Raw genomic sequence first — 45,518 nt, 5'->3', positions numbered from 1 at the left:
AGCTTTTCGCGCTACTTCTGCAAGGGTGGGACGAGAAATCATATATCTATAATAAGGAAAATTTTCGGTTTTAGATACTCATAAGAATTCCGTGTTTAGCTTCGATAGCGTTTTAAATATCGGTTCACATTAATAGAAGCGATAAGAAAGGAATAATGGTGTTCCCAAGAAAAACTAAGTGGAGCAAGAAATCCGTTGCATTATTGGCATGTGCAGCAATTGCTATGCCGTCCGGAATCTTTGCGACCGTACAAACTGCTTTTGCAGAAAATAGTAATATCACTCAGACAGGTTACACATGCGTGCCACCAGCTGATGCTGAAGATGCTGTGAAAACGGCTACGCCGGCACAAAAAGCTCGTGTGACTGCGTCCTATACGGCAGCGTGGAATAATATTAGCGCTGTTCAAGATGGCGTGTCCGTTTTTACTGGTGGCGACAACTCGCAAGTATGGGGTACATATGCTGGAAATAATCGTCCTGCTACACAATGGATTCAATATCAGTGGTCAAGTGACGTTACACTTTCTGGAGCATCGCTGTCATTTTGGTATGATAATCCATCAGAAACGGCTGGCAATGGTGTAGCTGTTCCTCAATCATGGAAGCTTCAAACTTCCACTGATGGTAAGGCGTGGACGGATGTCGAATTATCCGCAGAATCTACTTATACGCGCGATAAAAATAGCGCTAATACAGTCACATTTAAGGCGGTGAAAGCGCGTTATCTGCGTGCGGTGCTTTCTGCTACAACTGATGGTCACAATTTTGCTGCTGTGGGTGTAAGTGATTTCTCAGTAACTGCCCAAGGTTCTGTGCCGAGCTTCATTGATACCGGATTAGCAGTGTTATCTTCACAGAGCTTCCAATTGGGTGTCAGCCGAGAAACAGGCGGCATCTATCATCTCAATAATTCTCAAGATGGTCCGCAGTGCACGAATTATGTGATGAATCCACAGACGAAATACACTGGTACAAAATTTAATATTGATGACTCGCGTTGGGTTGGCGATGTCAATACGTGGACAAATGGGAAGCCTCAAAATACAAGTCTTTCTGATAAAGGACGTACAGTAATCAAAGATAATAATTCTATTACTGTGACGTATGAATCGTCTCGGACAGAAAATCGAACTGGTGCAATTAAAGACTTTAATCTATCGGAACGTTATAGTTTTAGTGGACAAAGCGATAGTGTTCTTAATTGGAATATAGATATTACCAATACATCTAGCAAAAAGCTTGTAATGGATGATTTGAGTCTTCCGATGCTTATGAATTCATGGTGGGATTCTTCTAGCCAAGATAATATCTATGAGCAAAATGTATCACGACACGCTTTCGTCGCAAAAAATGGTTCGTATATTTACTGGCAGCGTCCTAACGGTGTAGGCCCATATCTCGTGATGGTTCCAAAGGCAGGTACGTCTCTTGAATTTAAAGATAAGGCAAAGCCTGGTGAAGGACCTTTCCAAGAAGTAGATCCAAGCTGGGAAGGATTGGTGGAATTCTCTATTCATTCAAACCATCTCCAGCCTTCTCGCACAGGAAAAATTGACGGATACCTTGACTCGAGCAAGATGGAGCTTGAGTCTCAAGAAAAGAAATCATATGGTTTTACTCTGCAGTGGGCTAATGATTACAATGATCTGCACAGAGTGCTGTTTGATGCCGGTGTTGTAGATGCTGTAAGTTATCCGGGTTATACTATCGCTCGTGGTCAGAAAGCTCTCTTAGCAGTTCGTGCTAAAGATGGTATTGCTTCGGTGACACCTGGTGGTGGAAAGAATACGGCATTAGGTCGTGATGCAGTGATTAACAAAGTTGATTCCAGAAATGGTTACGATCTTTATGAATTGCAATTCAACTCATTGGGTGAGAACTTTGTCACAGTTAACTTTGGCAAAAATGGTGAGCGCAAATCTGTGATTCAATATAACAGTATTGAATCTATCGATAAATTGATTGATTCTCATGCTGACTTCCTCGTGAAGAATCAGCAAGTGAAGGATCCATCAAAAGGGTATGATGGAGCGTTCTTGCAATGGAACATGAGCAAGAAAGAAGTGGTTACACGTTCTAGCAATTCGCTCAAGGGACAATCTGAATGGAATAAGCGTTGGATGGCTGGAGGTGCAGATGACTTGGGCTTATCGCCAGCTGAATTCCTCTCAGAAAAGAACGCAATGCGACCTGTGCAAGAACAGGTAGAAGCTCTCGATTACTACATCAATAATTTCCTTTTGGGATACTTGCAAAATCAGCGTAAAAAAGATGCAGGTATTGCATGCACGGGTAAGGAATGTGACGAACGAACATGGAATTTGTATCATTGGTATGACGGAACTGATGGAGATCGTCCATCAGGAAAGTGGGATAGTCGCGATGTTGCAACCGGTGCCGTTACATGGCGAGTAATGAATTCACCACACGTATGGAATACTTACTTTAACATGTATCGTATTGCGAAAATGTATCCACAGCTCACTATGAGTTTTAGCGCTCGTGAATATTTGGATATGGCGTTTAAGACAGCTCAAGCGTTCTATACACATGACAAGAATTATCGTGCAGCATTCCTGGATAACTCATCACGCGAAATGGGAGCTATGGGCGAAGGAACAATTCCTGAGATCGTTCAAGCACTTCGCGATGAGGGCATGAACGAGAATGCTCAAAAACTTACAGGCTTTGCTCAGGATAAACTTGCTGAATTTAAGACAAAGAAGTATCCTTTTGCTTCTGAAATGAGTATTGATACTACAGCGTTTGAATCAACTCATACGATGTCAAAGTTCGGCAATCCACTTGATTCTGCCCTGCAGCGCAAGACAACATTAGCGTCTCTCGCTGCTCGTGGTACTCAGCCTTTATGGTACTTCAATGGTGGTGATAATCGTCATATGGGCGAATCGTGGTGGAATCTCGGTTACGAAACTCAGTTGGGGGCATGGCAGCAACAAGATTATCTCAAGAATTTCTCTGGTAATAATGAACAGTTGAGCCAGTCTGGTATGGATGCTGATGAACTCATGCGCTCTACATATGGAGCGTATATGGCTGGATGGTCCAATATTAATATGGGACAAATTAGCTCTGACCCAAGTAACCGTGGTGCTGCTGCATGGCAGTATCAGAGCGAAGGGGGAAATCGGACAGCAGCAGGAGCCTACTCGATGATTCCAGTTGAGAACCACTGGTGGATGTGGTCTGGAGAAGCTGATTTAGGATTCTGGGGCGCTTTACGAACAGCATCAGTCAATGTGGTTAATGACAAGATCCTCGGCGAGTATGCTTATGGTGCGCATCTGACATCAAATAATTCTACGTGGACGATTAAGCCAACCGATGGAGTTTCTCGTCGTGTAACTTTCTACAATGCTGGAAAATTCGGTTTTGAGCTCAACGGTTTGAGTTATACTCGCGCTACCTTAGCAAAAGACGGTTCTGAGCTCACTCTTGATTTGCGTGATGTTCATGCTCTGAATAATACGAGCAGCGCTTCTTCTGCAAGGTCAACTCGCGGTGTTGCATTCTTCACCGCACGCGAAGTAAATGCAGCTGAGACGACATCATCTGATACGACACGTTCATCTATTGTTTTGAGCAATGTACCATCCGGACAATGGGAAGCGATATCAGGTAACAATCGTGCGGATGTGAATAGATCCGAAAATGGTACAGCAGTTATTAATCTCAATGATTTGGGTATAAATAGTTCATCTACTGTAACAATTCGTCGAGTCGTTCAGCCAGATGGCGTAAGTATCCAATCTCCTGACGTAGCTAATAACGCTGCTTCATTGACCGTTGATGGCACAACGCAATTAACTGCTGTGGTTACTCCATCAAACGCAACTGATTCATCTGTTACATGGACAGTTGATGATCAGGACATTGCGAGCGTGTCAAATGAAGGTCTAGTAACAGCTCGTAAAGCAGGTACAACGACTATTCGTGCCACAACTCATAATGGTCACAGTGCAACGATAACGCTTACAGTGGTTGCACATTCAGAGGAAGGTGGTAATGGCAATCAAGGCGGTGGGAATCAACCTCAACCTCAACCTCAGCCTCAACCTCAGCCTCAACCTCAGCCTCAACCTCAGCCACAACCTCAACCTCAACCTCAACCAGGAACAGGCGAGGATGAAAATGCAAACAATCAGCAACGACCTGGAGAGTCGAATAGTAACGATTCAGGTCTACAGCAACAATCAAATAACAAAAAGAACTCACAAGAAAAGCAGCTTTCGAAGTCTGCGCGTCAACTTTCGAAGACAGGCGTTGCTGTGAGCACTATTATGATTGTTTCGGTAATTTCCTTAGCAATGGCTGCTGTTTTGAAACGCTGGTCACGTATGCATTAATTACGTGCATAAGCCAGTGAAATATATTGAGGAGTCCGTCTCTATACACGAGAGTATATATGTCGGACTCCTCAAGTTTTACGTAATATGGGTGTGAATAGACGTGAAAGATACTAACTGCATAAAAAGTACAATTCGTGCGGATGAATCGTACTGATTAACCGGAAAATTTCCTATTTGTATTCCTTCATGATTGGTGATAGGAAAATATGATACGGTAATGTCACTATTCATTCGATAAAGGAGATGACATGAAAATGCGTGAAGCATCGAGGCTCGGTGTGCCTCTATCGGAAATTGGTTTGGGAACATGGCAGTTAGGTTCAGATTGGGGAGATGTCAATCCCGACGATGCAACTGTGATATTAGATGCAGCATATGCTGATGGCATTACATTCTATGATACAGCAGACGTATATGGTGATGGGTGCAGCGAGAAGTTCGTTGGGCAGTTTAGAGCTGCACATCCTGATACTAATATTTTTGTAGCTACAAAGATGGGACGTAGAGGTCCTCAAACTTTCGATGAATACACGTATGAGCATTTCCTTGAATGGAATGATCGTTCGCGTGCTAACTTGGACATGGATACTTTAGACCTTGTACAGTTACATTGTCCTCCGACAGATGTTATCGCTGCTCAACGCACTTATGATTATCTTGACAAGATGGTAGATGACAAGCGTATTGCGCGGTATGGGGTTAGTGTAGAAACCTGCGAACAAGCCCTCATGGCTATGGATCGTGACAACGTTGCATCTATTCAAATTATTATGAATATCTTCCGCCAAAAGCCATTAGAAGAGGTTCTTCCTCGCGCGGTGGAAACTGGAACTGCGATTATTGTACGAGTTCCTTTGGCTTCCGGCTTGCTTAGTGGAAAATATACAAAAGAAACTACTTTTGCCCCGAATGATCATCGTACATATAACAGACATGGAGAATCGTTCGATGTTGGAGAGACTTTTGCCGGCGTTCCTTTTGAAGTTGGGGTAGAAGCAGCACAAGAATTTTCCCAATTGGCTCGTGACTATGATCCTAACTCGACTCCTTCTCAAATCGCCTTAAGATGGATACTCGATCAAGAAGGTGTTACTACGGTAATTCCAGGAGGGCGCAATGTGGAACAAGTTAATTCTAATGCTCACGCATCGCAACTAGCACCTTTGTCACAGGACTTTGCTCACGAGCTGACGAATTTGTACGATTCTCGTATTCGACAGTATGTGCATAATCGTTGGTAAAATATCAACATAATTCATAGATAGAGATGTGCCTGGTTTCCTCGAAGTTGAAGAAGCCAGGCATTTATATGACGTGTAGCGGTGATGATATTGCTGCGGTCAGTTAGCCCACTTCACTTTCTTGAGCCATACCTCACTCTTTACTCTCCATAGGAAGAGTATGCCGCAAATCCACCATTGAATCACGCAGGCGAGCCAGTAACCGTTGATTCCCATGAGAGGGCATAAGATTATGGCAAGAGGTACGCGGATAATCCAAATTGTTCCAGCGTTGAAGAGGCTTGATGCGAGTGTATCTCCTGCACCACGGATTGCTGCTGAACCCACGATTGATGCCGCAAAGAAAGGCTCAGCGATAGCTCCGATGCGAAGAGCCGTCGAACCTGCTTCAATGATTTTAGGATCTGGAGACAGTATGCCAATCATTTGTGGTGCGAAAATGAACATGAGGATTCCGCCTAATGACATAATCGCCATACCGAGAGCAATGGAAATCCATGCGAAGCGTTTAGCCATATCGCGCTGCTTGGCTCCGATAGATTGACCTACGATGGTAGTAGAAGCTGTCCCGATGCCAAAACCCGGTTCATAGCAGATACTTTCAGCAGTAACTGCGAAAGAATTCGCGGCGATAGCCATGGTTCCAAGTGGGGCAATAATTCTCGTGCTCACAACCTGTGCACTATTTGTCACAGCGTTCTCTATAGCAACAGGTGCGCTAATTTTAAAAGCTGTCACAATTGTTGAACGATTAAAATGCACATGCTCACCACTGCGTCGTTTAAGTAGCGGACTGCGTGCAAGCATATACCACAAATAAATTGCCGCACCTACGAGTTCTGCTAATCCTGTTCCCAAAGACGCTCCGGCGACCCCCATATTTGCGCCCGGCCATTCGATAGACATACCCAAAAATGTATATGTAGTCGTTGGAAAGATAAGCAGAGAATTAAAGAAAACATCGCATAAACACATGATGACACTGACAGCACCAGGAAGCTTCATATTACCAGAACTTTGAATCATGGAACTGCCCATAGAAGTCAGTTGTATAGCAAGAATTGAAGCTCCGAAAAAAGTTAAATATGCTGTAGATCCTGGACGAATTTCTGCTGCGCCGCCCAACCATGTAGGCAGAACGAAGGCTAAAGCAATCGTGATTACAGTGAGTACTATAGAAAATAGAGTAGCAACGACTAGACCCTGCTTCATAATATTGCGAGCCTCTTTATCGTCTTGAGCGCCGAAACGTTGCGCCATTTGAACGCTAAAGCCTACGGTTAGAGCTGTGCATAAGCCAGAGAAAAGCCATGTTACCGGAGAAATTAGTCCGATAGATGCAGATGCTGTAGTACTTAAATGTCCTACCATAGATGCGTCGATAAACTGCATGATAAAGTAAGATAATTGCGCCGCGATGGTAGGAAGAGATAGTAGTCCTACCAGTAAAAGACTACGACGAAGTGTCAGCTTTCCGTGGGTTTGTAATTGGTGGAGAAGCTCGGCAGATGTGGGGAATTTCTTTCTCATAGCGAAGTCAAGACTAGCATGACAGATAGTCCGAATATGTACTTGGATATGTCCTCTAATATACGGCGAGAAAACTGTGTGAGTTCTGTGTGCAAAAAATGCATCAAATAGACGTTAGCGTGCTCAATATATAACATCCCCCTAGCATTTCGATCCAGAAACGCTAGGGGGATGTTTATACAGTTATTCCGAATCTGCAGAAGTGGTCCGATATAACTTTACGTCCTGTTGTTTTCTCGGGAAAAGAATAAAGAAACATACAGAAATTGCAACAAATGGGATAGAGAAATAGTAGAGACTTGTGAAAGCCTGTGTGTACCTCGATTTCGCATATTGTTGGATTGATGCAATCGCGGTATTGATGCTGCGATTAAGCTTTTTGATTTGCTGTCTCACCGATGATGCGACTGTGTCGTGTATACGTTGTTTTTGTTGTTCTGAAATTGTCGATTGGTAAGTAGTTAAAGTTTGCTGGTATGCCCCCTCAATCATGTTGTTAATTTCCTGCGAAGAGAAATGATTCGTTGAAAAGTCTTCAGATGGGGAATTGCTATCTAATGCAGTAATTGCCTTTAATTCAATTTGCTTTTGTACGTCATGAGGTACATCAATTTTCTGGACAGTTGATTGTATGAATGCTACTGAATCAGAACGTGCAGTGCTAAGGTTTGAATACAGGCAGCTTACATATATTGCCACAGCAAGAACCACTCCAATTTGACGGATTACTCCTATGACGCTTTGTGAAGAAGTTAAGAGATCGCCGGTGAAATTTGATGCTGCTAAAACAGTAATGGGGCCTACAATTATTCCATATCCGCTTCCTAAAACTGCACAAGTGGCAATCACGATCGGTATATTGTTCATATTTATTGTTGCAAATAATACATAAGAGCAAAACATAAGAGCGAAGCCTCCTGCGATAATTATTCGAGCTCCCAGCCTCTTGATAAGAAGCGCAGAAATTGGAGAAAAAATAAATATTGCAACCGTGATTGGAGTAACTAGGAGAGCGGCAATAAGCTCACTTCGACTTTGTATACGAGTGAAAAAAGTAGGCAGTAATACTGTTACGGCTACGAGGAAAACATTACTCGTAAGGCTCGTAAGTGCAGAACCTGTGAACTCGCGATTGGTAAATAACTGCAGAGGAATCATAGGGTTTCGTGTAGTTTTTTCATGCAGTAGGAATGCAATGAAAGAAGCAAGAGAAAAAACAAAAAAGACCGATGATACTGATATTAGTCCATCCCCAATCATGGGCTTTTACTAGAGCAAGTGTGAGCGAAAAAAGTGTAATAACGCACAATATGGCACCGATAAAATCGATATGAACGGTCTTTGTAATTTCGTTTAAATTTAGGCATGAAATACAAATGATAAAAGAAATAGCAATCAATGGAATATTAACTAGAAATATCCATCGCCATCCTAAAAATTGTGTAAGTATTCCTCCAATAGTTGGGCCTAACGCTGATGCAAGTCCCTGGGTTACGCCGAGGGCTGCGATTACTTTCGTGCGCTTTTCTAGAGTTACAAGATTAATTCCAATAGTCATTGACAGTGGGAAGATAATCGCTGCTCCAACAGCTTGTATAGCTCGACCGGTGATTAGTAATGGCAGCGTAGTACTCAAAGATGATATTAATGAGCCCAAGATAAAGATGAATAGTGAAACGATGTATGCGCGATTTCTTCCAAATTTTTCGGCAAGTGCTGTCAGTGGAATGCTTAAAGAAGCGAAAAGAATTATATAAATATTTAGCGCCCATTGAACGGAATTCAAGCTAATCGAAAGATCTTCCTGAATAGCTGGTAGTGCGATATTCATTACCGTTGTATCAAGCATGCACAAGAAAATTCCGATACACATAGCAATGATAGAAAGTTTTTTTCATTATATCCTTCTAGATTCCATATTAACAATAGTAATATAAACAATATAAATATATAGCATGACAACATGAAGATGGTAGAATGTGAGATAAGAAAAAATGGGAAATATACAAGGAGAAAATATGCAGGGGAGAGATATCGTTCTCGGAATTCTGGGGGAGAGTAAACGTACGGGGTATGAAATAAATGACATATTAAAAAATCGCTTATCGTATTTCTTTGATGGAACTTACGGAATGATTTATCCCACCCTTCGTAAGTTAGAAAGTGAAGGCATGATTTCAAAAGAGGTTATTGTGCAAGTCGGTAAGCCGAATAAAAATCTTTACTCGCTTACAGAGCAGGGAAGAGAAGAACTTCATGCTTATCTTGAGTCTGATGTGGATGATGAAATTTTTAAGTCGGACTTTTTAATGCGCCTTTTCTTCGGTTATGATCTCGATGACGATAAGTTAACGAGGCTATTAGAGAGAGAAATTGAACGAAAAGATGAAAAGATTCAAACTTTGACCGATAATTTGCGTATATGGAAAGAAAATGGACTCACTCGTACACAGGAAATGACAATTGAGTACGGCTTAGCGCAATACGACGCCACCAAAAAAGTCTTAGAGAAGCAGCTTAAGGAATTGAAAAGCTGAATAATCAATCATAGCTTGGTATGGGCTGAGGTGCTGGATATATTCCTTTGGGTAAGATTATGAGTTATATAAAAACTCGGTAATGCATACAAATTACTTCCAAATTTGTATGCATTACGTCCTGCCCTCTTGTATGAATTATTGGGAAGATAGGCATTTCGTGTATCATATATAAAAATTAATTATCAAATAATATAAATGATGCGCATGGTGCCAAATAACGCAGATAATAAGGTTTTTGTCGTCTCACCTGCAAGTGTAAAACAAAAGAATAAGACAGATTGTTTATTTTCTCTCAGCATTGAAAATTACGGCATCTTCCGTATCGGCTCCATCGTAAGTGTAAGGAGCTCTCAGAGGTGCGACTCCATGCTCTAATAAATCGCCGAGAAGTTTGATTGCGTCAGCCATAGGAATGTTCTTTCCTGATAGTGTCCAACGACGCCATACATTGACAGATGAATAGACTACGAAAGTATTAATTAGTTCTTGCTCTGCAGGAGAGAAATTTCGATATGGATTATACAGTGAACGACTGTGTTGGGTTGTCTGTAAAATAATGTCATTAGCAAGCTGTCTATACTGCGCGCTCGCAAAGATTCGCTCGATTTCAGGAGACGATGTATAAAACTCGAACATTGTGCGTGATAAGTCGTAATAGTTGAAAGGACGTGGCAACTTCTCTATAGTTCGAGAATATTCTTTCGCAAGATAGGTGGCATATTCTTCGTAAATTGCTTCGAGGCTATCGTAATGCAAATAGAAAGTTTTGCGATGAATGTGTGCGTGGTCGGTTATAGCGGACACAGTAATATCATCAGGACCTAAAGTATGGAGCAGTTCGCTATATGATTGGCGGATAAGAGCATGTGTGCGTTGCCACCGGATGGAATGCTCATTGCTCGCAATAGGTTGATCGTCGTGGATGCGCATCGTATCAGGCATAATCCGTGTCTCTCTGTCTTGTTTTGAACGAGGCGAGTTCGTTGGTTTCTTGCAGTTTGCCTGAAGCTCTCTCGTAATTTCAAAGTTTATATCCAATAGTAGCAAAACTGTGGCAATGCCACATCATGCGTCGTTGTGGTCATTGATAGAGAGAAAAGCGTTGGTTAATCTCGAGATTATCGCAAAGAGAACTCTACGCGCGGCAGGGTAGAGGCGATATGAGAAAGGAAAACGAATGCTTGAACTCAACATGGACGATGTTCTTGCGGTGCTCGGCTCGGTGCGGGCATATCTTATAGCAGTAGCGGTGGCGTTGGTGCTCGCTCTGCTTGTGACATTTGTGGTTAACAAGCGAACTGTAAAAAATTTGGGCGCTCGAAAGTTAACGCATTCAGCAACATGGGTTGTGGCTCTTATTGCGGCTCTCGTGTCTATTAATATGATGTTGCTTGGGCCATTGAGCAATGTGATTACTCTTGCTACAAGTGACAAACTTGCACTGTCTTCATCGACTATTAAGAAGACAAACGAATTGGCTATTAATCTTGAACGAGAAGGAACGGTCCTTCTGCAAAATAATGACAATACTTTGCCAATTTCAAATCCAGGAAATATTAATGTATTCGGTTGGGCTTCTACAAACCCAATTTATGGTGGAACCGGTTCTGGAGCGCTTTCAGATGCGTATCCTACGACGTCGATTTTGGATTCTTTGAAGAATGCTGGGTTCAAGACAAACGATCAGCTTCTAAGCTCTATACTGATTACTCTACTGAGCGCGGACAAATTGCTGTAACTCAAGCGGATTGGACTTTGCCAGAACCTCCAGCTGCTCGCTACAGCCAAGAGCTCATTGATCAAGCGAAACAGTTCTCAGATACTGCGATTGTTACTATTGGTCGTGTAGGTGGCGAAGGTCTTGATCTTCCTAAGGATATGGGAGCTGAAGGCGTTGTATATAACAATAATTCTTCAGATTATAAGGATTTTGAAGCAGGCCAGCACTATCTCGAGCTTGACCGTACTGAGCGCGATATGCTCAATCTTGTAACTTCTAACTTTGATAAGGTTATTTTGCTCTATAACGGTGCAAATGCTTTCGAAATGGGATTCTTGCAAGATTATCCTCAGATTAAGTCAGTGCTCTGGGCTCCTCATCCTGGTCAAGCTGGTTTTGCGGCTCTCGGTGAGATTATGAACGGTACAGTAAATCCTTCTGGAAAGACTGCGGATACTTTCGTTAAGGACTTTACTCAAACTCCAAGTTTTAATAATTTCGGCGATTTCAAGTATGACAATGCGCAAGAATTTGAAATTGAATCTGTACGCGGTTTGCGCTCACCTCGTTTCGTCAATTACGTAGAAGGAATCTATGTCGGCTACCGTTTCTATGAAACCGCAGCAGATACAGGTGCAATCAACTATGACGATGTCGTTCAATATCCATTCGGCTACGGCTTGAGCTATACGACATTTGAACAGCGAATGGGTGATGTCACACGCTCAAATGGCAAGATTTCCTTCGATGTTACTGTGACGAATACTGGCTCAGTTGCAGGTAAGGATGTTGTGGAAGCATATTCTAATCCTCCTTATACTGAAGGTGGTATCGAAAAGGCTACAGCTAACTTGGTTGCATACAGCAAGACAAAGTCGCTTAAGCCAGGGGAATCTCAAACGCTTTCCATCTCTTTCAACGAAGATGATTTGGCTTCATATGATTATCGGGGTGCGAAGGCATACGTCCTTGAAGCAGGAGATTACGCTATTTCTATTCGAAGTGATAGCCATCATATTCTTGATTCTCGTGACGTTACTATTGATCAGAGCGTGATATACAATTCCCAAAATCGTACTCATAACGGCGATGCAGTAGTTGCGACAAATCAGTTTGACGATGTAGCGGGAGATGTGAATTACTTGTCTCGTGCAAATAATTTTGCAAACTATACCGAGGCAACTGCAGCTCCAACGAACTTTACTATGTCTGATGCTGCAAAGGACGGTTTCTATAACAACGGAAACTATGATCCAAAGAAGTTTGATAATTCAGCTGATAAGATGCCGACAACCGGTGCGCAAAACGGTGTTCGTTTAGCTGAACTTCGCGGAAAGGATTACGATGACAAGCAGTGGGATTCATTACTCGATCAGCTAACCGTTTCCCAAATGAACGAACTTATTGCGAACGGTGGGTATGGTAATGCTGCAATCGATTCAATCGGTAAAATCCGCATGTCCGATGTCGACGGTCCTGCAGCTTTGAAGGACAACTTCACAGGTGTATCTTCTATCGGTTTGCCAGCAAACGTCGTTCTTGCAAATAGCTGGAACCGTGAGCTTGCAGAAGAGTTCGGCCAAAATATCGGTCAGATGGCTCATGAGCTCAATATTTCCGGTTGGTATGCTCCATCCATCAACATTCACCGCAGTGAATTTGGTGGACGAAACTTCGAATACTTCTCCGAAGATCCACTGCTTACTGGTGATTTGGCATCTGGTCAGGTACTTGGCGCTGCGAAGTACGGTGTGTATGCGTTTACCAAGCATTTCGCATTGAACGAGCAGGAAACTCAGCGAAACGGTCAGCTCTTGACATGGGCAAACGAGCAGTCGATTCGCGAAATCTATCTCAAGCCATTCGAAGACGTAGTGAAGTCAATCAATGATGCCAATGTAAAATCTATGGCAATCATGAGCTCTTTCAACTACGTAGGAAATACTTACTCAAGTGCGAAGTTGGAGTTGAACCAGAACGTGCTTCGTGATGAGTGGGGATTCCGTGGAATGGTTGAAACTGACTACTTCGCAGGTCCAAATTATTCCTATCAGAATGCTGATCAGCTCATTCGAGGTGGCACAGATATCATGCTGGCGACCACACGCACGACAAACTACGTCACTGACTTAAGTCCAACAGCTGTCATCCAGATGCGTCGCGCTGCTCACAATATTTTGTACACTACGGTCAACTCGTGGCGTTACGAAAATGGCGAGCCAGGAACTGCTCTTGAGAACTGGAAGATTGCTCTCATTGTAGTCGATGTCATTGCTGGTCTCGTACTTGCTGGACTGAGCGCGCTCGCTATTCGTCGATTTGTGGTGCGTGCACGTCAGGCGAAAGCTGACCTAAGCGCTGGCGAGGAATAAAACGGGTGAAAATGCTAACAGCACAATAATAAAAGGTAATGATTCCTATAGGCACTCTTACTCTATAGACTCTATAGAGTGATGCGCTTGAACAGATGCGTTCTTTATATAGGAAATATTACTTCTCACTAATTGGTGGATATCTAAATTTTAGGTATCCACCAATTCTTATCCACCATGTATTGAGTAAAAAGTAATTTCTTTGTATCGGGCTACGTATCGTACTGCAGTCGAACTTTCTAAATGTTTCGAATATTTTGTTCGATGAGTAATGCTAATCTACGTAAAAAAATCAAGATTTTTGCAAAGGAATATGGTCAAATGGTACTGGAAACAGATCGTCTTATCATGCGTCGCTGGGAAGAAAGAGATGCTGAAGATTTATTCAAATACGCCAGCGATCCTGATGTGGGTCCAGCTGCCGGATGGCCACCTCACAAGGATGTATCTGAGAGTCTTGATGTTATACACAACGTCTTTAATGGCAAAGAAGTTTATGCTGTTTGTCTGAAAGAAAATGGCAAAGCTATCGGCGCAATCGACCTGAAGTTGAATGGTCATACAGATATGACCGAACGAGATAATGAATGTGAGATGGGCTACTGGCTTGGGAAACCATTTTGGGGTCAAGGAATCATTCCTGAAGCTGTGGAAGAAATGCTTCGTCATGCCTTCGAAGACTGTGACATGAATAAAGTATGGATTGGCTATTACGAAGGAAATAACAAGTCTAAGCGCGTTCAAGAAAAATGCGGCTTTGTCTATCAGCGGACAACACCAGATGTAGACGTTCCGCTCATGCATGAGAAAAGAACGGAACATGTGAGTGTGATGACAAGGGAAGACTGGATCATGAGGAATAACAAGGCGTAGGGGGGGGTGGAGAGGAATTTTCGACTTGCTCTATATACGGCTATACGTTATATAGATACTTCATTATGATGGTTTTGGCTAAGATGAAAGCTAAGTGGATTGGGTAGATATTACGAGTGCTCAGTATAGGAGAATGTTCGGTGAACAAATTTCTCAAGACGATGTTGATAGTGGTCTCGATAGCGATGAGCATCGCTGCAATTGTTCAATTATTTTTCCCAGAATATATGGGTACACATTCTGAGTACGGAACTTCTGTAGGCTGGCAGAGAGAAATTGCTCTATGGAATATAGCAATTCTTCCGTTTCTCTTTGCCGTGCTCATCAAATGCGATTGGTTTTGGATTCAAATTTTACTTACCGGCCTTATAATTTGAGGAATAGGTCTGGGAACAAACCATCTTATAGGGTATTTACACGATTCAACAAAAATAGTTAGCCTTGTAGGCGCTATCGAAAATTATATACTCGTTCTATGCTGGGTTATTGGATGGGTAGCTGAGAAAAAGAAAATGAAAAAGGTGCGATAGTCACGCAATGGATATATTGGCATATTAATGACAGCAGATGAAGCATAGGTAAGGAGAGCGAATTACCGATTCATACATTCTGACTGCTGGCGTGTTGCTTTTAATTTCTTGACATTCCAGCACAAAACCAATAAAATAGTTAAGTTAAAACTTGTGTCATATTGCGGGCATAGGCGACAAGCGTTGGCGCAAGTGTAAATAGTGGCACTTGCCATCGCAATTTCTAGAAATTATTTATACAGCGAATGGTAAGGAATTCCCCTTGGCTGCTAAGAATAGCAATAGCGTAACGGCAGTAATTGCACGTGCAGATGAGAATGATATCAAGCTGCGCAAGGCAACTGACCGTGTTAACTTCGGCTCCATCCGTGAGCCAATTGAAGTGCCTGATCTCCTTGGCGTACAAACCGATAGCTTTGACTGGCTTATTGGTAACGAACGCTGGAAGGCACGTGTAGCAGAAGACGAAAAGAACGGCACATTCACCGTTCCACGTGTTTCCGGTCTTGAAGAAGTATTTAACGAGATTTCTCCAATTGAGAACTTTGCTCAGACTATGTCTTTGACATTCTCTGACCCATACTTCGAAGAGCCACGTCACACCGTTCAGGAGTGCAAGGAAAAGGATTACACCTATTCCGCACCTCTGTATGTTAATGCAGAATTCACCAATTACGAGACTGGCGAAATTAAGTCCCAGACCGTATTCATGGGTGATTTCCCATTGCAGACTCCTCACGGTACATTCATTATCGGTGGTACTGAGCGTGTAATCGTTTCTCAGCTCGTACGTTCTCCTGGCGTGTACTTTGATCGCCAGGCAGTACAGGCATCCGATAAGGAAGTCTTCGGCGCAAAGATTATCCCAAGCCGTGGTGCATGGCTTGAATTTGAAATCGATAAGCGTGACGTCCTCGGCGTACGTATCGATCGTAAGCGTAAGCAGTCCGCAATTGTCTTCTTGAAGGCAATCGGTATGGAAGATTCTGAGATTGCAGAAGCATTCAAGGATTATCCATTGGTTATGCAGGCATTGGATGAAGATAAGACTGTTGACCAAGATGCTGCTCTCGTAGATCTTTATCACAAGATTCGTCCAAATGATGCTGCAACTGCAGATGCAGGACGTAACTTGCTTGACTCCTTCTACTTCAACACCAAGCGTTACGATTTGGCTCGCGTTGGTCGTTACAAGATCAACCACAAGCTTGGTCTTGAAGAAGATATGAGCGACCGTTCTTTGTCTCGTGAAGACATCATTGCTACCATCAAGTACTTGGTAAGCCTTCACTCTGGCGCTGAATACTTTGCTGGTACTCGCAACGGTGAACCAATTGAGCTTCGCGTAGACGTTGATGATATCGATCACTTCGGTAATCGTCGTATCCGCCAAGTTGGTGAGCTCGTACAGAATCAGCTTCGTACTGGTCTTTCCCGTATGGAACGCGTTGTTCGCGAACGTATGACTACTCAGGATGCAGAAGCAATTACTCCACAGTCCTTGCTTAACATCCGACCAGTAGCTGCAGCAATCAAGGAGTTCTTCGGAACTTCCCAGCTGTCTCAGTTCATGGATCAGAACAACCCACTTGCAGGTGTAACAAACAAGCGTCGTTTGTCTGCATTGGGTCCTGGTGGTCTTTCTCGTGACCGTGCTTCCATGGAAGTTCGAGACGTTCACCAGTCTCACTTCGGACGTATGTGCCCAATTGAGTCTCCTGAAGGTCCAAACATTGGTTTGATTGGCTCCTTGGCTACCTTCGGTCGTGTAAACCCATTCGGTTTCATCGAAACTCCATACCGTAAGGTTGTAGACGGTGTTGTAACAAACGACGTCGTATACATGACTGCTGATCAGGAATCTGAGCACTTCATCGCTCAGGCAAACCAGAAGCTCGATGCCAATGGCCGCTTCTTAACTCAGGAAGCTCTCGTACGAGATGCTAACGCTGAAGCAGAGGATGTTCCTGTATCTCAGGTCGACTACATGGACGTTTCTCCACGCCAGATGGTTTCCGTTGGTGCTTCTTTGATTCCATTCTTGGAGCACGATGAGGGTCACCGAGCATTGATGGGTGCTAATATGCAGCGTCAGGCTGTTCCTTTGATTAAGTCTGAGCGTCCACTTGTCGGTACTGGTTCTGAATGGCGTACAGCAGTTGATTCTGGTGACGTTGTTAAGGCTGAAAAGGATGGCGTAGTTATCTACGTATCCGGCGATTTGATTCGTACTTTGAATGATGATGGCACTCAGTCTTCTTACAAGATTGTTAAGTTCCAGCGTTCAAACCAGACTACTTGCTACAACCAGGTACCACTCGTCAATGAGGGCGACCGTGTTGAAGTTGGTTCTGTTTTGGCTGATGGTCCTGCAACTGATCAGGGTGAACTTGCTTTGGGTAAGAACTTGCTCGTTGCATTCATGCCTTGGAACGGTTACAACTACGAAGATGCAATTATCATCTCCCAGCGTTTGGTTCAGGACGATACTTTGTCCTCTATCCACATCGAAGAGTACGAAATCGATGCACGCGAAACAAAGCTCGGTGCAGAAGAGATTACTCGTGATCTTCCAAACGTGGGCGAAGATGCGTTGGCAAATCTTGATGATCGCGGAATCGTCCGTATCGGTGCAGAAGTTGAGCCAGGCGATATCTTGGTCGGTAAGGTAACTCCAAAGGGTGAAACTGAGCTGACTCCAGAAGAGCGTTTGCTCCGTGCAATCTTCGGTGAGAAGAGCCGCGAAGTTCGCGATACCTCTTTGCGCGTACCTCACGGTGAAAACGGTACTGTTATCGGTATCAAGGAAATCACACGTGAAGATGCAGAAGAAGATGGCGATGAACTTCCAACTGGCGTAAACCACATGATTCGCGTATACATCGCTCAGCATCGTAAGATTACTCAGGGTGATAAGCTCGCAGGTCGTCACGGAAATAAGGGTGTTATCTCCCGTATTCTTCCTGAAGAAGATATGCCATTCCTTGAAGATGGTACCCCAGTTGACATCATGCTCAACCCACTCGGTGTACCTTCTCGAATGAACGTTGGTCAGGTACTCGAATTCCACTTGGGCTGGATTGCTAAGTCTGGTTGGGATATTTCCTTGGATCCAAACTTGGAAGCAGAGTGGAAGAAGTACATTCCAGAAGGTGCTGAAAAGGGCGCTCCAGGAACTCCAGTGGCTACACCAGTATTCGATGGTGTTAAGCCTGAAGTTCTCAATGGTTTGCTCTCTACTACTTTGCCAAACCGTGATGGTGATCATATGGTCGGTGCAAATGGTAAGGCACAGCTCTTCGACGGACGTACCGGTGAACCATTCGGAAAGCCAATTTCTGTGGGCTACATGTACATGCTTAAGCTCCACCACTTGGTTGACGATAAGATTCACGCACGTTCTACTGGTCCATACTCCATGATTACTCAGCAGCCACTTGGTGGTAAGGCACAGTTCGGTGGCCAGCGCTTCGGTGAGATGGAAGTTTGGGCTTTGGAAGCTTATGGTGCAGCACACACCCTTCACGAAATGATGACTGTAAAGTCTGATGACGTGGACGGTCGCGTACGAGTTTACGGCGCAATCGTTAAGGGCGACAACTTGCCATCTGCTGGTATCCCAGAATCCTTCAAGGTTCTGCTTAAGGAAATGCAGTCCCTCTCCTTGAACGTAGAAGTGCTCAACGCTGAAGGCGTAGCAATTGATATGCGTGAAGAAGATGGCGACCCAGTTTCTGCTACTGATGATCTCGGCTTCAACATTGGATCTCGTCCAGATGCATCCGCTGGCTATGAAGAGCCTGCAGTATCTGAGTTCCAAGCATAAGCGAATCATCGTAAGTATTTAGGTAGACGTAACAGGAATAGAAAAGACAGGATATTAAATGCTTGATGTAAATGCATTTGATCAAGTACGAATTGGTTTGGCAACTGCCGACGAAATTCGTGGCTGGTCCCATGGCGAAGTTAAGAAGCCAGAGACCATTAACTACCGTACTTTGAAGCCTGAGAAGGACGGATTGTTCGGCGAGCAGATCTTCGGACCTACTCGTGACTGGGAATGCGCATGCGGTAAGTATAAGCGCGTGCGCTTCAAGGGCATCGTATGTGAACGCTGTGGCGTAGAAGTTACACGTTCTCGTGTACGTCGTGAGCGTATGGGCCATATCGAATTGGCAGCACCTGTAACCCATATTTGGTTCTTCAAGGGTGTTCCATCTCGTTTAGGCTACTTGCTTGACATGTCTCCAAAGGACCTCGAAAAGGTTATCTACTTTGCTGCTTATATGGTGACAAAGGTAGATGAAGAGGCTCGTCACAAGGATATGCCTGATTTGCAGGATGAGTTTGATGTAGAAATTCGTCAGCTCGTTCAGCGTCGTGACGTAGAGCTTGATGCTCGCGCTAAGAAGCTCGAAGAGGATATGGCTGAAGTTGAAGCTGAGGGTGGGAAGTCCCCAGCTAAGGCAAAGCTTCGCTCGAGTGCAGATCGTGAGCTTAAGAACATTCGTCAGCGCTTTGATGACGAAATCGCTCGCTTGACTGCTGTATGGGACAAGTTCTTGAACTTGAAGCCAGGCGATATGGAAGGCGATGTCGATCTGTGGCGTGAAATGGAAGACCGCTACGGTGACTACTTCGAAGGTTGCATGGGTGCTGAGGCAATTCGTCAGCGCTTGCTTGACTTCGATTTGCAGGCAGCAACTGAAGAACTTCAAGAGGCTATCGCTACCGGAACTGGTCAGCGTAAGGCTCGTGCTTTGAAGCGCTTGAAGGTTGTTCGTTCCTTCGTAGAAACAGGAAAGTCTCCAGCGGCAATGGTTCTGGATGTTATTCCAGTAATTCCACCAGACTTGCGTCCTATGGTTCAGCTTGATGGTGGCCGTTTCGCAACTTCCGATTTGAACGATTTGTATCGTCGTGTAATCAACCGTAACAACCGTTTGAAGCGACTCATCGAGCTCGGTGCTCCTGAGATTATGCTGAACAACGAAAAGCGCATGCTTCAAGAAGCAGTTGATTCGCTCTTCGATAACGGTCGTCGCGGTCGTCCAGTAACAGGCGCATCAAACCGCCCACTCAAGTCCTTGTCCGATATGCTCAAGGGTAAGCAGGGTCGTTTCCGTCAGAACTTGCTGGGTAAGCGTGTAGATTACTCGGGTCGTTCCGTAATCGTTGTAGGCCCATCTTTGCGCATGCACCAGTGTGGTTTGCCAAAGTCGATGGCTTTGGAACTCTTCAAGCCATTCGTAATTAAGCGCTTGGTAGACAAGGGCTATTCTCAGAATATGAAGAGCGCAAAGCGCCTCGTAGACCGCGGTGACGTAGTTGTATGGGATGTTCTCGAAGAAGTAATTTCCGAGCATCCAGTACTTCTCAACCGTGCACCTACACTTCACCGTTTGGGTATCCAGGCATTCGAACCAGTGCTCGTTGAAGGTAAGGCAATCCACTTGCCACCTTTGGCTTGTGCAGCATTCAACGCTGACTTCGATGGTGACCAGATGGCAGTCCATTTGCCATTGTCGGCTGAAGCTCAGGCTGAAGCTCGTACATTGATGATGGGCTCGGATAACATCTTGAAGCCAGCTGACGGTCACACCGTAACCATGCCTTCTCAGGATATGATTATCGGTTTGTACTACTTGTCAACTGTCGTACCTGGAGCAAAGGGACAAGGTCGTATCTTCAGCTCAATGGCTGAAGCTCGTATGGCTCTCGATTTGCGTGAGATCGATATGCAGGCGGAAATTCTTATCCGTCAGCCTGAAGATTTCGTTTTGCCAACGAACTGGCAGCCACGCGAAATTGAAATCCTCGATCCAGTAGATGGTGACGTTAAGGTAGCACGTGAAGAACGCTTTGTAGATGGTTCTGTGCTCTTTGCAACTTCCTATGGTCGCATGCTCTTCAATGAAACATTGCCAGTTGACTATCCATTCGTCAATGAACAAGTTGCTAAGGGCAAGCTCTCCAGAATCGTTGATGACATCGCAGCACGTTACTCTACCGAACAGGTAGCAGCAACCCTCGATGCATTGAAGGATCTTGGCTTCACTCGCGCACCTTGGTCTGGCGTTACCATGGCGTTCTCTGATATCGTTGCTCCAAGCAACCACCAGGAGATCGTTGCTTCTTATGAAGAGCAGGCTCGCAAGGTTAATAGCCAATTCGAGCTTGGTTTGCTCACTGAAGAAGAACGTAAGCAAGAGCTCATCAACCTGTGGACTGAGTGCACCGATAAGGTAGCAGAGGCTATGCAGGAGAACTTCCATGATGATAACAACGTGAACATCATGGTTCAATCCGGAGCTCGTGGTAACTGGATGCAGATTCGTCAGATTGCTGGTATGCGAGGTCTCGTGGCAGATCCACGAGGTGAAACCATCGCTCGACCAGTTAAGTCCAACTACCGTGATGGCTTGTCAGTACTTGAGTACTTCATCTCCCAGCACGGTGCTCGTAAGGGTCTGGCAGATACCGCATTGCGTACTGCAGAATCTGGTTACTTGACTCGTCGTCTCGTTGACGTTTCCCAGGATGTTATCGTTCGCTCTCAGGACTGCGGTACAAAGCGTGGTCTTCCAATGCAAATTGCTGAGCGCGATGCAAATGGCAACTTGGTACTCGTAAAGAACGCTGACGGTGGTCCATACTCTCGTATCCTTGCAGCAGACGTTGTCGATCCAGCAGATGGTGAAACCGTTCTGTACAAGCGTGGGGATGCGTTGTCTATGGACGTACTCAACGACTTGGTAGCTCACGGTGTAGAAACCGTTTCCGGTCGTTCTGTATTGACCTGCGAATCCACCGATGGCGTGTGCGCAATGTGCTACGGCTGGTCCTTGGCAACCAATCACTTGGTTGACGTGGGTGAAGCTGTTGGTATCGTTGCTGCTCAGTCCATTGGTGAGCCTGGTACTCAGCTGACACTTCGTTCCTTCCACTCCGGTGGTGTTGCTTCGGCATCTGATATCACACAGGGTCTTCCTCGTGTTGCAGAGCTTTTCGAAGCACGTAATCCTAAGGGTGAAGCTCCAATTGCAGCAGATGCAGGTACAGTACACATCGAGGACAACGAATCTGGCCGTCGTATTCTTTTGACTCCAGATGATGGAAGCGATGTCATCGAATACCCAGTATCTCGTCGTAACCCAGTTATGGTTCATGACGGACAGCACGTGGAAGCTGGAGATCAGCTCACTGAGGGTTCTGTCGATCCTAAGAAGATCACCGAAATCCTCGGCGCTCGTGCAGGTCAGGTATCCATCGTGGAAGGTGTTCACGACGTATACCGTAGCCAGGGTGTAGATATCCACGATAAGCACATCGAGGTTATCGTTCACCAGATGCTTCGCCGTATTACCGTTCTTGAATCCGGTGATACTAAGTACCTTCCAGGTGAATTGGTCGATCAGCAAATCTTCCGCGCTGCAAACAAGGCAGCAGTTGCTGCTGGTCAAAAGCCAGCAACTGGTCGTCCAGTATTGATGGGTATTACCAAGGCGTCCTTGGCAACTGAATCATGGTTGTCAGCAGCATCCTTCCAGGAGACAACTCGTGTCTTGACTGAGGCTGCTTTGAGCCAAAAGATCGATGATCTCAAGGGCCTCAAGGAGAACGTCATCATCGGTAAGCTCATCCCAGCAGGTACCGGTTTGTCCCGTTACCGCAACGTTATCGTTGAGCCGGATAAGGCGATTCGCGATACCATCTACCCAAGCTTCGGCTTGGATACGGAGATGGGTAGTGACTTCGCTGGTCTTCCGGATGCAGACTTCTCCGATGTTGATTTCGCCAGCCTTGATTTTGGCGATTTGAACCTCGGGCAGGAGTTCAACCCTGACGATTTCTTGAACGATTTGGGGGACCAGGGCGACTTGGGTAGCTTCGGACTCGGAGATGGATCTCAGGAAAACTAGTAGGGCATTGCTAGGCGTTAGATATGTCAACGATGAGAAAGGCTATCCTGAATTCGATGACATAAAGAGCTAAATTGCCCAAAATTATGGTGCTAGGGCTCTGTAAGCTAAATGGCTTGCAGAGCCCTCGCTTTTTGTTGTTTGAGCGCTTTTTGACATATTTTGTGGTTTATTCTGCGGCACGGGAGCTCAGTGAGTGAGTAATCTCTAGTACTTCGTAAATCTAAAGATTGAAAATTAGAGAATCGTATTTTCTAGCATGTTTTGGGCAAAAAGGGGTCAAAAAACTGGGCTCTAACACTCAAATACACCGAATATTGGTTCCATTTTGCCCAAAAGTTGGTTGAAATAAAGATTTTCCACGATAAATAACATTGGGACTTTAAAAGTATAGAAATTATAGAAAATATAGAGGAAGATCCATCTTTAGTGGAAACAATGATCCTAATTTGCTTTCCATGTGTGCATGCATTTAGCAATTTTATCGGGATATTATCCGTTATTCAGAAGCAGATCTACATACTGTAAAGATGCTAAAGAAGGTACATGGTCGCTCATTATAAGCTGATTAAGAACGAATAAGGAGGAGCAGTATTGGTTTGCTCTAACACGTCTCAAGTAGGCGTGAAGCGCAGAAAATCGAAAAGGCCGAATAGCCAAATTCTTCTAGTAATCACGCGCAAGAGGAAATGGTTTACTGGAGTCTGTGAAGAGTGCAATCACCAAGTCTGCAAGCCAGTAATCGTTGACGTTTTGATTGTTCCCAATGGCTTACTCGTGGTACACCGGCCAGCATTAGCTTCTGAATCATATCACTTCCATTCCGAGATGAAGCTTCGCTGAATCTAAATCGCACAATCTTGTAATTAGCAAGATTTAAGGCCGTCTCACGATCCTTCTCTTTGAGGATAACGTCCTGCGCGGAATGGGCATTAGCGTTATTGAGCATGGTTGTATCGGTGTACTTGCTTTTCCCGTCCAACTCGGCAACTATATGCCTAAACTCACTACGGGAATTGCGAAACGACCATAGGTAGTCAGGGCGTAACGTTCTAGACAACTGAAAAGTATGATCTTTTCCTTTGTTGATACTTAGAAGAGGATTCGCGATGACTTTTTGAAGGATAGGCTTGCAAAAGCCTGCTCGTATCATTCTTGCTCGGCAAAATGATTCTCCACCATTTTCGGATTTTTCATCGATGAACTGCATTTTGAAACATGCGATAGATGCCATCCAGCAGCCATGGTTCCTTTTAACGAAATTGAGCATCATACGATACGTGATGGAGTATTTCTTGGCTAGCTTGTCACAAATAATTAGTGCATCTTCAAAAGGAAGCATTCGCATGCAGTCAAAAAGAGTTTGCATAGGAGAAGTAACGATATGACCATTGATAATGCCTAGTGTCTCAGTTAGTGGCGTGTATATAGGATTCGGGCGTTTGGTGAGAGCGAGAAGGGACTTTGGCGTGCGGCCATTTTTAATATAATGAAAACGAACAGGCAAGGTCTTACGGCGCTTGGAAGATGTATGAATATCTACCGAGAAATGAGTGTATTTATAAAGTAATGGGTTGCTACACATTGCGCCAAGCAATGCTGCAGCAGAAATAGAGCAAACAGGCCATAATCGATGAGTCGAAGCGATTGCCTGAATTTGCGCTAATGCTCGTTCCTTATCATTAGCTCGTTCCCATTGTGTTTTATCGGCGAAATAACCTTTTACGGGTTGGGTGAGGATATTGCGCGCGCACCGACGCACAGCCGTACGTCGTTCTGACTTCAGACACGGCCTAAATAATAAAGTGCGAGTATTCTGCTGCATATCTCGATTATTAATCTAATTACCCGCAAGTAACGAATTAAAAAAGCATTGTGAACGAATGTGAATAACTCTTGGGCATTTCGAAACATGACAGGGAATCATAACGAGGTACAAATGAGAACTAATCAACAAGTACTGGGAGAAATGATTCTGCGACCGTGTCATTTGAGATGATAAGTTTTGTCTGAAACTCGCGAATTCATCATCTTTTGGGCACAATGGAACCAAAATTAAGGCTTATATGCATCATTGACTCTCGAAAATGACTCCGTTATGCCCAAAAGATTGAAAAAACGACGCTCAACGTGGTTATGAGCATTGACCGTAGCAAAAGAGAACGGCGATGCAAAGAGAGCAAGGAAAAAATACATAGCAAAGCGTTAAATATCGCTCATCGACTACATCGCGTATAAGTATTTTGCATAACGGTGAATGCAGTTAGGGCTTGGAATATTGCGAAACCGCACATTTCAAGCCCTAACAATGATGAGGAAGCGACTACATCCATCTTTTTTGCATAGTAACAGCAAAATGCACATATACCAGACTCATTGAAAGATTGTAGCCACGCTCAAACCGAAACTACATTTGTGAATCCTTGTAGAGTCCAATCTTGATAGCAGTGGTCAAAATGTATGCTTCACGTGGGTCGGTTGCATCCCAGCCAGTCATCTGAACAGACTTCTTGAGACGATAACGAATGGTATTTGGATGCACATTCAAGATTTGTGCAGTTTTGTCCAACGATGAGCCGGAGAAGAGATAATTTTGCAATGTGGACAAGATTTGGGTCTTGTGCTCGTCATTCTTCATTGGCAGATAAACGTTATCGTAGAGTTCCTGCTGTGCATCCTCATCTCCAAACAGCGCGCGCTCCGCAAGGAAGTCCTCGGCGCGCATAGGGCTCGGATGGTTCGGGAAAGCAACGCGTGCCTTGAAACCATTCACCGCAGCGCGCAAGGTGGCTGCAGCACCTTCAATGTGCGAGCGGACTGGCCCAAAGCATACCGTTGGCGTTTCGTCGAAGAGTGCAGCGGCGACCTCAAGGTAGTCCTTGCGCGATTCGACAGGACCCATGCCGATGAGCAAAATCGTGTAGTGGTCGTGGGACGAAATGCAGACCTGACCACCGAGCTGCAAAATCGCGTTGCGCAAATCGGCCCGAACGAAGCCGGAGCGCAGGCTGCTGGAAATATCAAAGTCGCCCACAACAGCGAAGAATTTCTCATTTGCCTGCCAGTTGAAGTTTGCAATGCGGGATTGCAAAGAAGGTGAGAAGTCGCGGTTGAGAAGAGATTCGATGATGAATGCTTCGTCGCGTGTATCCCAGATGCTTCGTGTTACTGCCACGCGACCGTAAATACGAGCTGCAGAGAATGCAGCTTCACGTGAGAAATACACTGCTGCTCGAGCATATGCAGCTTCCTGACCTTGAGGGGCAAAGAAAGTTACATGATTTTCTACAGCATCTACTGCATAGCGAATTGCATCAATCACATTTTCCAACGTGATTTTCGTGGTTGTCTCGAGAGGCGCGAGAGTAAAAAGATTTTCTGCGGAAACATCATCAACATGACCTGTGTCAAGAGCATGCTCATTTGCGAATTTGACGTAATCGGCGACGGCCGTGAGCAAAATGACACGGAGATAATGTGCTTCGTTAGCTCCGAGCTTACTATACCAATCAGTGTTCTTACTGCACTGATCCAAGCACTCTTCGACGATGATTTCTACAGATTTGCGAGTTTGTGGGTCTAACGCCTCAAACTGTGCGGAAGCAACCATTGCTTGTAACACTCCTATTCAATGTATTGAAATAATCTACAATATCCTCGTATATTTTATATGAAAATTCTACAAAAATAAAGCTATTGTTCATAATTAATCGCGCGGGGGGGGTATTTGGTGCAAAATTCAGCGTTTTTCTGTGTATTTCTCGTTGAGAACTTAGTAGGTGAAGTTCTCAACGAGAGGAGTTAACTTTTTGAAGTCGGGTAACATGCATTGCGCAGTTTACTCATGCAGTAACTGTTCTTAACAGGTAGAGCGCTGCTTCAAAATGTTGCATATTTATATGTCTTTCGCGATTGCTCTTAGTAACCACGAAATCATTGAGTTATGTTTTGGTTGATTTATTTAGATTTGCGCTGGGTGATCAGATCCCGGGGAGAGAGTAAAACCTTCGTAAAACCGGACGAGTGATTAAACTGCTCAATAAAGAGCGCAGATCTAATCGAGCCAAAATTTGTTAGGGTTCTAGGTTAATTATTTTCGGTGCTGAACGTGCAAAACTAACTGTTTAACTCCGAAAGTTGCAAGAACCGCAACCAGTGCTTTAATGCAATCAAATCCAACAAAACCCATAGAGGCAACCATAAGTGAACTGAAAGAAGCATTAACAAGGATGCTTTGGATGCTTACGCCGATGATGTATAGAACGACCATACATCCTAGTGTGAGTGCGATAAATGCTCCAGCTGCGCGAGAGATGGAAGTGCGGTATTGAGAGGTGTGTGCGAGCAATGAGGATGGATCTGAAGATTGCAAACGAGAATTTACGATTTCTAGTCCGTAATGTGAGACGACGAAGGCTGGGATGAATCCCCATATAAATCCAGCGCTAGGACCTACGAGTGCGAGAGTGCTCATACCTCCAGAAAAAATCGGCATGCCAGCGGCACCGAGTGCAATGTATGTGCTGATAACGCTGAGCCCTTCGCTAAGGGTGAGGTTGAGCGCGATAAGCATGAGTACAAAGGTTTGCATGGTAATGCCGACTTGGGTGCCGGGAATGGCGATTCGTCCAGCAAGTCCCGCTGCGATGAAAAGTGTAGTAAAAGTTAGATATTTAGTAATGGAGAAATTGTTAAATATGTTTCGGATAAGTGTATATAAATTTGTGACTATAAACAATTAGGGGCTCCTTGTGATTTTTAAGTTGGAAGATAAGTAAACAATAGAGCTTTAGAATAAATACAAAATTGTTTAGTTGTTATTCTATCCTAAGATAGGAATAAATAAGGAATAGTATAGCTAATTTGGGTCATTAAATTCAGATAATAAAATTACAGTTGTTAAATACTACAAAACACACGTAAGAACTTTGTTCGTTAAAACATGGTCAAATTCATAAAAGTTTAGTAGTTTTATATAAAGTTGTTGGGAGACTGTGTGGATAAAACGATGAGTTTGAGCCAGACGCTGACAATGCGAGAACCAAGTACGGCATCAAAGCCAACATCGCAATCAGCACCATGGCAGTGGAAGCACTATGTGTGCATTGATTCCACGAATCGTGAAGCCGAACGTCTGATATATAGCGGCTCATTCGGTTTGTCATATACCAGCAGAGAAAATCCATGCGTTTCTTTAGTTGTAAGTGCTGATGAGCAAACCCACGGGCGCGGTCGTTTGAATCGTGAATGGGTAAGTGAAGCTTCACAAGGAATGTATGCGAGCTTTGTAGTTACGATGAGCCATGAGTTTTATGAAGCGTATGGTTCGTGGCTATCGACGTGTGCTGGATTGAGCGCAATTTATGCACTTCGAGACGTGTGTAATCTTCCGGTGCAGCTTAAATGGCCCAATGACCTCTATATTGATGGCAAAAAATTGGGCGGAATTTTATGCCAGATGTGTGTGCTGTCGAACGTAAACGATTATTCCTCGGGACAATCTTTCGATCGTTCTCATGCTTCTAATTCAGAAAACGAGCGCATTGCTGTCATTATGGGGATTGGCATTAATATCTCATCGAGTCCTAAGCTCAACAGCTCCAGCGATGAAAGTGATAATCCGTACTCAGCCACGAGTATTGCGGAAAATGTTCGGGAGAGCGCTAGTGGGGTTCATGAACAGGGTGATCGTCATAGTCAACTGATTGATTCTGCTGCCATTGCGCGTGAGCTTATTGTGTCTATCGCCGCACATATCGATGAGTTATTGAAGTCGTTAAAATTGCCTACTTCTCAGGTAGGGGCAATAGATTCGCTGTATTCAGCGGACTCAGCAAAGTCTACGAGCATCCGACCAGTAGCGCCCCAGAATTCAGCTTTAACGAGTTCGGTTTCCCAGAATGTAGCAATCCAGAATTCATCGCAAGAAATTGACTCATCGCAATGCCTTCCATCCATATCGCGTATTCGAGCTGAAGCAGTTGCTTACAGCTGCACGCTTGGAAAACGCGTGAAAGTTGAGTTTGCGCAAAATCTTTCTCAGCTAACCGCACAGTCAAAACCACAGCCAACAGCACAGCAAAAAGCGCAGGAATCGTTACAAACAATTCCTCAAAAACAGCAAGCGTCGTTAGATTCTTCGCATTTTTCAGATTCTTCGCGCATTTTAGACTCTTCTCAGATTCTTGACGAGTCTCGCATCCTGTACGCGACGGCAATTGATATCGCGCAGGACGCGAGCTTAGAAATTCTTCCAGACAATTCTTCAACCACGTTACGTGTCACTGCTGGTGATGTAACACATCTTCGATAGGAGAGTAATGAAAAGACTCTTAATTGCTAATCGTGGAGAAATTGCCCTACGCGTGATTCGTACTGCACGCGAAATGGGCATCGAAACAGTTGCGATCTACTCAGATCAAGATCGCAATGCTCCATACGTTGATATGGCTGATTCTGCGTACCATATGCCAGGTGATACGTATAACGAAACGTATCTGAATATGGATCGCATTCTTGAGATTGCGCAGCGTTCCCAAGCTGATGCTATTCACCCGGGCTACGGCTTCTTGTCTGAAAATGATGAGTTTGCTAAGCGAGTGATAGCAGCCGGTCTTACATGGGTTGGTCCTCATCCTGAAGCGTTATTCGAGCTTGGTGACAAGATTACCGCTCGTCGATTTGCTGTGCGAGCTGATGTAACGCCTGTGCCGGGCATTTCTGAGCCTGTGTCAGATATTCATACTCTGATTAATTTCTGCAATGAATTTGGTTACCCGGTTATGATGAAGCGTGCTGATGGTGGCGGCGGTCATGGTATCACTATTGTGCGCACAGAGGATGATTTGCGTTCGTTCTTTATGAGCCATGATTCCTTGCAGGGTGGCGATTTGGATAAGTACTTCATTGAGAAATTCGTCAGTGAAGCACGCCACGTGGAGACGCAGTGCGGTCGTGATAGTAAGGGTAATTTTACCGTCTACTCGACTCGTGACTGCTCTGTTCAAAGACGCAATCAGAAGTTAATTGAAGAGGCGCCAGCTCCATTCTTGACTCCTGAAGTTGATGAGAAGCTTCATTTGTTCTCCAAGAGGCTCTTTGAAGCTGCACAATATGTGGGGCTTGGCACATGTGAATTCATGGTGACACCTCGAAATGATGTGTACTTCCTTGAAGTTAATCCTCGTTTGCAAGTAGAACATACCGTATCTGAAGAAGTATGCGGATTGGATTTGGTTCGAGAGCAGCTCGTTATCGCTGATGGTGGTGAATTGACTGTTCCAGATTCTATTCGTGGGCACAGCTTCGAGCTTCGCATCACTAGCGAAGACCCAGAGAAGAATCTCACACCTAGCTCTGGCGTAATTGAAAAGCTGTCTTTCCCGTCAGGTCCTGGTATTCGCGTGGACTTTGGAGTTGCTCAAGGTGATACGATTTCGCCAAAATATGATTCTATGATGGGCAAACTCGTCGTTACTGCAGCAAATCGTGACGAAGCAATTGCGCGCGTTCATCGTGCGATTTCAGAGTTCTCCATTGAAGGAATTTCTACTCCAATCGCGTTATATGACGAGATTTTTGCACATGATGACTTCACTGCTCGTGGTAAATCAGGTCGATTTAATGTCACAACGAAATGGCTTGAAAACACGTTTATGAACGAACATGCTCGCACAATGCGTGCAGGCCAGCCGGCAAGTGTGCTGGATCGTTCTGTGAATTCGACAGAGCCAAGCGAGCTCGGATCGTCTCGCGCAAATTCGCAAATTTCATCGCGCAATACGCAAAATACGACATTTGTTGTAGAAGTCGATGATCGTCGTATGAAGATTTCTGTACCAGAATACGTAATTGCAGCCGTCTCGACATCACATAGGCCACTTAATAACCGTAAGACTCAGCCTCTTCGCGGAAGTGGACTCAATACGACGGGCAGTGCAGATACTCCATCGGATGGCGGCTTGATGAGCTCGAATGGTGAGATTAAAGCGCCGATGCAAGCTGTGGTTACTCGTGTGAATGTGGCAGTTGATCAGAGCGTAAATAAGGGTGACTTGCTCGTCGTGCTCGAATCTATGAAGATGGAAAATTACGTTTACGCGCCAATTTCCGGTGTGATAGATGAAATTTACGTAGGCCCTGCCGACGGAGTTGATGCTGGGGAAGCGTTACTCAAGATAAACATTTCTGAGAATTCGAGTTCCGAACGTTCTGATGCGACTGCTAATGAAAAACCAGCGGTATCAAGCGGGCAAAATGAGACAGCCGATTCACGCGAATTAAACGATTTAAACGGTAGCGGCGAAGCCAATGAAAAGGAGGCGAATTAATGGTAACAGAATCGAGCTTAGATTCTTTGGCAGTAGCATCGTCTGCAATCATCACAGGTGATACGAACCAGCCTCTTCGAGCTGAAATTCGCCGTGCTGCCCAGCTTGCACGTGATAGTGAAGACCATGCTCGCGCTCGCCAGCATCCTAAGGGAAAATATACTGCACGTGAGCGTTTGGATTTGCTTTTTGATTCCAATACTTTCGTTGAAGTAGGACGCTTTGCAGGTGGAAATATCAATGAAGGTGTTGCTGGAAGTGCAGTAGTTACTGGATTTGGAATGATTCGTGGACGAAAAGTGGGCGTGTATGCTCAAGACTTTTCCGTACGTGGCGGAACGATGGGTGAAGCAGAGGGCACAAAGATTTGTCATCTTCTTGATATGGCAATGGATTTGAAAGTTCCTGTTATCGCATTGATTGATTCTGGCGGCGCACGTATTCAAGAAGGCGTTGCGGCTCTTACTCAGTATGGTCGTATTTTTAAGAAGACCTGCGAAGCGTCGGGTTTCATCCCTCAAATTTCCTTAATCCTTGGTCCATGCGCTGGAGGCGCGGTATATTGCCCAGCGTTGACGGACATGATCGTGATGACAAAGGAAAATTCCTATATGTTTGTCACGGGTCCTGACGTTGTCAAAGCTGCAACCGGTGAGCATATTTCTATGGATGAGCTTGGTGGCGGTTACGTCCACAATGTCAAGTCAGGTGTGGCTCATTATTTGGGTGAGGATGAGGCAGATGCGATTGACTACGTGCGTGCTGTTATGGCCTATCTGCCAAATAACTGTGATGAACAGCCTCCTCAGTACGCGTATTCGAACGGTCACGCTGAAGATGATGCAGCAAAGCGTATTAGCACCATCGTTCCAGACAATGATCGCCAACCATATGATGTTGTTGATGTCATTCACTGTCTTGTCGATTATGGCGAATTCTTGGAAGTTCATGAATTATTCGCACCATCCGTCGTTGTCGGCTTTGCGTGTATTAAGGGACAAAGCGTAGGAATCGTGGCTAATCAGCCTGCAGTTCGCGCAGGAATTCTTGACGTGGATGCATCTGAAAAACTTGCACGCTTTGTGCGATTGTGCGATGCGTTTAATGTCCCAGTCATCACCTTGGTAGACGTTCCTGGATACAAACCGGGAAGCGATCAAGAGCATGCGGGAATTATTCGCCGTGGTGCGAAAGTTATTTACGCGTATGCTAATGCTCAAGTGCCAATGATTACAGTAATTTTGCGAAAAGCATTTGGCGGCGCATACATCGTAATGGGCTCTAAATCTATGGGAGCTGATTTCAACTTTGCATGGCCAAATTCCCAGATCGCAGTACTTGGAGCAACAGGTGCTGTCAATATTATTCACCGCAAAGAGCTTCGTAAGGCTCGTGATAACGGAGAAAATGTTGAAGAAGTTCGCGCTCGCCTTGTAGCCGAATACGAACAAAGCACTGTTAATGCAAATCTTTCCCTTGAAATGGGTGAAATTGACGCGATGATTGACCCGGGTCAAACCCGCGAAGCCATCGAAGAATCTCTCGTTTTGCTCAAGAATAAGAGCGTTTCTCGCGCTCATCATCGCCGTCATGGCAATCAGCCGTTGTAAAACCGCTGGAAAAGTAGATAAGTAGAAAAGGTTAAATAATGTCACAATCTCTTATGGATCGTTTTAATTCCGAACCATTCGCGCTGCTTTTTGGCGGTCAGTCCACTCCATGGAACAACGCGCTCAATGATTTGAAGAATAATGCAAGCGTATTCGATCGTCTGAAGACATACATGGCAGACGCCAAAGCTCTGATGAGCCCGATTTCAACGGACGCATTAGCTATTACAGGTCGAGATATTGATATCTTTGAATTTGCTAATGCTAACTTGGTACTGGGAAAAGCAGCAGATGCTGTGGTATCCGTACCGGGAATTGTTACAGCTCAACTGGGTGCTTTGCTCGATAGCGTAGACCTCGGATTAAAGCTCGACAATGATCATCTTGTTACAATTCAAGGTCATTCTCAAGGCGTACTTTCAGTAGAAATTGCACGTACGATTCAAGCTCATCAGGCTGGGCAAATCAGCGAACAAGAAGCAAACGAACGTATCGTATCCATTCTTGCTCTTGCACAGTTCATCGGACTAGCAGCTACTCGCACTACACGTACTTTGCAGACCTCGCAGAAGCCGAACGGTAATGTCGTAGCAAGTGGCGCTACCTATATGCTTTCAATTAAGGGTATTACTCGCCAGCAGGTCGAAACGCTCATCTCTCGCGTAGAAAATGCAGATGATAATAATTCTGAGAATACACACGGCCCTATTTCCGTTGCTGTGAAGAACTCTCCAACTCATTTCGTCGTATCTGGCTATCCTGCAGACTTGCTCGCATTGCAAGTTCAGGCTGAACGTGAGCACGCTCATCAGCTGGCTTTGCGTGATTCCAAGGTACGTGGTGGAAGCGTATTTGACCCACAGATGGAATATCTTGAGGTGAGCGTTCCGTTCCACAGCCCATTGATGAATGAAGCTGTCAATCAGGTAGTCGCATGGGCACAAGAATGTGGAATCGATGCTCAGTTCGCGCGCGCAATGGCAAGCCATGTTTTGGTTGACCCTGTGGATTGGGTTGCAGACATTGATGCTGCTATTAACGCACAAGGTGTGAATTCAACTGAACTCTGGCTTGTTGATATGGGGCCTGGAACTACTGTCGGCAAGCTGAGCATGGCTTTGGTTGATGGTCTAGGTGTAGGTATCATCAATGCGGCAACGTCTGCAGATCGAGTCGCAATGGTCACAGCTGGAACAAAGTTTGATCGTACAGCTGATTGGTCACGTTTTGCACCAGAAGTGAAGAAAACTGGTCATGGTCTTCAAGTTTCTACAGCTTTCACTAAGCTCACCGGTCGTGCTCCAATTTTGCTCGCAGGCATGACTCCAACCACCGTAGATGCTGAACTTGTTGCCGCTGCTGCGAATGCAGGCTACTGGGCTGAAATGGCCGGCGGCGGTCAGGTAACTGAAGAAGTATTTGATGCTCATATGAACGATCTGGAAAATCTCTTAGATGAAGGTCGTGCCATTGAGTTCAATACGATGTTTATGGATCGTTACCTTTGGGGTCTTCAGTTCGGTTCTAAACGAATCGTAGCAAAGAAGCGCGCATCTGGTGCTCCAATCGATGGTGTCATCATTTCTGCAGGTATTCCTGAATTTGAAGAAGGTGTCGAACTCGTTCACTCTCTTCGCGCTGATGGCTTCCCATATGTCGGTTTCAAGCCAGGAACTGTAGCTCAAATCGAGCAGGTTATTCGCATTGCTCAAGCGGTAGCTCCAACGAAGATCTTGATGGAAGTCGAAGGCGGTCTCGCAGGTGGTCACCATTCTTGGGAGAGCTTGGATGATTTGCTTATCAGTACGTATGGTAAGACTCGTGAAAATGACAATATCGTTCTTGTCGTTGGTGGCGGTATCGGTACACCAGAGCGTGCAGCTGATTATATTGATGGTAGCTGGTCTGCGCAGTATGATCTTCCAGCTATGCCTGTTGATGGTGTGCTCGTAGGTACTGCAGCAATGACTGCTAAGGAAGCTCATACAAGCCCACAGGTTAAGGAATTCCTCGTAAATACTCCAGGAATTACCGATTTTACTGAGAATGATGATCCATTTGCTCCACGTAGCGAACGATGGGTTCCAGCAGGTGGACATGTCGGTGGCGTAGCATCTGGTTTGTCTCATTTGCATGCTGATATCTATGAAATCGAAAATTCTTCTGCCCGCGCTGGTCGTTTGATTGCTCAAGTGGAAAAGAATCCTGAAGAGCTTATTACTCGTCGTCAAGAAATTATCGATGCGATTAACAAGACTTCGAAGCCTTATTTCGGCGATGTAGAAGATATGACATATCTCGAAATGGCTCAGCGCTTTGCACAATTGAGCTATCCTTGGGCTGATACGACATATGTCGATCGATTCTTGCATCTTTTGCAGCGTATCGAGGCTCGTGTTGTCGATAAGGATCATGGCGAGTTCGAGTCGATTTTTGCTGGCGTTGATGACGTAAGAGAAGCAGATAGCGCATTGAAGAAGCTTGCTGAGGCATATCCTGCTGCTTCCCAACTCAAAGTGACGACAAGCGATGCTGCATGGCTTCCGACTTTGTGCCGTGAATATCCAAAGCCAATGCCATTCGTACCTGTTATTGATGGCGATTTGCTGCGCTGGTGGGGGCAAGATCAGCTCTGGCAGTCTGAAGATCCTCGTTATAGCGCTGACTCAGTTCGTATCATTCCTGGACCAATTTCCGTGGCTGGAATTACGACGAAAGATGAGCCAATTGCTGATATCCTTGGTCGCTTTGAGCAGGCATGCGTCGATCGTGTAGCAGGACAACACAGTGTAGCGGGACAACACAGTGTAGCGGGACAGCACAGCGTAGCGGGCGATAATGATTCTGCTGAATCCGTGTATGCTCTTCTTGCTGATAGTGCCCAGGCTGATGACTTTATCCGCAACGCGCCAACGATTTCATGGGTCGGACACGTTATGGATAATCCTGCGTACCAGTCCAAAGCTGAAGATGGTTTCTACGAGATAAAGCCAGTAGGTGAAAAAGACGGATGGCTACAGTTCGATCTCGATATCCATTTGGACACTCACTGGGATAACGATCCTGACAGTGGAATTTCTAAGCACGCTGTGCGCGATATCGTCGTTCCACTAAATATCAATCCTGATCAGCCAAGCCGTATGCCAGTTGTTGATGGTGAACGTTTGAGCAAGCATGTGTATGCGATGCTCGCTGCGACAGCTGGTATGGGAAATACTGCGATCACAGGCGACAAGCTCGTTGATATGCCACAGATTATCGCTCCAACAGATGATGAGCGTGACGCTCAGCCATTCGGTCATGCTGTCACATCGTATACGTTGAGTGCAAACCTTGGCATTGATCATCAAGCTGCAACTGGTGGCGCTTTGCCAGCGGATCTCATTACGAGCCGTATCGCTCCAGATGCTCTTGTCGGTCCTGCATGGCCAGCAATTTATGCTGCTCTTGGATCTGTATATATCGGCACTATGCCAATTATCGAAGGTCTTTTGAACGCAGTTCATTTGGATCATATGATTGCTTTGCGCGTTACTGAGGAAGAATTGCTTTCTCATACTGGTGAGAAGATCAATCTTCTGAGCTGGGCTGAGAACTACGCAGAGTCTGCTTCTGGTCGTGTCGTTACTATCCACGTACAGCACAGCGCACAAGACGGAACCGTACTTGCTGATGAAGTAGAGCGTTTTGCTATCCGCGGTCGCGCATATTCAAACGCCTTGCCTGTAACCGTCGCTCCTTATGGTGGGGTAGAAGGTGACGTTAAGGACACAGCACGTCGTCTTCTTCGCCGAGTTACCGTAACTGCTCCAGAGGATATGACTGCATTTGCTCGTACTTCCGGTGACTTCAACCCAATTCATACGTCCGTTCGTGGCGCGCGTGTAAGCGGTCTGACAGCTCCGTTGGTACACGGTATGTGGCTGTCAGCCACTGCTCAGCATGCTGTACAAAGCACAGATATCAAGGGCGCACATTACGAAATCGAAGGCTGGACATACACCATGTATGGCATGGTTCAGCTTAATGATGAGGTAGAAATTTCTATCGAACGCGTCGGCAAGGTTGACTGTGGTGGTCTTGTACTTGAAGTTACAAGCCGAGTAAATAAGGAAATCGTATCTGTCGGTACTGCAATCGTTCGTGCTCCTGAATCCGCATACGTTTATCCTGGTCAGGGAATTCAGAGCCAGGGAATGGTTTTGAACGAACGCGCTAGCTCTCCAGCAGCTCGCGAAGTATGGGAGCGTGCAGATAAGGTAACTCGCGAAAAGCTGGGATTCTCTATCCTTGCAGTCGTTCGTGATAATCCAACCGAGCTCACTGCAAAGGGCGTGACATATCGTCACCCTGAAGGTTTGCTCAATCTGACGCAGTTTACTCAGGTTGCTTTGGCTACCGTAGCATTTGCTCAAAGTGCTCGTATGCGTGAAGCAGGAGTAACTTTCGAGCCAGCATACTTTGCTGGACATTCTTTGGGCGAATACAATGCTTTGGGCGCATTCGCGCAAATTATCCCACTCGAGACAGTTGTAGAACTGGTATTCCATCGCGGATCGACTATGCATCACCTCATCGAACGTGACGAGAAGGGTCGTTCCAACTACCGTATGGGTGCTCTTCGTCCAAACCAGTTCGGTGTAACTGACGCTACCGTTAAGGATTACATCGCGCAGGTGGCGAAGGAATCTGGCGAATTCTTGGAGATTGTAAACTTCAATCTTGCTGGATCACAGTATGCAATTGCTGGAACTATCGCAGGTCTTGAATACTTGAATCGTGATGCCTCAGCTCGAGCAGCTGCTGCTGGTGGTAAGCGTCCGTTCATGTACGTACCTGGAATTGACGTGCCATTCCACTCAACGAAGCTTCGCTCCGGTGTGCCAGAGTTCCGCGATAAGCTCGATGCATTGCTTCCAGCTTATATTGATTACTCTGTGCTTGAAGGTCGTTATATTCCAAATCTTGTCGCTCGTCCTTTCGAGATGACGAAGGACTTTGCGCGTTCTATCCTCGAAGTAGTTCCATCTGAACGCATTGAAGCAGCTCTTGCTGATGATGCGGTATGGAATTCCTACGCTGCAGATGATCAAAAGCTTGGCCGTTTGCTCTTGACAGAATTGCTCAGCTGGCAGTTTGCTTCACCAGTTCGCTGGATCGAAACTCAAGCACTCCTCTTCACTCCTCGTGAAAAGGGCGGACTTGGCGTAGAAAATTATGTCGAAGTAGGTCTTGGAAATGCTCCAACATTGGCAAATATGGGTGCTCGTACATTGAAGCTTCCACAGTTTGCTGATTTGCAGACGACTGTCTATAACGTAGGTCGTGACGAAGCTCGCGTATACTGCACTGATACTGATACAGATTCGTTGGTCAAGGACAATGCTCCGGTAGTAGAAGAAAGCGTTGAAACTGCATCGACTTCATCTGCATCGGCTGAGGCTGCAGTAGAAACGGCTCCAGCAGCTGCTGCTCCTGTAGCATCTGCTCCGGCTGCATCTGCTCCAGCTCAGGCTCAGGCTCAGGCTTCAACGGGTGGCGCTCCAGCAGCAGATATTACGTTCACCGCATCAGACGCTATCGCAACTTTGCTCGCATACAGTGCAAAGGTACGAGTCGATCAAATTGGTGATGCTGATACTACTGATACGTTGACTAATGGTGTCTCGTCCAAGCGTAATCAGCTTTTGATGGATATTAGCTCTGAATTATCAGTAGCTAGCGTTGAAGGTGCTGCCGAAGCAACAGTCAGTGCATTGTACGGCATTGTCAATAGCGTAGCTCCTCACTATAAGGCATTCGGCCCTGTGCTCTCTGATGCTGTACGTGAACGTTTGCACGCTCTCTTCGGAGCTGCTGGCGTTAAGGCGACATATATCGCTAAGCGTCTAGAAACCGCATGGGGACTTGGTTCTGGCTGGGTAAACGCTGTAACAGCCGACATTTTGCTGAACACTCGTGAAGGTGCAAGCTCTCGTGGCGGCGATTTGGCAACTCTTCCAAGCGGCGCAGTATCTAATGCTTCTGGTGCTGATGCCTTGATTGATCAGGCTGTCCAGGAAGTGGCTGCTGCTCGTGGTGTAGCAGTATCGATGGTTTCTGCTGGTGCTGGAGCATCGGGTGGGGTAGTTGATTCTGCTGCATTGAATGAATTTGCTGAAAAAGTCACTGGTCAAGACGGCGTACTTGCTCAGACAGCTCGCTTTGTTCTTCAGCAAATCGGAGCAGTTCCAACCCCAACTGACGATGTAGAAGACAATAATGCGGCAGTTGTAGAGGCTGTTGAAGCTGAACTTGGTTCGAATTGGGTCAAGCAAGTAGAGCCACGATTTGATGAACGTAAGGCAATTCTTATCGACGATCGCTGGGCAAGCGCTCGCGAAGATCTTGCTCACATGTATTTCGATAAGGACGAAAGCGTAGCTTCTCATGTCTTTGAAGGCGCCGGAAATATAATTGCTGATCAAGCAGCATGGTATGCAAAGCGTGCTAATGCAGATGGTAATACTTCTCTCGCACAAGCATTCCTCGATATCGAGTCACGTGCAAACGCAAAGAAAGCACAGGCGAAGTTCGCTCAGGACATAGCTATCGTTACTGGTGTATCGGCTAACTCGATTGCAGGTGAAGTCGTAGCAAAGCTTCTTGAAGGTGGCGCTACTGTTATCGCTACAAGCCATAGCTTCAAGCCAAGCATCAAGGAATGGGCTAAGGATATTTACCGTGCTCATGCTACATCCGGTGCAAAGCTCTGGCTCGTTCCTGCAAATCTGTCAAGCTTCCGCGATGTGGATGCATTGGTTGCATGGGTTGGCTCTGAGCAGAAGGAAACTCATGGTGCGACGACGACCGTTATCAAGCCGGCTTTGAGCCCAACTCTCTTCTTCCCATTCGCAGCTCCTCCAGTACACGGTACATTGGCTGATTCTGGTGAGCTCTTCGAGTCTCAAGCTCGTTTGATGCTGTGGGGTGTGGAGCGTGCTATCGCTGGATTTGCGCCACTTGGAGCAGAAACGAATGTAGCTCATCGTTTGCACGTCGTCCTTCCTGGCTCTCCTAACCGCGGTATCTTCGGTGGAGATGGTGCATATGGTGAAGTGAAGTCCGCATTCGATGCCATCGTTACCCGTGCTCATGCAGAGACAGTATGGTCTGATCATGTCACCTTTGCTCATCCTCGCATTGGTTGGGTTCGTGGAACGGGTCTTATGGGTGGAAATGATCCGCTCGTAGAAGTCGTAGAATCCCGCGGTATTCATACCTATACGACAGCTCAGATGGCTGACGAACTTCTCGCACTGTGCACGTCTGATGCTCGCGAGCAGGCAAAGACTGCTGCATTGAACGTAGATCTCACAGGCGGTCTTGGAAACGAACCATTGGATATCAACGAACTTCGTGAAGAAGCAATGGCTCGTGAGGCAGAGCGTTCGGCAGCTGCTGCTCCTTCAGAAACGGATGAGGATAAGCGTGTCATTTTGAAGGCTCTTCCAACTCCGGAAATTCCAACTCAGGCTGTGGTTCATGAGCAAGATTGGACAGGTGTAACTGCCCGCCCAGAAGATGAAGTGGTCATCGTTAATATCGGTGAGCTTGGTCCTTGGGGCTTTGGTCGCACTCGTTTGCAAGCTGAACTTGGTATTAAGTCTGATGGTTCTGTCGATTTGAACGCAACTGGCGTTATCGAATTGGCATGGAATATGGGTCTTATTTCTTGGTCTGATTCGCCAAAGCCGGGCTGGTATGACAAGGATGGAAACCTCGTTCCAGAAGAAGATATCTACGATCGATTCCATGATGAGGTCGTTGCTCGAAGCGGTATTCGTCCATTTGAAGATGGTATGGGTAATGATTTTGAGCATGGTACGAACGAAGATGCAGCTGAGGTCTTCCTTGACCATGACATTACATTCTCGGTAGCAGACGAAAAGACTGCTCGTGAATATGTCGATATGGATGAAGCTCATACGACTATTTCCTTCGATGAGGAAAATGGCGAATGGCTCGTTACCCGTGCTCAAGGATCGTCTGTACATGTCCCACGTCGCACGACCATGACTCGTACAGTCGGAGGACAGTTCCCAGAAGGATTTGACCCAACTCGTTGGGGTATCCCAAGCTCGATGGTTGGCGATGTCGATCAGATCGCATTATGGAATATCGTCACTGCTGTGGATGCATTCATCTCAGCAGGCTTTACTCCAGCAGAAATTTTGCAGTCTGTCCATCCATCACAGCTGGCAAGCACACAGGGAACAGGCTTCGGTGGCATGTCTTCCATGCGCAAGCTGTACTTGGAGCGCTTCTTGAATAAGGAATACCCAAGCGACATCTTGCAGGAAGCTCTGCCAAACGTTGTAGCTGCTCACGTCATGCAGTCCTACATCGGTGGCTATGGCAATATGATTCAGCCAGTATCAGCATGTGCAACTGCTGCTGTGTCTGTCGAAGAAGGATTCGATAAGATCAAGCTCGGCAAGGCAGACTTCGTCGTAGCAGGTGCAATCGATGACATCGGTACTGAGTCAGTAAACGGCTTCGGCTACATGAATGCGACCGCAAATTCGCAAGAAATGTATGATAAGGGAATCGATTCACGATTCTTCTCTCGTGCAAACGATCGTCGTCGTGGCGGATTCGTCGAATCTCAGGGTGGCGGTACTGTGCTCTTGACTCGCGGTGACATCGCTTTGGAGCTTGGACTTCCGGTTGCAGGTGTAATCGGATACGTACGTTCCTTCGCAGATGGTGCTCATACCTCCATCCCAGCTCCAGGACTTGGCGCTCTGGCAGCAGCCCAGGGTGGTACTCGCTCTCAGCTTGTACGAGATCTGGCAGCGCTTGGTGTATCCGCTGACGATATCGCAGTGGTATCCAAGCACGATACTTCTACGAATGCGAACGATCCAAACGAATCCGAGCTTCACAACACCGTCGCTCATGCAATCGGCCGCGCCGAAGGAAACCCACTGTATGTGATTTCCCAAAAGAGCCTGACCGGTCACGCTAAGGGTGGTGCGGCAATCTTCCAGATGCATGGTCTTACCGACCTCTTCCATACAGGAATCATCCCAGCAAACGCTTCTCTTGACGTAGTCGACGACAAACTTGAGCGCGATGATCATATGGTGTGGTTCAAGAAGCCAATGAATATCGCAGCTGGCGGCCATGATGTCAAGGCTGGATTGGTTACATCTCTTGGATTCGGACACGTCTCTGGTTTCGTCGCTGTCGTACATCCAGGTGCATTCGAAGCAGCAGTACGAAATACTGTCGGCGCAGATGCTTTGGAGGAGTGGAAGTCTCGTGCAAATGCTCGTCTAGCTGAAGGTCATCGCCATGTAGAGCGTGCAATGCGCGGATCTGCAGTGCTCTTCGAACAAATCGACAACCGTCGCTACCACGAAGACTCACGCCGAGCAGGCTATGATGCTCATGAAGTCGAAAAGGCAATGCTTCTCAATCCTGAAGCTCGCCTCGGTGAGAGCGGATACTACGAGAAGTAGGGGAGAGCGCTAGATAGGTTGGCGATAGGATGGTTTGGCTGTTGCGTAGTGGCGGCTAAGCCATCAAGCCGGAGATTATCTAGCCAAGGGTAACGAAATGGGGTTTGCATGCCAAATGGTGTGCAAACCCCATTTAATTTTCTTATACAGTTAACTAGAAATTAGCTCATCCTAGTCGAGGAAGTAGTTATCTATTTCCTCCTTATTCTTAAGAATCTCATTTTCAGATACGCCAAGAGTTTGTGCAAGCTCAATTGAACCATTAAATGCTTTCTCAATATCTGGAGAAAAGGCACGAGATAAAATCTCAAGGTACTCTTGCATATTTTGGTTAATTTGCTCTATGCATTCTTGATATTCTTTATCGAGCTGCTTGGTAAGTGCTTCAATCTGTTCCTTATATTCGTTAAGGATTTTGGATTCTTTAAGCACATCTTTAACGATGGAATACATATACGTAGCGACAGCATTACCGACAAGCGGGCCAACTATAGGAACAGGGATAAGAGCTTGTCCTAGGATCGAGCCAATAGCTGATACAGCAGAATCCATGCATACCATTTCGGCTTGTGAAATGAATTCATCCTTTGTGATTTCATGATTTCGGAATTTAAATGCTGCTTCTGCAATACCAAGTGCAGCGGTAACAGCCGATGTAGCAACGGTTCCATCCATGTGGAGCGCGTTTGTCATTAAATACACGCTTGATCCGCGAATAGCACCTTTGGCTGTACCAATACCTGTATCCTTAAGAATATCTATCCATTCATTTTGAGTGATATCGGAAAGATGCTTACCGTTACCGAGCTTGCCCTTAATGGCTATAGCAAACGAGGTGGCACCTTCTAGCGCGGCGCCGATAACGGTTGCTTGTGCTCCTTCTTTGAGGTTAGGTTTGTGTTCTGCCTGTATATCGGCTCGAATTTTTTGATCCTCTTCATGAATAGCTTTGTTTTGAGCTTTCATAGTTTTGTGAATCTGATTTGCTTGAACATCTGCATAGCTATGTTCAGCAGGTTCAATTTTAGAAGACAGATTCTTGTGATTATGGAGCATCTCACGGATACTTCTATATTGCGATGGAGTTATATCGCTATTTTTTGTAAGACGAGCCGCCTCTTGTGGTGACATGTTACGTACCCGTTGGATTTTCTCATAGAAATCTTTCGGAATAACATACTTACCGCCCTTTTTTATGAATTCCGGGTATTTCTGCAGGTGCTCTTCAACAGCGTTAAGTGAAAACTTGCCTCCGGTCTCCACAAATTTGAGCTGTAAAGGTGTATTCTCCCTGAGTAAATCTACGGGGCCATTATCATCTACCCAAGAATAAAGAAGTTTTTTGCCCTGGACAGCGCTTTTAGCATTTTTAACACCGACTTCAGCTGCTTCAGCTATAAAGCCATGTACGCCGGTCGTGCCGCCACGATTTGTGAGGATAATATGGTTAATTTTCCCCATGGCATCTCGCATGATTTGTGTTGCCTCAGCCAAGTTCTTGTCCTGTGTAGTTAGTTTTCTTGTGAGATCATCAATTCTTAATTGATTGATGAGGTTAACCAATTGCCCAACTAGTTGCTCTTCAGCAGGTTTGGCTACATCTTCGATATCTGCCATAGTCTTAAACCTCTTAGATTTATTTGTTCTTTTCATCCTCAGTAGTTGCGTCATCTGAAGTTACTGCGATATGTTCAGCAAGTAACGCAGATAAAGACTTAGTGTTATTTACTAATGTTCCTAGCTTCATCTGCATATCCGGATTCAGCTCTGTATAATCAGCACCAAATGTTGGTGCACATTCCAAGAAAGCATGAGAAAGATTAATTCTGAGATTATTAATTTTTTCTTCGAGCGCAGTTACCTTAAGAGTCGTTTCTTTGACTTCTTCGGTATTCTTCTTAAGTGCTATAAGATTTTTCTGTCGTTCAGCGTCTACTTCCATCTGTCCGTGGGTATATAAAAATGCTGAGCCAAGAATAGTAGCACCGGCCAATCCCCATCCTACTGGTCCTGCTAGTGCCAGAAGTGCATTACCGCCCGCGATTCCGCCACCGCCGGCTGCAAGAGCGCCTCCGCCGAGCCAAGCAAGAGCTGCTGAGTTTGCAGCAGCTCCGGATAGAGCTGAGATAGCAACACCAGTAGAGGCCGTCCCGAAAGTAGTTGCCGTCCAAATAGCTGCAGTAGGAGCGAGGAGTGCTACAGCAGCTCCTGCTGCTGCACTCGCTGCGTTCTTACGAGCATTATCGATTTCTTTTCTGGCAAACTCTTCAGTATCAGTGAAGGATTTCTTCTGTACAATGATTTCTTCAATATCAGTTTCAAAAGTTTTTGGCGTATGAGCAATGGAATTGATAAGTTCCGTGATGTAATCTATGAATTCAGCGGATTTCTCACGAGAACTGAGCAACTTAAAACCGGGATGGTTCAAATCGTTATAAGCGATATTATATTGGTCGGTTGCGGCTTGGTATTCTTTCTGATCTGAATCATCGTGTGTAATTGCTTTTGCAGCACTATTATATGCATAAGCTGCTGTCTCACCCACTGTGTTTGCTGCATCACCAATCGCATTTCCTGCTTGCTGTGCGGTATCCATTGCTACTTTCTGTATACCATCGGATTCAATTCGCTTTTGAGTATCAGCGATTTGATCGCCGATAAATTTCGCTGCATCTCCGGCAGCTTTCTGTGTATTTTGAATCGCCCCTCCAACAGCATTGCCTGCTTGCTGTGCCGCATCGCCAGCTGCTTTCATCGCATTATTAGCGAAATCTCCAGCTGCGTTTAGAGCGCCATTGATGTCGAATTCGAATCCCATATTTAGACCTTTCTGATACGGGTTGATTTGTTCATAACGATTTCATGCAAGCCTAATCCGTCAGATTGCGCATGATGCCGTTATTTACGCAAATTACTCCATCGCTAATTTCTTTAATTTTTAATAAGGGGTGGGGACTTTACTGACTGGGGT

Annotated in this window: 19 protein-coding genes and 1 pseudogene; 11 read left to right on the top strand and 9 right to left on the bottom strand. The window is 45.5% G+C overall.

Annotation, left to right across the window (positions count from 1 at the left end):
• The first annotated feature begins 155 nt into the window (after positions 1-155).
• Together EJ419_RS06670 and EJ419_RS06665 are read left to right on the top strand one after the other, a co-directional pair.
• Positions 156-4,370, top strand: coding sequence for a DUF5695 domain-containing protein (locus EJ419_RS06670; RefSeq protein ID WP_131284898.1), 4,215 nt, complete (start codon positions 156-158; stop codon positions 4,368-4,370).
• A 251-nt stretch (positions 4,371-4,621) separates the two neighbouring features.
• A complete protein-coding gene (locus EJ419_RS06665) occupies positions 4,622-5,614 on the top strand; it encodes an aldo/keto reductase (RefSeq protein ID WP_131284896.1) in 993 nt (330 codons plus the stop codon).
• Between the two features lie 99 nt (positions 5,615-5,713).
• On the opposite strand, the gene EJ419_RS06660 is transcribed toward EJ419_RS06665, so the two are convergent.
• The 3 genes from EJ419_RS06660 to EJ419_RS08410 form a co-directional block, all read right to left on the bottom strand.
• Positions 5,714-7,144 carry an MATE family efflux transporter gene (locus EJ419_RS06660; RefSeq protein ID WP_131284894.1) on the bottom strand — a complete coding sequence of 477 codons (1,431 nt, stop codon included), beginning with the start codon at positions 7,142-7,144 and terminating at the stop codon, positions 5,714-5,716.
• Positions 7,145-7,327: 183 nt separating this feature from the next.
• Positions 7,328-8,404, bottom strand: a complete 1,077-nt coding sequence (locus tag EJ419_RS06655; RefSeq protein ID WP_205668847.1) for an MFS transporter — start codon at positions 8,402-8,404, stop codon at positions 7,328-7,330.
• A complete protein-coding gene (locus EJ419_RS08410; RefSeq protein WP_276320061.1) occupies positions 8,322-9,017 on the bottom strand; it encodes an MFS transporter in 696 nt (231 codons plus the stop codon). The genes EJ419_RS06655 and EJ419_RS08410 overlap by 83 nt, the downstream gene beginning before the upstream one ends.
• 145 nt (positions 9,018-9,162) lie before the next feature.
• Here EJ419_RS08410 and EJ419_RS06650 point away from each other — a divergent pair, with 145 nt between their 5' ends.
• Positions 9,163-9,681: a PadR family transcriptional regulator gene (locus EJ419_RS06650; RefSeq protein WP_131284892.1), complete on the top strand. Its 519-nt coding sequence runs from the start codon at positions 9,163-9,165 to the stop codon at positions 9,679-9,681.
• 285 nt (positions 9,682-9,966) lie between these two features.
• Here EJ419_RS06650 and EJ419_RS06645 read toward each other — a convergent pair whose 3' ends face one another.
• The gene (locus EJ419_RS06645) at positions 9,967-10,626 is read right to left on the bottom strand and encodes a TetR/AcrR family transcriptional regulator (protein ID WP_131284890.1); all 660 of its coding nucleotides are present in this window, start codon (positions 10,624-10,626) and stop codon (positions 9,967-9,969) included.
• A 235-nt stretch (positions 10,627-10,861) separates the two neighbouring features.
• Here EJ419_RS06645 and EJ419_RS06640 point away from each other — a divergent pair.
• The 4 genes and pseudogenes from EJ419_RS06640 (at position 10,862) to EJ419_RS06620 (ending at position 23,101) form a co-directional block, all read left to right on the top strand.
• Positions 10,862-13,776: pseudogene (locus EJ419_RS06640) on the top strand (glycoside hydrolase family 3 C-terminal domain-containing protein).
• Positions 13,777-14,097: 321 nt separating this feature from the next.
• Positions 14,098-14,649, top strand: a complete 552-nt coding sequence (locus tag EJ419_RS06635; RefSeq protein ID WP_131284888.1) for a GNAT family N-acetyltransferase — start codon at positions 14,098-14,100, stop codon at positions 14,647-14,649.
• 792 nt (positions 14,650-15,441) lie between these two features.
• On the top strand, positions 15,442-19,005 hold the full coding sequence (gene rpoB / locus EJ419_RS06625; protein WP_131284886.1) for a DNA-directed RNA polymerase subunit beta: 3,564 nt from the start codon (positions 15,442-15,444) through the stop codon (positions 19,003-19,005).
• Positions 19,006-19,063: 58 nt separating this feature from the next.
• The gene (locus EJ419_RS06620; protein ID WP_131284884.1) at positions 19,064-23,101 is read left to right on the top strand and encodes a DNA-directed RNA polymerase subunit beta'; all 4,038 of its coding nucleotides are present in this window, start codon (positions 19,064-19,066) and stop codon (positions 23,099-23,101) included.
• Between the two features lie 694 nt (positions 23,102-23,795).
• Here EJ419_RS06620 and EJ419_RS06615 read toward each other — a convergent pair.
• The 3 genes from EJ419_RS06615 to EJ419_RS06605 all read right to left on the bottom strand — a co-directional run bounded on the left by EJ419_RS06615 (position 23,796) and on the right by EJ419_RS06605 (position 27,839).
• Positions 23,796-24,926 carry a hypothetical protein gene (locus tag EJ419_RS06615; RefSeq protein ID WP_131284882.1) on the bottom strand — a complete coding sequence of 377 codons (1,131 nt, stop codon included), beginning with the start codon at positions 24,924-24,926 and terminating at the stop codon, positions 23,796-23,798.
• A gap of 582 nt (positions 24,927-25,508) precedes the next feature.
• On the bottom strand, positions 25,509-26,711 hold the full coding sequence (locus tag EJ419_RS06610; RefSeq protein WP_131284880.1) for a PucR family transcriptional regulator: 1,203 nt from the start codon (positions 26,709-26,711) through the stop codon (positions 25,509-25,511).
• Positions 26,712-27,191: 480 nt separating this feature from the next.
• Positions 27,192-27,839 (bottom strand): biotin transporter BioY, encoded by a 648-nt coding sequence (locus tag EJ419_RS06605; RefSeq protein ID WP_205668845.1) that lies wholly within the window; start codon positions 27,837-27,839, stop codon positions 27,192-27,194.
• A 258-nt stretch (positions 27,840-28,097) separates the two neighbouring features.
• Between EJ419_RS06605 and EJ419_RS06600 the strand changes: the two genes are divergently transcribed.
• The 4 genes from EJ419_RS06600 to EJ419_RS06585 are packed head-to-tail and all read left to right on the top strand — an operon-like array spanning position 28,098 to position 42,547.
• A complete protein-coding gene (locus EJ419_RS06600; RefSeq protein WP_131284876.1) occupies positions 28,098-29,414 on the top strand; it encodes a biotin--[acetyl-CoA-carboxylase] ligase in 1,317 nt (438 codons plus the stop codon).
• A gap of 7 nt (positions 29,415-29,421) precedes the next feature.
• Positions 29,422-31,431 carry an acetyl/propionyl/methylcrotonyl-CoA carboxylase subunit alpha gene (locus EJ419_RS06595; protein WP_131284874.1) on the top strand — a complete coding sequence of 670 codons (2,010 nt, stop codon included), beginning with the start codon at positions 29,422-29,424 and terminating at the stop codon, positions 31,429-31,431.
• Positions 31,431-33,041, top strand: a complete 1,611-nt coding sequence (locus EJ419_RS06590; protein ID WP_131284872.1) for an acyl-CoA carboxylase subunit beta — start codon at positions 31,431-31,433, stop codon at positions 33,039-33,041. The genes EJ419_RS06595 and EJ419_RS06590 overlap by 1 nt, the downstream gene beginning before the upstream one ends.
• A 38-nt stretch (positions 33,042-33,079) precedes the next feature.
• Positions 33,080-42,547 carry a type I polyketide synthase gene (locus tag EJ419_RS06585; RefSeq protein ID WP_131284870.1) on the top strand — a complete coding sequence of 3,156 codons (9,468 nt, stop codon included), beginning with the start codon at positions 33,080-33,082 and terminating at the stop codon, positions 42,545-42,547.
• A 171-nt stretch (positions 42,548-42,718) separates the two neighbouring features.
• Here EJ419_RS06585 and EJ419_RS06580 read toward each other — a convergent pair whose 3' ends face one another.
• Together EJ419_RS06580 and EJ419_RS06575 are read right to left on the bottom strand one after the other, a co-directional pair.
• Positions 42,719-44,164: a hypothetical protein gene (locus tag EJ419_RS06580; RefSeq protein ID WP_131284867.1), complete on the bottom strand. Its 1,446-nt coding sequence runs from the start codon at positions 44,162-44,164 to the stop codon at positions 42,719-42,721.
• A 19-nt stretch (positions 44,165-44,183) separates the two neighbouring features.
• Positions 44,184-45,365, bottom strand: coding sequence for a hypothetical protein (locus EJ419_RS06575; protein ID WP_131284865.1), 1,182 nt, complete (start codon positions 45,363-45,365; stop codon positions 44,184-44,186).
• Positions 45,366-45,518: the final 153 nt, after the last annotated feature.

It is taken from the genome of Alloscardovia theropitheci, from assembly GCF_004332295.1.
GTDB lineage: Bacteria > Actinomycetota > Actinomycetes > Actinomycetales > Bifidobacteriaceae > Alloscardovia > Alloscardovia theropitheci.
This window is presented reverse-complemented; position numbering and strand designations above follow the sequence as displayed.

Bases quoted from the DNA above. Each gene is read 5' to 3' on its own strand.
- EJ419_RS06645 (WP_131284890.1), bottom strand. From the start codon at position 10,626: ATGCCTGATACGATGCGCATCCACGACGATCAACCTATTGCGAGCAAT.
- EJ419_RS06615 (WP_131284882.1), bottom strand. From the start codon at position 24,926: ATGCAGCAGAATACTCGCACTTTATTATTTAGGCCGTGTCTGAAGTCA.
- EJ419_RS06575 (WP_131284865.1), bottom strand. From the start codon at position 45,365: ATGGGATTCGAATTCGACATCAATGGCGCTCTAAACGCAGCTGGAGAT.
- EJ419_RS06590 (WP_131284872.1), top strand. From the start codon at position 31,431: ATGGTAACAGAATCGAGCTTAGATTCTTTGGCAGTAGCATCGTCTGCA.
- EJ419_RS08410 (WP_276320061.1), bottom strand. From the start codon at position 9,017: ATGTGTATCGGAATTTTCTTGTGCATGCTTGATACAACGGTAATGAAT.
- EJ419_RS06655 (WP_205668847.1), bottom strand. From the start codon at position 8,404: ATGATTGGGGATGGACTAATATCAGTATCATCGGTCTTTTTTGTTTTT.
- EJ419_RS06665 (WP_131284896.1), top strand. From the start codon at position 4,622: ATGAAAATGCGTGAAGCATCGAGGCTCGGTGTGCCTCTATCGGAAATT.
- EJ419_RS06660 (WP_131284894.1), bottom strand. From the start codon at position 7,144: ATGAGAAAGAAATTCCCCACATCTGCCGAGCTTCTCCACCAATTACAA.
- EJ419_RS06670 (WP_131284898.1), top strand. From the start codon at position 156: ATGGTGTTCCCAAGAAAAACTAAGTGGAGCAAGAAATCCGTTGCATTA.
- EJ419_RS06580 (WP_131284867.1), bottom strand. From the start codon at position 44,164: ATGGCAGATATCGAAGATGTAGCCAAACCTGCTGAAGAGCAACTAGTT.
- EJ419_RS06610 (WP_131284880.1), bottom strand. From the start codon at position 26,711: ATGGTTGCTTCCGCACAGTTTGAGGCGTTAGACCCACAAACTCGCAAA.
- EJ419_RS06635 (WP_131284888.1), top strand. From the start codon at position 14,098: ATGGTACTGGAAACAGATCGTCTTATCATGCGTCGCTGGGAAGAAAGA.
- EJ419_RS06620 (WP_131284884.1), top strand. From the start codon at position 19,064: ATGCTTGATGTAAATGCATTTGATCAAGTACGAATTGGTTTGGCAACT.
- EJ419_RS06595 (WP_131284874.1), top strand. From the start codon at position 29,422: ATGAAAAGACTCTTAATTGCTAATCGTGGAGAAATTGCCCTACGCGTG.
- EJ419_RS06650 (WP_131284892.1), top strand. From the start codon at position 9,163: ATGCAGGGGAGAGATATCGTTCTCGGAATTCTGGGGGAGAGTAAACGT.
- EJ419_RS06585 (WP_131284870.1), top strand. From the start codon at position 33,080: ATGTCACAATCTCTTATGGATCGTTTTAATTCCGAACCATTCGCGCTG.